The organism is Shinella sp. (assembly GCF_052438155.1).
In the GTDB taxonomy this organism is placed as follows: domain Bacteria; phylum Pseudomonadota; class Alphaproteobacteria; order Rhizobiales; family Rhizobiaceae; genus Shinella.
Genome location: NZ_JBQVPI010000027.1, coordinates 1 through 54454 on the forward strand (window position 1 = coordinate 1; position 54454 = coordinate 54454).

Consider the following 54454-nt stretch of genomic DNA (forward strand, 5'->3'; position numbering starts at 1 on the left):
CCGCTCCTGTTCCCAGCCGGGAATCTAGCGCGAAAAACTCCAATCAAAAACGATCCAGTCTTTGGGGATCAGAGCAGTCATAATTAAATGGAAAGCGACAAGCGTTCGTGCGCAATCGCAGCCCCGGTCGAACCGGCCCTCTGGCATTTCTTGCCGGCATCCTCTGGTGTTGCCTGACGACGCCGGCATTCGCGCATGCGCCGCTGACGGGGGCGGTTCCGGCCGACGGTGCGGTGATCGATACGCCGCCGAAAACCCTGTCGCTGTCCTTCAGTGGGTCGGTTTCGCCGCTCGTGCTAAAGCTCGTCCTGCCCGATGGGCAGACACGGGTGCTTGACACCTTTACCCTTCACGACCGCACGCTGGAAATCACGACCTCCGAGGATCTTGCGACCGGAACCCATGTGCTCACCTGGCGTGTCGTGTCAGAGGATGGGCATCCAGTGGCGGGCTCCACGCTGTTTTCGATCGGCGCGCCGGGCAACGCGCCGCAGGTGGCCGAAGAGGCGGCGGACGGGCCGGTGAAAACCGCGCTATGGTTGGCGAAGATCGTCCTTTATGCCGGCCTTTTCTTCGGCATCGGCGGGATTTTTGCCCTTCGCTGGCTGATCCCCGGAATGGGTGGTGGCCCGCGACTCGTCGTGGCGGCAACGCTGCTCGGGCTGGCGCGACTGTGCTTTCCCTCGGCTTGCGAGGGCTTGATGCGCCGCTGGCCGGCCTCTTCGACCCGGCGGTCTGGACGGCCGGCATGGAGACGAGTTTTGGCGCGAGGGTCATGCTTCTCTCGACAGCGTTCTGTTTGGCGCTCGCCGCAATGCGTGCCAGGGGCGCCGCGCCGCGCCGTGGGCTGTCTCTCACGGCCTTGCTTGTGGGCAGCGGCGCATTGGCCCTGAGCGGCCATGCCAGCGCGGCGGCCCCGCAATGGCTGATGCTGCCAGCCGTCTTTCTGCATGCGGCGGGACGCCGACGCCGGTCGCCAGGCACTCCGCCGCTTCTCCCGGCTGATCCCGCTTTGCGTTACCGTCCTCGTTGTCGCCGGCCTGCTATTGGCCGCGGTTCAGGTTCGTGAGCCTGCGGCGCTCCTGTCCACCGCTTACGGCAAGGTGCTGCTGGCAAAGCTGGCCTTGCTGGTCATTCTGTTTTCACTGGCCGCCGTCAATCGCTGGGGCTACACCGGACCCGCCATGGCGGGGGGCCGGCAAGCGGCGCGGCGTCTTGGCTGGGTAATCGTTGTCGAAATGCTGATCGTTCTGGCAATCTTTGCCGTCGCCGCGACGTGACGGTTCACGCCGCCGCCGCGCGCGCTTGCGATGGCCGCCGCCCAGCCGGTCTCGGTCCATATCCATTCGGACAAGGCGATGGCGGAGGTCATCGTCACCCCGGGACGCGCCGGGCCGGCCGCGGTTTCGGCCCTCATTCTTTCTCCCGATTTCATGCCGCTCACCCCGAAAGAGGTCGTCTTCGTCTTCTCGAACCCTCCGGCCGGCGTCGAGCCGATGCGCCGGGAAGCCGAATTGCAGCCGGATGGCACTTGGAACGCCGCGGACGTCGTGCTTCCTCTGGCTGGTCAATGGCAGATGCGCATCGATGTTCTGATCAGCGATTTCGAACTGGTGCGCCTGCAAGAGACCATCGAGATCCGGTCATAGAAGAAGGCGAGTGGGCGGCAAGACGGGGCGAAACTATGCTATCGGAACGGGTCTGCAACTGATTCCCGGCCGACATGGAAACCTCACTTTACCTGCCCGTCAAAACCTTTCTCGAAAGCGCCGGCTATACCGTCAAGGGCGAGATTGGCGGATGCGATCTGGTCGGGCTGAGCGAGGGCGATCCGACCGTGGTGGTCATCTGCGAATTGAAGCTCGTCTTCAATCTGGAGCTGATCCTGCAGGCGGTGGACCGAGCCGCGGTTTCGGACGAGGTGTGGATTGCCGCGCGCATGTCCGCCAAGGGGCGCGGGCGCGAGGGCGACAAGCGCTACCGCGACCTCTGCCGCCGGCTGGGATTGGGAATGCTCGGCGTGTCTGACAGGGGCGAGGTGAGCATTCTCGTCAGCTCCGTCTCGCCCATGCCGCGCACCAATCCGAAACGCCGCACGCGGCTGGTCAGGGAACACCGCAAGCGCATCGGCGATCCGGCGCTGGGCGGCTCGACAAAGGTCCCGATCATGACGGCTTATCGCCAGCAGGCGCTGGCCTGCGCCGCCGCCCTTGCCGGCGGACCGCTGCGGCCGCGCGATCTGAAAACCGTGGCCGCCACCGCCGGGCAGATCCTGCTCAAGAACTACTACGGCTGGTTCGAGAAGGTCGACAAGGGGCTTTACGGCCTCAGCGACAGCGGCGCCGAGGCCCTGAAGACCTGGCAAAAGCCTCTCTGACCGGCTACGTCGCGCAGATGCACATCAAGGGTGCAATCAATGCCACTAACGCATAGGTGGCCTGACGGATAAGCGCTGCATTAAAACGATTGAAAGGCGTAGATTCCAACCATCGAAACGACGCCGGAACCAAGTGCGGTTGCTGACGTCAAAGGAACCTTGGAAAGGGATCATCATGAACGTCGCACGCTCTTTCAACAATTGGCGCATGTACCGTCAGACCGTTGCCGAACTCGGCCGGATGTCTACCCGTGAACTGCAAGACCTCGGCATCGAACGGGGCGACATCCACACCATCGCCCGGGCATCGTTCGCGCGCTGATCGCGTCCAGTTTCCCGAATATCTGCCGCCTTGCGCCCGCTCATGAAGCGGGCGTTTTTGCGTGCAGGCCTTGCCGTTCCGGCGCCTCCGGCGCGCCGTTTTAGCCCCCTGACTGCGTCATGTGTCTCGCGCATAGCTGCACTGCAGCATAAACGATGTTCAATCGCGCCGAATGGCGTATGCTTCTTTTCATCGAAGCCATGCACCTCCTCCCGCAGGGCTTCGAATTGCAGACGGTCCCCTCCTCCTCCCAGGAACGTCTGCAGGAACAGCGGCACTCCTCCTCCCAGTCGCTGTTCGGTTCTTTTCGAAAAGCCTGCCGCACCTCCTCCCGCGGCAGGCTTTTTCGTTTTCGGGATGGGTTTCCGGGCCAGCAGCATCGACCCTTGCTTGCCATTCGGGGCTACTGCGACCGAGCGGCTATGGCGGTCGGGAAGCTTGCCGGATAACTGCTAACTCCCTCGTTCGGCAACGGCGCTGGTCGCCGCGGTTATGCGCCGGCATGCCGATCCTGCCGACCGCCGCCACTAAAGCGTGTCGCGTTTAGTCCGCCTCGTATCCTGCGGCTTTGAAGTAGTTTCTGCATTCTGAGACGGCGAAGCGATCGCAGATTTCCCCGAGGGCGTGCGTGATGGCATCGAAGCTGCGTGCGGCCCGCTTTCGCAGCAGCATTTTGAGTTTGGAGAATGCCATTTCGATAGGGTTGAGGTCTGGACTATAGGGCGGCAGAAACAGTAGCCATGCTCCTTTTGCCTTGACGAGTTGTTCGGCTCGTTCGCTCTTGTGAAAGGCGACATTGTCGAGAATGACGACGTCACCGGGCGATAAGGTTGGCGCGAACTGGGTCTCTATCCATGTCTCGAAACTGCGGCTGTTCATTGGTCGATCTACGACCCAGGGGGCGACCATGCCATGAGATCGCAGCCCGGCGATGAGAAGGTGTGGACTTCCAGGAGCCAAAGGGTGCGTGCGCTCGATATCGCTGTCCGCATGGGGACCATCCCGACCGCTTCGTCAGTTTTGTGTTTGTCGATGTCTCATCGATATAAACCAGCCTCGCCAATGCCTTGTTGAAGAAAGGCTGGCGCCGTCCGGTCCACAGTTCACGCGCCCGTGCGATTTCCGATCGCTGCTGCTCGCTTGCCAGCAGACTTTTTTATGGCTCAGGCCGAGCCGGTAGAGAAGCCGTCCGACACTGGAGCGATGGACGACGAGGTCACAGCTGGCGAGTTCCACGCAAAGCTCGTCCAGCATCAGTTCTCCATTCTGTGCCAATCGCTTGCAAACCCACTCGCGATGTGCCGAAAGCTTGCCACCGCCAAGGTGGCCCTGCCGGCGCGGCGACAGCGAGCCTGTCTCGCGTTTGAGGATCACCAGACCGTTCACAAAACGGGGCGAGACCCGAAAATGCCGGGCGGCTTCCCTATGGCCATGGCCCTCTTGAACATGCCCGTCAGATCAAACAATGGAAGGACCAGCTTCTTGAGGGGCGACAGTCATTGTCGGCGATGACGGCAGGGCAGAACCGGCGGCTCTGGCCGTCGATGTCAAAACGCTGCATGCCAAGGTCGATGAACTGACACTGGAGAATGATTTTTGTCCGGTGCGCTCGGCAAGGCGGGATTGCTGGGCGAAAAGAAATGATCGACAGAGCCCACAAGCTGTCGGTCGTGCGCCAGGCGAAGCTTCTCGGCTTCAGTCGCACCGATTTCCCCATCTCGCGCCAGGACATAGCCGAAATGACCGGCACGACACTGCACACCGTCTCGCGCATCCTGAGTGCCTGGGAATCCCACGGCCTCGTTGAGGGCGGACGACAGAAGCTTTTGATCTGCGACACCGCTGGCCTTTCGGCACTGGCAGACGGGGTGCGGGATTGAGACGGCGCAGATCGCGCATCGGTGAGTTTCTACGGCCTGTAGGATGTGCTGGCTCAAAAATTGGCTTGCCCTGTACTTCTGTACCTTGCAGTTTTAGTAAATATTTTATAATAGAGTTGCTTCATTCGCTATATTTTATGAGATATAACGATAATTGATATTTCGCAAATCAAATTATGAGTAGAAAAGCATAGTATATTATACTTTCTTTCTGCCGCGTCGATGCTACTATCCCGGCTGCAATCTAGTCGTCGGAGGAAGCCAGCCTTGTCCGAAGCCTTGACAGAGCATCTGCCGCCGCAGGCGCCGAAACCCAGCCGGCGACGCGAGCTGATTACCTTCCTCGTTCTGGCTTTTGGTATCTGGCCCATTGTCGCCGTCGGCGTCGTCGGCGGATACGGCTTCTTCGTCTGGATGCTTCAAATTATCTACGGGCCGCCCGGCCCCCCTGTCCATTAGGGGCGTGGCCATGGAGCGGCAGGGGGCGTTGTCGAGACGGGATTTCCTGAGGGGGGGCAGGCAGGACGCCAGCATCCGCATCCGACCGCCGGGGGTTGAAGATGCAACACTTGCGGCCTGCACCGGCTGCGGCGCCTGCGTCGAGCACTGTCCTGCAAAGATCATCAGCCTTGTGGATGGACTACCGGCACTCGACTTCACGGTTGGTGAATGCACATTCTGCGGCGCCTGCGCTGCAAGCTGTCCCGAGCCGGTTTTCGTCGAGGCGGCCAGCCGCTTCGATCACATCGTTGCCATCTCTGAAGCATGCCTGCCATTCCAGCGTGTCGACTGCCAGGCCTGTCGGGACGCCTGTCCCACCGCGGCGATCCGCTTTCGCCCGGTGCGCGGTGGGCCTTTCGTGCCGGAGTTGCTTGCCGAAGCCTGTACCGGCTGCGGCGCTTGCATTGCAATCTGTCCCGTCGGTGCGGTGACAACCGCGCCGTTGAGCACGGAGGCCGCCTATGTCTGAGACGCGGCAACATCACATTTCCAGCGCGGTCATCCTTGCCAAGCCCGGTTGCCTCGACGGCGTGCTCGCCGCGCTTGTCGATTTCGACAATGTCGAGGTGCACGGCGCCGACAAGGGCAAGATCGTCATCGTCATCGAGGGGCCGTGGACCGGCGTGCTCGGGGATACGCTGATGCGTATCTCCCTTCTCGACGGCGTGATCGCGGCAAACATGGTTTTCGAACATGTCGAAATGGAAGAGGAAGAGGTGCATGGGCAGCGAACTGACGCGGCGTGACATCCTGAAGGCCCAGGCGGCGGGCGTCGCTGCGGCGGCGGCCGGCATAGCACTGCCGGTCGCCGCCCAGCCCGTGCCGGGCGGGGTGAGTGCACTGGAAATCAAGTGGGACAAGGCGCCCTGCCGGTTCTGCGGCACGGGCTGCGGCGTGATGGTGGGCGTCAAGGAGGGCAAGGTCGTCGCCACGCATGGCGACATGCAGGCGGAGGTCAATCGCGGCCTCAACTGTATCAAGGGCTACTTCCTGTCGAAGATCATGTATGGCGCGGACCGCCTGACGGCGCCGCTGCTGCGCAAGCGAAACGGTGTTTACGCCAAGGACGGCGAGTTCGAGCCCGTCACCTGGGAAGAGGCCTTCGACGTGATGGCCGAGCAGTGCAAGAAAGTGCTGAAGGAGAAGGGGCCGACGGCCGTCGGCATGTTCGGCTCCGGCCAGTGGACGATCTTCGAGGGCTATGCCGCGACAAAGCTGATGCGTGCCGGCTTCCGCTCGAACAATCTCGATCCGAACGCCCGCCACTGCATGGCGTCCGCTGCCTACGCCTTCATGCGAACCTTCGGCATGGACGAGCCGATGGGCTGCTACGACGATTTCGAACATGCCGACGCCTTCGTGCTGTGGGGCTCGAACATGGCGGAGATGCACCCGATCCTGTGGACACGCATCGCCGACCGGCGGCTCGGCAACGAGCATGTGCGGGTCGCGGTGCTCTCCACCTTCACGCACCGCAGCATGGACCTCGCCGACATCCCGATGGTCTTCAAGCCGGGCACGGACCTCGTGATCCTGAACTACATCGCCAATCACATCATCCAGACCGGCCGGGTGAACGAGGATTTCGTGCGCAACCACACGAAGTTCGTGCGCGGCGTCACGGATATCGGCTATGGGCTGCGACCCGACAATCCGGTCGAGGTCAATGCCGCCAACTCCGCCGATCCCGGCAAGACCGAGGCGATCGACTTCGAGGCGTTCAAGGCCTTCGTTTCCGAATATACATTGGAAAAGGCCGTGGAGATGACCGGCGTCGAAGCCGGTTTCCTCAAGCAGCTCGCCGAGCTTTACGCCGACCCGAACCGCAAGGTCATGTCGCTCTGGACCATGGGCTTCAACCAGCATGTGCGCGGCGTCTGGGCAAACCAGATGGTCTACAACCTCCATCTCTTGACCGGGAAAATCTCCGAGCCTGGCAACAGCCCATTTTCACTGACCGGCCAGCCGTCCGCCTGCGGCACCGCGCGCGAGGTTGGTACCTTTGCCCATCGCCTGCCGGCGGATATGACGGTGACCAATCCCGAACACCGTAAGCACGCCGAGGAAATCTGGCGTATCCCGCATGGTATCATCCCGGAAAAGCCGGGTTACCACGCGGTCCAGCAGGATCGCATGCTGAAGGACGGCAAACTCAATTTCTACTGGGTGCAGGTCAACAACAACGTGCAGGCCGCGCCGAACACGTCGAACGAGACCTACCAGGGCTATCGCAACCCGGAAAACTTCATCGTCGTCTCGGACCCCTATCCGACAATTACGGCGATGAGCGCGGACCTCATCCTGCCGGCCGCCATGTGGGTGGAGAAGGAGGGGGCCTACGGCAATGCCGAGCGGCGCACCCATGTCTGGCACCAGCTCGTGCAGGCGCCGGGCGAGGCGCGCTCCGACCTCTGGCAGATGGTCGAGTTTTCCAAGCGCTTCACCACGGACGAGGTCTGGCCGGCGGAGCTGCTTGCCGCCAATCCCGACTACAAGGGCAAGACGCTCTACCAGGTGCTGTTTGCCGAAAGCGACGTGGCAAAATTCCCGATCAGCGAAGTGAAGCCCGAGCACGCCAACAACGAGGCGCAGCATTTCGGCTTTTACCTGCAGAAGGGGTTGTTCGAGGAATATGCCACATTCGGCCGCGGCCATGGCCATGATCTGGCGCCCTACGACACCTATCACGAGGTGCGTGGCCTGCGCTGGCCGGTGGTCGACGGCAAGGAGACGCTCTGGCGCTACCGCGAGGGTTACGATCCCTACGTCAAACCCGGTGAAGGGGTGAAATTCTATGGCAACGCGGACGGCAGGGCGGCGATCATCGCCGTGCCCTACGAGCCGCCGGCGGAATCGCCGGACGCCGAGTTCGACACCTGGCTCGTCACCGGCCGTGTGCTGGAGCATTGGCACTCCGGTTCCATGACCATGCGCGTTCCCGAGCTGTTCAAGGCCTTCCCGGGTGCGCTTTGTTTCATGAATGCGGACGATGCCCGCAAGCGTGGCCTCAATCAGGGGGCGGAGATCCGCATCATCTCGCGGCGCGGCGAAATCCGCTCGCGCGTCGAAACGCGCGGCCGCAACCGCGTACCACCGGGCGTGATCTTCGTGCCGTGGTTCGATGCCAGCCAGCTCATCAACAAGGTCACGCTCGACGCCACCGATCCCATCTCGAAACAGACGGATTTCAAAAAATGCGCAGTCAAGATCGAACCGGCCGTCTGACCCTCGGCAAAGGATGGGTCCTGGCTGCGCTCAGCGCAGCCGTAATCGCCACAAGCGCCATGGCGCAGATGGTGCCGCAGCTGTCCGGCCCTCAGGGCGATGCGATGCAGACGCTGCCGGCCGATCCGCTGCCGAAGTGGATCGTCGACGACATAAGGCGCATGCGCGCCTATCCCGAACAGCCACCGATCATTCCGCATTCGATCGACGGCTACCAGCTTTCGGTCAACGCCAACCGCTGTCTTTCCTGCCACAAACGCGAGTTTTCGCAGGATGCCGGCGCGCCGATGATCAGCATCACCCACTACATGACGCGCGAGGGCCAGATGCTCGCCGACGTTTCGCCGCGCCGCTACTTCTGCACCGCATGCCATGTGCCGCAGGCGGACAAGAAGCCGCTCGTCGGCAACACGTTCAAGGATATGAGCGAACTCGGTGTCACCGGGGCGGGAAGCGAGTGATGGTGGCGCGCATCAAGGCAATTGTGGCTTGGGTCTGGACGATGCTGACCACGCCTGCGGCGACGCTCAGCCTCGCCTTCCTGACGCTCGGCGGTTTCGTTGGCGGCGTGATGTTCTGGGGCGCCTTCAACACGGCGCTCGAGCTGACAAACACCGAAAAGTTCTGCACCTCGTGTCACGAGATGAAGGACAACGTCTACCAGGAGCTGACGAGAACGGTGCACTTCACCAACCGCTCCGGCGTGCGTGCCTCCTGCCCGGATTGTCATGTGCCGCACGAATGGACCGACAAGATTGCCCGCAAGATGCAGGCTTCGAAGGAGGTCTGGGGGAAAATCTTCGGCACGATCAACACGCGCGAAAAATTCCTGAACCACCGGCTGGAACTGGCGAAGCACGAATGGGCGCGCCTGAAGGCAAACGACAGTCTGGAATGCCGCAACTGCCATTCCGCCGTCGCGATGGACTTCACCAAACAAACCCAGCGCGCCGCCGACATCCATTCGAAGTACCTCTTGCCCGGCAAGGCAACCTGTATCGATTGCCACAAGGGCATTGCGCATGAACTGCCGAACATGGAAGGCGTCGAGCCCGGCTGGAAGATGCCAAGGGAGCTTGAAGGCAAGGAGTTGCCCGCCGCGTCGAACGATGCGATCGGCGACCTTCGCGAGGCCGTTGCCAGCGCGCATGGCACAACGGGGTTCTAAGACGCACCCCTGTCACAGGCCTTGGCCACGCAATTACTGCGGGCTGTTTGCGCCGACCGCGCTTTCGACCGGAAGCGGCGGCAGATCGGGGGCGGCGAGGCCCTTGAACGGTTCACGCCACGCGTCGAGCTTTTCAAGCTGCTCGGACCAGCGTCGTATCGCGGGATAATCATCGATCGGCAGCCGCGCGACATCGTTGAACGGCAAAAACGTCCCCATGCGAAAATCGGCAAAGGAGATGGTGTCTGCGACCAGCCAGAGGCGATCCGACAGTGCGTTCTCAAGGATGGCGGCCGCCTTGTGAAACTCCCGCAGGCCCTCATCGACCAGCTGGTCGTCGCAGGGGCCGATACCGTATCGCTGCTTGGTGCCACGCTCCCAATGCACCATGTCGCAAGCCTTGACGAAGTTGTCCTTGCCCCAGCTGATCCAGCGGATCATGTCCGGTTCGTCGTCATCCGTCCGCCAGAAGTTGGAGCCGGCATTGCGGGAGAACCAGCAGGCGATCGCGTCGCTTTCCCAAAGCGATCGATTGGGAAGCTCCAGTATCGGCAGCAGCAGGTTCGGGTTGAGCGCCAGGTAGCGGGCCGCCTGGCCGGACGCCCGGGGTGCCGCAAACTCGAAGGCGACCTCCGCATGGAGAAACCGCGCAACGGCGACGGCCAGGCGTGGATTGGGATTGCGGCTGAAATACAATTTCATTCGGTGTGATCCTCCCATCTATCGTCTTCAAGGACGAATGATGGAAGCGCTCGCCGACATCCGTGCAGAAAAATCGACAATCGCTGTCCTTTGTGACGCCGGTAGTCATAGGAAGACATGGACGATGAGGGATGTCAGGACGGCATTGAACCCCATGGCGATCCCTGAAAACAACCCCGCGACCGGATCGACTGAATAGGCGCGTGCCGTGCCGATCCCGTGCGAAGCGAGACCGACCGCAAAACCGCGGGCGCTGAAGTCCTTGATGCGCATGGCGTTCATCATCGGCGTGACGACGATCGCGCCGCAAATGCCGGTGAGAACGACCACGGCTGCGGTCAGCGCCGGATCGCCGCTCAACCCGGAGGAAATGGCCATGGCAACGGCCGCCGTCGTGGATTTCGGCGCGAGCGAGGCGACGACATCGGGCGAGAAGCCGAACAGCTGGCTCAGGAACACCGTCGACCCGACGGCCGTGAGACTGCCGACGACGAGAGCGCAAAGCATGGGAACGAGGTTGCTCTTCACGAGCGAAAGTTTCTCGTAGAGCGGGATGCCGAGCGCCACGGTCGCCGGCCCGAGCAGGAAATGGATGAACTGTGCGCCCTTGAAGTAGGCGTCGTAGTCGATCCCGACGATGCAGAGAATGGCGACGATGACGGCAATCGACAGCATGATCGGGTTGAGCAGCGGATTGCCGGGGCTGAGGCCGGCTATGGCGGTGGCGGCCAGCCAGACGACGAGCGTCGTGACGAGCCAGAGGAGGGGCGACGTCGCAAGATAGACCCAGAGCCCTTCAGTCATTGGCGTAGCCTCCGGAAAGCCGCTTCACCAGGATGAAAACCCAGACCGTGACGGTGAGCGTGATGACCGTGGACAGGATGACGATGGCGAGGAGTTCAATGCCGCTGTTCCGGATGAGATCGAGATGCTGGATGATGCCCACCCCGGCCGGCACGAAGAGGATGCCGAGATTGGCAAGCACCACCTTGGATGTGTCGATGGTCTGCTGATGGGCCGGCCGCAGGATTTTGACACCACCGGTGAGGGTGAGGGCCACGGCGGCCATTGCCATGCCGATGACAGGTCCCGGCACATATCCGTTCAGAAAATAGGCGGTAACCTCGCCGATCAACTGAAAGACGAGAAGAACTGTAATCCCGATAAGCATGCCTGGCTCCTGTCTGGCTAAGGGCTTTGCCGATGCGACTCAGCAAGCGCGTCAGCCAGACGGTAGGGGCCTATGCGCGTCTCATCCAGAGGCAGAGCAAGAGCGGTTCAAAATCTGTTCGCCAACGGCTCACCCGCGGGGCCGAAGGAGCCGTTGTGCGACGCCGGCAAACAGCGCGACGCCGGTTTCGAGAGTGTTTTCATCGATGTCGAAATCGGCGGCATGGTGCACGGCGGGGATGTCGCTACCGATGATGCAGTAGGCGGCGGTGCCGCCGGTTTCGCGCACGCGGCGGATCATCAGGCAGGCGTCGTCGCCGCCGCCGATCGACCATTCCGGCAGGACCTCGGTGACGCCGGGCAGGCCGGTCGCGACGTCGGCGATCAGCGCCACGGCTTCCGGGCTGTTTTCGTTGCCGGGCATGTGGCTCTTGCGCACGGTGTCGACCGCGCATTGGTGCATGGCGGCGGCGCCTTCGATCACCGCATGGAGCCGTTCGACCATATAGTCGTGAGCGGCGTGGCTGTTGGCGCGCACCTCCACCAGCATCTCGCAGGTATCGGCGATGATGTTGAAGGCGGTGCCGGCGCGCAGCACGCCGACATTGACGAATGTCTCCGCGCCGGAAAAACGGGAAATGCCGTGCAGCCCGAGTGCTGCCGATGCACCGGCGAGGAGCGCGTTGCGGCCCTCCTGCGGACCCATAGCCGCATGCGCGACGGCACCGCGGAAGGTGACGGCGAAACGGCTGGAAAACAGGAAGCCGACGGCGCTCGCGGCAACCTTGCCGGAAGGCAGCAGGCAGCCGAGATGGCCGACGAACAGATGATCCACGCCCTCGACCGCCCCGCCGGCGACCATGGGTGCTGCGCCGCGCGCACTTTCCTCGGCCGGCTGGAAGATCAGGCGAAGGGTTCCGTCGAGGCCCTTTTCCTGCGCGAGCCGCCGGGCAAGGGCGAGGCCGATGCCGACATGGCCGTCATGGCCGCAGGCATGCATGCGGCCGGCAAAGCGCGAGCGATGGTCCTCGGCATTCGGCCGATGGGCTTCCGCCTCGGTTTCGCTGACCGGCAGGGCGTCCATGTCGAAACGGAAGGCGACGGTGGGGCCGTCTCCAAAACGATAGTCGGCGACGATGCCGGTCAGGCCGTCCGGCATGCGCTCCATCCATGCCGCATCGCCGCCCGCGGCGAGCGCCAGGCGCTTGGCGTCTTCAATCTGTTCGCGGGACGGCGGGTCGATGACGATCTCTGCGTCCATGATCTCGCGGCCGGTGCGCACGGCAAAGCCGAGGTGATCGAGATAGGCGGCGATGCGCGAGGCGGTGCGGTATTCCAGGAAAGCCGTTTCCGGGTAGCGGTGCAGGTCGCGGCGAACGAGCACGGCGGGCGCATTGCTGGCGGCGATCATCTCGGCAAGGGTCATGGGCATTCTCTATCTGGGTTAGCCGCGGCTGGCGAGCGAAACGCCGACCGTCGCGATGGAAAGGCCGGCGATCTGAATCATGGTGAGGCTTTCGCCAAAGCCGATCCAGGCCATCAGGGCCGAGACGCCGGGCACGAGGAAGAACAGCGAGGACACTTTCGACAGTGCGCCCTTCCGGATCATGTGCAGGAGCAGCAGGATCGCGCCGAGCGACATGCCGAAGACCGACCAGGCCAGGCCGATCCACAGTGGCAGCTCCGTGGCGTCGAAGGCCGGCCCGCCGACGAAAGGCATGACGAGCGCCGTCGGCACGAGGGCGCCGACATATTGCGCGGCGGTGTTGGTGAGCGGATCGGCGGCAATCGCCGTGCGCTTCACAAAGATCGAGCCGAACGTGAGGGAGATGACACCGGCGAGGCAGATGAGGAGCGGGATCAGTGGAATGCCGCCAGCCTCCGTCGTGCCGAGTTTCGGCGCCAGCGTGACGAGCGTACCGAAGGCGCCGACGAGAATGCCGATGGCACTGCGCCGCGACATGCGCTCTCCGAGCACCCGGCCGGCAAGAAGTGTCACGAGCAGCGGCTGCATGCCTGCCATCAGCGCCGAGATCGCCGTTGGCAGGCCATTGGCAACGGACCAGAAGACCCCACCGAGATAGAGGCCGTGGATCAGGACGCCGGCAAGCAAAGCCTGCCCCCATTCCCGCGCCGTGCCGGGCCAGGTGGCGCCCTTCCAGAGCGCGATGGCGGCTAGTGCCAGCAGCGCAAGCGCGAAGCGCACGGCAAGGAAAGTGAGAGGTTCGGCATGTGGCGCGACAAGCCGCGCCAAAACGAAGCCGCTCGACCAGAGCGGCACGAAGATCGCCGGCAGGAGCAAGTCCTTGCGCATGGGTGCGGCTGCGGCGGGCACGCTCACACCCCATGCCTTACGCTGAGGATCGGCGTTTCCAACAGGGCGCCGGTCGTGCCGTCGGCAATGCCGCGGTCGGTCTGGTGGGGGCCGGCATTGCAGGCGAGCGTCGCGCCGAAGACGGCCTTGAACACCAGGTAGGGTGGCTGCCAGTCGACGATGCTGTCCGCCGCGGTTCGCACGGCGGCGAAGGCGCGCGCAACGTCCTCGAGCGACGCATCAGACAGAAGGCCCGAGAGTGGCAGTTCGAGAACGGCAAGCACCTTGCCATCTGCCGCGACGGCCATGCCGCCGCCCGCTTCGATCACCGCGTTTGCGGCGGCGGCCATGTCTCGTGCATTGCCGCCGAAGACGGTGAGATTGTGGCTGTCGTGCGAGACGGTGGTCGCAAGCGCCCCGCGCCATGTGCCCCAGCCGGAGAGGAGGCCGACGCGCGGGCGCGCATCCGCCCGCCCGTGCCGATGCGCAACGGCAATCAGCGTCGTGCCTTCGGGCGGGACGATGAAGCCGTCCGAAACGATCGCGACCGCCTCGGCCCATTCGGTGAAGCGGGGCTTGGCGATAAGAGCGACGGTCGCCTCGGTTCCCGCGCAGGGAATGCGGAAGTCCTCTTCGCGCAATGGGGCGAGATGCATGGAGCCTTGCAGCGGTGCCGCGTCGATTTCGTGGGCGGGTTCGGTAAGTGCGCCGTCCCGCGCAACGATCCGGCCGCTGCTCAAGACCAGTTTCGCCCGGAACTCCGTCAGGTCCTCGAAGAGCACGATATCGGCGCGACGGCCGGGGGCGATGAGGCCGAGGTCGTTGCGCCCGATCCGCCGTGCGGCGTTGAGTGTTGCGGCCTGCAAGGCCCGTTCGGGCGTCATTCCGTAGCGGACGAGGCGGCGCACCACGTCGTCGAGACCGCCGGCCTCGAAAAGATCGTCCGGGAAGACATCGTCGGTGCAGAGCGTCAGGGTCTGGGGCAACTGCGGCAGCGTGTTGAGGGCGGCGACGCATTCGGGCAGCAGGTGATCATGCGAGCCGCGCAGCTCGATGGTGAGACCGGCGCGCAGTTTTGAGAGCAGGTCCTCGCCGGAGACGATCTCGTGGTCGGAGCTGATGCCGGCAGTAATGAAGGCCTGAAGCTCCGGCCCCGCGAGGCTGCGGGCGTGGCCATGGATCGGCTTTCCCGCGTGGCGGCCGGCGTCAAGAATGGCGCTCATCCGCGCGCGGCCTTCGATGACGGCGCGCATGTCCATGACCTCGGCGATACCACCGATGTCCGGCCGGGCGAGCAGCGCCGCGATGGTCTCGGCGGAAAAATCGGCGCCGGCGACTTCCAGGCCTGGCGCGGAGGGCACGCAGGAGGGGGCGAGCAACACATGGCGCTGCGGCAGCGCGCGCGCGGCCTCGGCCGCCCAGTCGATGCCGGTTATGCCATGCACATTGCCCAGTTCATGCGGGTCCCAGACGAGCGTCGTCACGCCGCGCGGCAGGGTGGCAGCGGCATAGGCGGCCGGGGTGATCATCGAGCTCTCGACGTGCATGTGCGTGTCGATGAGGCCGGGCGAGAGGATCAGGCCGCTGGCGTCGATCGTCTCGCGGGCGTCGAGACGGGCATCCTGCGGGTGCACGCTGGCGATCAGTGGGCCGACGAGGCCGATATCGGCGGCGCGGCGCTCGCCGGTCACCATGTCGATCAGCGTTCCACCGCGGATCAGCATGTCGAAGGGGCGGTCTCCGCGCGCGGCCGCAACGGCGGCTTCACGCAGGGTTTCGTCGTCGAGATCGCGGGTATCGGTCTTGCCGGTCATTGTCGCGCCTCGTCGGTCAGCGCGCCGAGAATGAGGCTGCGGGCAGTCGTGACATCGATGTCGGAGGCGAAGACGGCATTGCGTTTCTCCTGCGGTGCGCGCATGTCGACCACCGTGCGGCCGCGCGTCAGCAGACCAGACAGTTCCACGTCGATGCGGGCGTCGGTGAAGGTCACGGCCTGCGGGCACACGAAGGCGACGGCGGCGCAGGGATCGTAGACCGCCATGCCGGGCCGGCCGCGGCTGGTTCCAATGGAAATGTAGCCGGCGAAGAGGTCGGCGAGAAGTGCTGCATTCCTGCCGCCCGCATCGCGAACGGGCGTAGCATCGGCCGGATAGGCGATGACCTTGCGGCAGAGGTCGAGATCGACCATGCGCAGCGGCAGGCCGTGGGCGAGCACGATCGCCAGCGCTTCCGGATCGGCAAAGGCGTTGAATTCGGCCGAGGCCGTGTGGTTGCCGGCGGTGACGCCGCCGCCCATCCAGGTGAGGTCGGCGATCTTTTTTGCGAGATCCGGCCGGGCCAGCGCCAGGGCCGCGATGTTGGTCAGCGGGCCGAGAGCGAGGATGCGGCATGGCTTTGTCGCAGCCTCAAGCCATTGGCAGAGGGCGCTGAAGGCGTCGCTTTCCGGCAGCAAGGGCGCCAGCGGCAGGCTGCGGCCGGCGGTCAGCATGCCGGCTTCGCTCAGGATGTTTTCCGCGGTTTCGAGCCGGCCGAGCACCGGCAGGGCACGGCCGTTATGGATCGGAAAGGTCCAGCCGAAGGCAGCGGCGGCCGAGGCTGCGTTCTGCCGCACCTGGCGGAAGCCGGAATTGCCGAAGACCAGCGAGATGCCGTCGATCGGCTCGGCGCCCCGTGCCACCACCAGGATGGCGGCGATGTCGTCGAAGCCCATGTCGGTGTCGATCCACACACCCATGGTGCTCACGCGAAACGCTGGAGGGTGGCGGCTGCCGTGAGCGGCAGGTCGAAGGCCAGTTCTGCGCCAAGTGCGTGGACCGGCAGTGCCGCGCTCACTTCCGCGGTAATCGGGCCGAGGGGCGTATCGAGCAGGTATTCGCGCAGGTTCCCGGTAAAGGAGACGCTTTTCACCGTGCCCTTGAAAGGCCCGGCTTCGAGCGTCACGCCGGAAGGACGCCAGGCGAAGCCGGCAGCATTGCCCGGCAGCGCTTCGGCAAGCGCGATCGCACCGCCCGGTGTCGCCAGCTTGCCGCCGCGAAGCGCGAAAACATTCTCGAAGCCAACGAAATCCGCAACGAACGCGGAGGCGGGGTTGTTGTAGATCTCTTCCGGCGTGCCGACCTGCTCGATTAGGCCTTCACGCATCACGACGATGCGGTCGGCGAGCGACAGGGCTTCTGCCTGGTCGTGGGTGACGAAGATCATGGTGACGCCGGTTTCCTTCTGCACGCGCTGCAGTTCGGCGCGCATTTCGACACGCAGGCGCGCATCGAGATTGGAGAGCGGTTCGTCGAGCAGCAGCACCTTCGGCTCCATCACCATGGACCGGGCAAGCGCCACGCGTTGCTGCTGGCCACCGGAGAGTTCGGTCGGTTTGCGGCCGGAAAGCGCGGAAAGGCCGACCGACTTGATGCCGGCAGTGACGCGCGCGTCGATATCGGCCGCGGCCATGCGCTTCAATCTGAGACCGAAGGCGACGTTTTCGAAGACCGTCAGGTGGGGGAAGAGTGCGTAGGACTGGAAGACCAGGCCGACATTGCGCTTGTTGGCGGAAACGCGGGTAATGTCGGTGCCGTCGAGCGTGATGCGGCCGGAGGTGGGCGCAAGCAGGCCGGCAATCGAGCGCATGGTCGTCGTTTTGCCGCAGCCGGACGGGCCGAGGAAGGCGACGAGTTCACCCTTGCGGATCGAAAGGTTGAATTTGTCCACGGCAATCGAATTGCCATAGGAAAGCGTCAGGTTTTCGAGGGAGAGAAAGGCGCGATCAGACATAGCGGGAGAATCCAAGGAAGCGTTCTGCGAGGAAGACGATACCGATCGACATCAAGGCGAGCAGGGCCGACAGCGCAGCAACGGAGGGATCGTAGGTGGTTTCCATATAGGAGAGCATGTCGATGGGCAGCGTGCGCACGCCGGGGCCGGAGAGGAACAGCGAGACCGGCACCTGGTTGAAGCTCGTCACGAAGCCGAGAATGAAGGCGGCGAGGATACCGCTCTGGATGTTCGGCAGCACCACCTTGAAGAAGGCGCCAAGGCGCGTCGCGCCAAGCAGCACCGCCGCCTCTTCCATGTCGGAGCGCAGGTTGTTGAAGCTGGAGGAGACGACGCGCACCGTATAGGGCAGCACGAGTGCGGTATGGGCGAGGAACAGCGCGACGCCAATCGAGAAGCTGAACGGCACGACGAGATAGCGCAACAGGGCGAGGCCGACGATGATGCCCGGCACGATGATCGGCAGCGTGACGATCGTGTTGACGACCTCGCCGAAGGGCAACTTGTAGCGCGACAGCGCATAGGCGGCCGGCACGCCGAGCAGCAGCGCGACGAAGGTGCCGCCGACGGCGAGGATCATCGACATGATGAAACTGTCGCGGAAACTTTCGACGGTGAAGACCTTGGCGACCCATTTCAGGGACAGGCCCTGCGGCGGGAAGACAAGCGTGTCGCCGGCCGAAAGGGAGGCTGCCACGATGATGATGAAGGGGCCGATCAAAAAGATGAGCAGCGCGGTGAGAATGAGTGTGGAAAGCGTGCGGTTCATCGCTTGTTCCTCGCTGTCGCGAGCCGCTTCAAGAGCAGGTTCGCGGCAAAACACATGGCAATGAGAATGAAGGCGATCACGCTTGCCGAGACGAAATCGTTGGCGACGGTGACGCGCTGGAAGAGCAAGGTCTCCAGCATCAGCACCTTCGAGCCGCCGAGGATGGCGGGCGTGATATAGGCGGTCAGCGAGCCGGTGAAGACCAGCGTGCCGCCGACGACGAGGCCCTCGCGCGTCAGGGGCAGGATGACCTTCCAGAACACCTGGAACCAGTTGGCGCCAAGCACCCTTGCGGCGAGGATCGCGTCCTTCGGCATGTTTTCCAGCGCGCTGATCAAGGAGAGGATCATCAGCGGCAGGAAGAGCTGCAGCAGGCCGATGAAGACTGCCGTCTCGGTGAAGAGCAGGCGGATCGGCTCGTCACTGAGGCCAACGGTCTGGAGCGCCTGGTTGACGATGCCGGTACGGCCGAGGATGACGATCCAGGCATAGGTGCGCGCCACCGGCGAGATCATCAGCGGCAGCGAGATGAGGCCGATCATGCGGCCCTTGCCCGACGCGCTGAGATTGACGATGGCAAAGGCTGCGGCATAGCCGATCACCGCCGAGGCGACTGTCACGGCGAGACCCAGCTTGAAGGTGCGCACCAGCACCAGCCGGTTGAGCGGCTCCGAGAAGAAATCGATATAGGCCGAGAAGGTCCAGCCGGTCGGGCTGCGAAAACCCTCGGCCAGCACGATGACGACCGGTACCAGGAAGACGATGGCCGCGAAGACGGCGGCCGGCAAAGCCAGCGCCAAGGCTTCAGCGCGATTTTGAAACATGCTGTGCTCCTGCCGAAAGAGGGCAGCGTTTGCCGGTGGCGAGGGCGCGTTCAGGCGTCCTCCGCCGCAGGCGTGTGGATCGAGGAGACGGGCTTTTTACTGCGCGATCGTGGTGTTCCATTCGGCAAGCCACTTCTCGCGGTAGTCGAGCGTGGTGGCGGCCGGCAGGAAGGTCAGCTTGTTGGCAACATCGGCACCATAGGTGAGCTTTCCAGCGATTTCCGGCGCGAGCACGACTTCCTTGTTCGCCGGGCTGTCGATCAGCATTTCGGCGATCTTGGTCTGGATCGGCACGGAAAGCCAGAAGTCCATGAACTTCAGCGCGAGGTCCTGGTTCTTCGAACCCTTGACCAGCACCATGGCGTTCATGTCGCCGGCGTCGCCTTCCTTCGTTGTCGCCCAGCCGACCGGCAGGTCGAGCTTGGAAATGCCGGCCCAGGAGAAATGGCCCATGGGGGCGGCCCAGATTTCTTCCTGCTGCATCAACTGCACGAGCTGCGAGCTTTTCACGTAGAAGGTGACGAATTCGTCGCGCTTCTCGCCGACGGCGGCCATGGCCTCCTTGAGGTCCGGCGAATCCTTGCCGAGCGCCTTGCCGATCATCGAAAGCACCGGGCCACCCTGGTTGGTGGTGATGTTCGGCAGGGCAACATGGCCGACATACTCGTCCTTCAGGAGATCGGCCCAGGATTCGACCTTCATCTTGTCGGTGCGATAGGCGATGCCGGTCTTGTAGAAGGTATAGCCGACGCTCATGCCGTCGCCGTTCGGGTCCTTGGCGAAGTCGTAGAGCTTGTCGTAGTTGGAAAGCTTGGCGGTATCGAGCTTCTCGGTCAGGCCCTTGCGGGATGCGGCCAGCGCGTCGGCGAGCGAGAAGACGGCCATGTCGATGACCGGCGCTTCCTTGTTGGCATCGAGCTTGGCGAGACGCTCGATGCTGTTGCCGGTTTCGACGACCAGCTTGCAGCCGCATTCCGCCTCGAAGGGCTTGTAAAGCGCTTCGGAGAATTCGTCCTGGGCGAAGCCGTAGACGGAAATGGTCAGCGTCTGTTCCTGAGCGGCCGCGAGCGTGCTGCCCGCAAGCCAGAACACGCTGGCGGCAAGAAGTTTCTTATGCATCTTTTGACTCCTCCTGGAAAAGACCGGCCGATGGCTGCCCTACGGGCGCGGGACCACTGGAACGGCGAATGATCAGCTCCATCGGCACGGCGGCCTTGCGAGCGGTAACGGGCGGGCTCGGTGTATCGTCCGAGGCATCGCGGGCCTGGATTGCCTCGACCAGCGCGTCGAGCGCGAGGGTGGCGATTTCCGGCATGTTCATTTTTACGGTGGTGAGCGGTGGCGAGATGAAGGACGACCATTGCAGGTTGTCGAAGCCCGTGATCGTTGCTTCCGCCGGAATGGCGATGCCGGCCGACTGAAGTTCCGTGAGTGCCCGCAGGGCATGGGGGTCGGACACGCAGGCAAAGGCGGAAAACCCGCGTGCGCGCCACGCGGCAAGACCGAGCGCGCAGCTCTTGCCACCCTTTGCCTCGATCTCGACGATCCAGATCGTCTCGACTTCCCGGGCTTCTGCGAGTTGCGACCGCATGCCGTTGATGCGGGCATTCTGGACGTTCGAGCTGGGGTCGTCGCCGATCAGCAGGATCTTTTCGTGGCCGAGCGCCCGCAAGTGGCGTGCTACCTGCGCGCCGCCCTCGAAATGATCCGCCGAGACCGTGTTCCTCGGTGTCGTCGGCGTGTCGATGATGGCAATGGGGCAGGCGGTTTCCGGCACTGTGGTGCCGCGCCGGGGAACGATGACGATGCCGTCGACGCCGCGCTCGATGAGCTGGAAGATCGCCTTGTCCTGCGCGGCGATCTCGTCGCGCGAGTTGGCGATCAGCACGCCGTATCCGGCATTCGTCGCGACGCGTTCGATCTCCTGCGCGATTTCGGGATAGAGCGGATTGCCGATATCGGGAAGCACCAGTCCCAGAACCCCGCTGCGCCCGGTGCGCAACGCCCGGCCGGCCTGGCTCGGCACGTAGCCCATCCGGTCTGCCGCATCGCGGATACGCTTGGCGAGCTCCGGCGATAGGCGCCCCTTGCCGGACAGCGCATTCGACACCGTCGCGATCGACACCCCGAGGTGACGCGCCAGTTCCGAAAGGTTGGGGCGAGGCGGTTTCAAGAGAAGCTCACGAGCCTGATTAAACGTTTAAGCAAAGCTACCAGAAAAAACGCCTCTGTCAATTGTTTATTGTTCTCTCATAAAAGCCGCCTCGAAAGGCCGGGGCTATGTTCTTTGGCCCCGCTTGATTTCGACCCGGTCATGCCGCATGTCAAAATGCAGACGCGCCGCTCCAGGCGGCAAGAGAGTACGGTTGCGGGATGAAGCCGAACGAGTTGAACGTACTGGTCATCGACGAAAACCGGATCCGCGCCGCCATCATCGAAGAGGGGCTGCGTGACGCTGGCTATGGCCAGGTCACGGTCATAGACCAGATGCACGGGCTGGCACGGCGCATCACCGAGCTCAATCCCGACGTGATCGTCATCGACCTCGAAAATCCGAACCGCGATGAACTCGAGAGCATCTTCCAGCTTTCGCGGGTCATCCAGCGCCCGATTGCCATGTTTGTCGACAAGTCGGACGAGGCGTCCATCGAGGCTGCGGTGGAGGCCGGCGTATCCGCCTATATCGTCGATGGGCTCAAGCAGGAGCGCGTGCGGCCGATCCTGAAGATGGCGATCAGCCGATTCAACGCCTTTTCCCGGCTTAACCGCGAGCTGGAAGAGACACGTAGCGAACTGGAGAACCGCAAGGTGATCGATCGCGCCAAGGGTCTGCTGATGCGCTCGCGCGGCCTTTCGGAGGAGGAAGCCTACGCGCTTTTGCGCCGCACGGCGATGAACCAGAACCGCAAGATCGTCGAGATCGCCCAAAGCCTCGTCACGGCGGCAAGCCTGCTCGATCCGGGAGCGAAGGAATGACGATGTCCCACGCCATCACCGCCGGTTTCGTGCCGCTGCTCGACAGTGCCCTGCTCGTCGTCGCCAAGGAGAAGGGCTTTGCCGCGGCGCAGTCGATCCATCTGACCCTCGTGCGCGAACGGTCCTGGGCCAGCATACGCGACCGGCTGGCCGTTCGTCATTTCGACGTCGCGCATATTCTCGGACCGATGCCGATCGCCTGCAATCTCGGTCTTTCCGCGCCGGCGCCCAAGATGATCGTGCCGATGGCGCTGGGCCTCGGCGGCAATGCCGTTACCGTGTCCGCTGCGCTCTGGCAGGCGATGGCAGGTGAGGGGGCGACGGATGATCTTGATGCGCGCGAGAACGGCGTAGCTTTGCGCAGGGTCATCGCGCGGCGCGAGGGCGAGCCGTTGCGATTCGGTGTCGTCCATCCCTATTCGGGGCACAATTACGAACTGCGCTACTGGCTGGCGGCAAGCGGCGTCGATCCGGACCGGGACATCGAGATCGTCGTGTTGCCGCCACCCGACATGGGGGACGCGCTGGCGCAGGGGCTGATCGACGGTTATTGCGCCGGCGAACCATGGAATACGTTTGGCGTGCTGAAGCGCGGCGGGCATCTGGCCACCGTCAAGGCCGCCATCTGGCGGTCGAGCCCGGAAAAGGTGCTTGGCGTCAATGCCCGCTGGGCCGAAACCCATCCCGAAACCCTGGCGGCGCTGCTTGTTGCGCTTCATCAGGCGTCTGCCTGGTGCGGAAAGCTGGAAAACCGCGAAGAGCTGGCGCATCTCCTGGCGCAGCCCGGCTATGTCGGGCGCGATGCAGAGCTTCTGCTGCCAGCCCTGAGCGGTAACCTGCCGGTCGGCGGTGGTGTTGTGCAAAATATCGGCGACTTCTTCGTTCCGAATGCCAAGGCTGCGACCTTTCCTTGGAAGAGCCACGCGCTCTGGTTCTACACCCAGATGGTTCGCTGGCGGCAGATCGGCCACACGGCCGAACACCAGCAAGTCGCTGCCGAAACCTACCGGCCGGACATGTATCGCGCGGCGTTGAAGACGCTTGGGCTTGCCATGCCGTCAGCCAGTTCCAAGGTCGAGGGCGCGCTGGCTGTCGAGACGCCCGTCGGCTCGTCCGGCGCGTTGACGCTGGGGCCGGACGGCTTCTTCGACGGGGGACGGTTCGATCCGGACGACGTAGATGCCTATATCCAGGCACAAAGGATCGGCTGAGCGGCCTGAAATGCGAAGCGCCTAATTTATGCGCACTGCACAAAAAATGGCATCGCACTGCACCTGTTCTATCCTGCCGTTGATCCGCGATTGGGAGCGGGGGCTCATCCATCGCATGAAATCAATGGCTTGCTGAAACTGGCACGCCGATTGCTTTTCTTGGCATAGGCCCTCGGGTCACGATATCGGCGTCCAACGAAGGGCGCCTCCAGCAAAGCCGCTGATCAGGAATCCTGCGACCACGGACCGTCCGTTTCGCACGCATCCTCATCAGCGGCTTTTTGTTTTTCACCCCCAAGTTGGAGCGGCACGACCTTGTCGGGCCACGGAGAAGCCATGTCTGAGACCAAGCAGCCTCCTCTATCCTCGAGCGAACCCGCCATCGCCCTGTGGATGTCCACCTTCGCCTTCACCATCTGTTTTGCCGTCTGGACGATCTTTGCGATCATCGGCATCCGCATCAAGGAAGATCTGGGGCTCAGCGAAGCCCAGTTCGGCCTGCTCATCGGAACACCCATCCTCACAGGCTCGCTGGTGCGCATCGTGCTCGGCGTCTGGACGACCCGCTATGGCGGCCGCCTCGTCTACACGCTGACCATGCTGGCGGCAGCACTCTCCACCCTCTTGCTCTCCCATGCCACGACCTATCCGCAGATGCTGCTTGCCGGCCTCGGAATCGGGCTGGCCGGCGGGTCCTTCGCCGTCGGCATCGCCTATGTCTCGCCCTTCTTCCCGCCGGAAAAGCAGGGCACGGTGCTTGGCATCTTCGGCGCCGGCAATGTCGGCGCAGCGCTGACCAAGTTCGTTGCACCCTTCGTGCTGGTTGCCGCCGGCTGGCAGATGGTTGCGCAGCTCTGGGCGGCTGCGCTGATCATGGCTGCCTTCGTTTTCTGGTTCACGACGACCGATGACCCGGCCTTCCGCAGCCGCCGCGAAGGCAAGCTCCCTCAGCGCAGCCTCCGCGAGGAGTTCGCACCGCTGAAGGACACCCGGGTCTGGCGCTTCTCGCTCTACTATTTCTTTGCCTTCGGCGGCTTCGTCGCCCTGTCGCTCTGGCTGCCGCGTTATCTCGTCGGCGTCTACGGCTTCGACATCGCCACCGCCGGCATGATCGCTGCGGCCTACTCGATCCCCGGCAGCATCTTTCGCGCCTTCGGCGGCATGCTGTCGGATCGCAAGGGTGCACGCAGCGTCATGTACTGGATGTTCGGGGTTTCGGCGGTCGCTACGCTGATCCTGTCGCTGCCGGCGGGTGTGTCTCCCGCAGTCTTCATCGTCGTCGTCTTCGTGCTGGGTTTCGTCATGAGCCTCGGCAAGGCGGCCGTCTACAAGCACATCCCGGTCTACTACCCGGATGGTGTCGGTGCGGTCGGCGGCGTCGTCGGCATGGTCGGCGGGCTTGGCGGTTTCGTGCTGCCCATCGCCTTCGGCCTTCTGAAGGATGCGACCGGCCTGTGGTCGAGCTGTTTCATCCTGCTCTTCGCCGTCGTCGCCGTCTCGCTGATCTGGATGCATCTGTCGATCCGCCAGATGGAACGCCGCGTCCCCTCCGTCTCTGCCGTCGCCGCGTAATCGAAGGAAACACCATGACCGAGAAACTCGTCATTATCGGCAATGGCATGGCGCCGGGGCGCATGCTGGAGCATCTGCTCGAGAAGGCGCCTGACCACTATCAGGTGACCATCTTCAACGCCGAGCCGCGCGTCAACTACGACCGCATCATGCTCTCGCCGGTGCTTTCCGGCGAGAAGGATTACGAGCAGATCATCATCCACGGTGACGGCTGGTACATCAAACACGGCATCACGCTCTACAAGGGCCACCGGATCGTCGCCATCGACCGCGATGCGAAGACCGTGACGTCCGATCACGGCGTGACGGAGAGCTACGACAAGCTGGTGATCGCCACCGGATCCGTGCCGTTCATCATACCGGTGCCCGGCAACACGCTGCCCGGCGTCATCACCTACCGCGACCTTGACGACGTGCAGGCCATGCTGCTTGCCGCCCAGTCACGCGAAAAGGCCGTGGTCATCGGCGGCGGCCTGCTCGGTCTCGAAGCCGCGGCCGGCCTTGCCGGCCGCGGCATGGACGTGACCGTCCTCCATGTCATGCCGACGCTGATGGACCGCCAGCTCGACCCCGCCGCCGGCTATCTCCTACAAAAAGAGCTGGAAGGGCGCGGCATCAAGATCATCTGCAAGGCCAACACCAAGGCAATCGTCGGCAATGGCAGGGTCGAGGGCATCGAGCTTGACGACGGCCGCATCATCCCCGCGACGCTCGTCGTCATGGCCGTCGGCATCCGCCCGAGCGTCGGGCTCGCCAAGGAAGCAGGCCTCGCCGTCAACCGGGGCATCGTCGTCGACAACGGCATGCAGACCTCCGACGGCAGCATTCTGGCGCTCGGCGAATGTGCCGAAGTGGCAGGCCAGGTCTACGGCCTTGTCGCGCCGCTCTATGAAATGGCCCGCGTCGCCGCGTCCCATCTCGCCGGCGAGCGCAGTGCGGCCTTCGTCCACTCCGATACGCCGACGAAACTCAAGGTCACCGGCATCGAGCTGTTCTCGCTTGGGGATTTCGCCGACGGTGACGACCGCGAGGAGATCGTGCTGCGCGATGCCTCGGCCGGCGTCTACAAGCGGCTGGTGCTGAAGGAAAACCGCATCATCGGCACGGTGCTTTACGGGGAAACCTCGGATGGCGCCTGGTTCAACGATCTCAAGAAGAAGGCCGTCGACATTGCCGAGATGCGCGAGACGCTGATCTTCGGCCAGGCCTACCAGGGGGGCGCCCCGCTGGACCCTATGGCGGCCGTTGCAGCCTTGCCGGATGATGCGGAAATCTGCGGCTGCAACGGCGTCTGCAAGGGCAGGATCGTCTCGACCATAACGGACAAGGGCCTGACGTCGCTCGACGACGTGCGCGCCCACACCAAGGCGTCCGCCTCCTGCGGCTCCTGCACCGGCCTCGTCGAGCAGCTGATGACGCTAACGCTTGGGGAAAGCTACAACCCTGCGGCCGTCCAGCCGATGTGCGGCTGCGCCGATCTGGGCCATGACGACGTGCGCCGCCTGATCAAGGCGAAGGGGCTGAAGACCATTCCCGCCGTCATGCAGGAACTGGAATGGAAAACGTCCTGCGGCTGCGCCAAATGCCGGCCGGCCCTCAACTACTACCTCGTCTGCGACTGGCCGGACGAATATGCCGACGACTACCAGTCGCGCTTCATCAACGAGCGCGTGCACGCCAACATCCAGAAGGACGGCACCTATTCCGTCGTGCCGCGCATGTGGGGCGGGGTCACCAATGCGGGCGAACTGCGCGCTATCGCCGACGTGGTCGACAGGTTCGAGATCCCGCTGGTCAAGGTGACGGGCGGCCAGCGCATCGATCTGCTCGGCATCGAGAAGGAAGACCTGCCCGCCGTCTGGGCTGATCTCGGAAAGGCCGGTTTCGTTTCGGGTCAGGCCTATGCCAAGGGCCTGCGCACGGTGAAGACCTGTGTCGGCTCCGACTGGTGCCGCTTCGGCACGCAGGATTCCACCGGCCTCGGCATCAAGATCGAGAAGTTCATGTGGGGTTCGTGGACACCGGCCAAGCTGAAGCTGGCTGTCTCCGGCTGTCCGCGCAACTGCGCCGAGGCGACCTGCAAGGATATCGGCGTCATCTGCGTCGACAGCGGTTTCGAGATCCATTTTGCGGGTGCTGCCGGCCTCGACATCAAGGGCACGGAGGTGCTCGGCCTCGTGAGAACGGAGGAAGAGGCGATGGAGCACATCGTGGCGCTGACGCAGATGTATCGCGAGCAGGCGCGTTATCTCGAGCGCATCTACAAATGGGCAAAACGCATCGGCCTCGAGGAAATCCGCCGCCAGATCATCGGCGATGCGGACAAGCGCAAGGCCTATTACGAGCGTTTCGTCTTTTCCCAAAAGTTCGCCCAGGTCGACCCTTGGTCGGAGCGTGTCTCCGGCAAGGACAAACACGAGTTCAAGCCGATGGCGACGATCGGCTACAATCAGGCTGCGGAGTAAACATGGACAGGACCTGGATCGCCATCGGCACCATCGCCGACATTCCGCCGCGCGGCGCGCGCTGCGTGAAGACACCGCAAGGCAAGGTTGCCGTCTTCCGCACCGCGGAAAACGAGGTGTTCGCCATCGAGGATCATTGCCCGCACAAAGGCGGGCCGCTCTCGCAAGGGATCGTCCATGCCAAGGCGGTCACCTGCCCGCTGCACAACTGGGTGATTTCGCTCGAAACCGGCAAGGCCCTCGGGGCGGACGAGGGGGCGGTGAAGACCATTCCGCTGCGCAATGACGATGGCGCGCTGTTCATCGCGCTCGAAAGCCTGATGATGGCGGCCGAATAGGATGGAAAATCCGGTCAAGACAACCTGCCCCTATTGCGGCGTCGGCTGCGGGGTCATCGCGACGATCGACGAAGCCGGCACCGTCTCCGTCGAAGGCGATCCGGACCATCCCTCGAATTATGGCCGGCTCTGCTCGAAGGGCACGGCGCTGGCCGAGACGATCGACCTCGAAGGCCGCCTGCTGCACCCGCAGATCGACGGCCGGCGCGCCGGGTGGAACGAGGCACTCGACCTTGTCGCCGAAAAATTCTCGCAAGCCATTGTCGAGCACGGGCCGGATTCCGTCGCCTTCTACGTCTCCGGCCAGTTGCTTACCGAAGACTATTACGTCGCCAACAAGCTGATGAAGGGGTTTATCGGTTCGGCGAATATCGACACCAATTCGCGGCTCTGCATGTCCTCCTCCGTCGCCGGCCACCGCCGGGCCTTCGGATCGGACACGGTGCCGGGAACCTACGAGGATCTGGAGCTTGCCGATCTGGTCATCCTGACCGGCTCGAACCTCGCCTGGTGCCATCCCGTGCTTTACCAGCGGTTGGCGGCAGCCAAGGCCAGGCGACCTGCGATGAAGGTGGTCGTGATCGATCCGCGCCGCACCATGACAGCCGATCTCGCCGACCTGCATCTGGCTCTTCGCCCGGATACGGATGTGGCGCTCTTCGTCGGCTTTTTTGCGCATCTGGTGGCAAACAATGCGATCGATCAGAACTATGTTGCCGCGCATACGACGGGTTTTGCCGAAACCTTCGCCGCAGCTTCGAACGTATCTTTTGCCGACGTGCTGGAGCAGACCGGTCTCCCGGCCATGCAACTCCGCGAGTTCTATCGCCTTTTCACGACGACGGAAAAGGTCGTGACCTGCTACAGCCAGGGCGTCAACCAGTCGTCCTCGGGCACCGACAAGGTCAACGCCATTCTCAACTGTCACCTCGCCACCGGCCGCATCGGCCGGCCGGGCATGGGGCCGTTTTCGTTGACCGGCCAGCCGAACGCCATGGGCGGGCGCGAGGTCGGCGGGCTGGCCAATATGCTTGCCGCCCATATGGCGATCGAAAATGCAGAGGATCGCGACCGCGTCCAGCGCTTCTGGCAATCGCCGACGATCGCCGACAAGCCGGGGCTGAAGGCGGTGGATTTGTTTCAGGCCGTGGCGGAGGGGCGCATCAAGGCGCTCTGGATCATGGCGACAAACCCTGTCGTCTCGATGCCGGATGCCGATGCCGTCGAAGCGGCGCTCAAGGCCTGTCCCTTCGTCGTCGTCTCCGACATCCTGGAAGAAACGGATACGACCCGTCACGCCGATGTGCTGCTGCCCTCGCTCGGCTGGGGCGAAAAGGACGGCACGGTCACCAATTCGGAACGGCGCATCTCCCGCCAGCGCAATTTCCTCGATGTGCCGGGTGAGGCGAGGGCGGACTGGTGGCAGCTTTGCGAGGTTGGCCGGCGCCTCGGTTTCAAGGGCGCCTTTGACTACGGCTCGCCCACACGGATTTTCCGGGAGCACGCGGCACTTTCGGCTTTCGAGAATGACGGCCAACGCGACTTCGATATCGGCGCCTGCAGCGAGTTGGAGGGCCAGGCCTACGATGCGCTTCCCCCTTTCCAATGGCCGCAACCCGCCGGCAGCGAGCCCGCAGAGCACCGCTTTTTCGCCGATGGTGGCTTCTATCATGCGGACGGCAAGGCCCGGTTCATTGCCATCGAGCCGGTTGCCTGCGATCGCACCGATACGGCCTACCCCTTCACGCTGAACACCGGTCGCATCCGCGACCAGTGGCATACGATGACCCGCACGGGAAAAAGCGCGCGTCTCTCCACCCATATCGCCGAACCCTTTGCCGAACTGCATCCACGCGATGCAGTGGAGATTGGTGTTGGCAATGCCGGTCTCGTCGAAATCGAGAGCCCCCGGGGCAAGGTGGTCGTGCGCGCGCTCATCACGGAGCGCCAGGCACGCGGCAGCATCTTCGTGCCGATGCACTGGAACGATCAGTTTTCGGCGCAGGCCCGCATCGACGTGGTGGTGGTGCCCATCGTGGATAGCATCTCCGGCCAGCCGGCGTCGAAAAACGTGGCCGTAGCGGCTCGCCGGTTCAAGGCGGCGCAGTATGGCTTCGCCGTCTCGCAGGGCAAGCCGAGGGGGCTTGATGCCAGCTATTGGGCATTGGCGAAGGCGGAGGGCGGCTGGCGGGTGGAGCTTGCCTTTGATCAACCGGTCGAGGATTGGAGCGCCTGGTGCCGCCGCACCTTCGTGGTGCCGGGTGGCGTTGAGCCGCTCGGTTACGCCGATCGGCAGACCGGCGATCTTCGGCTTGCCTTTTTCGATGGGCCGCACCTGCGCGCTGCCTTGTTTCTCGCTAGCGAACCGGTCGCCGTCGCCCGGAACTGGGCGATTGCGCAACTGACGGCCGAACACACCAACCTGCGCAAGCGCTTTGCCCTGGTCGCCGGCCGGCCAGGCGCCGACAAGCCGGATCCTGGCGCGACCGTCTGCGCCTGCTTTGGCATCGGGGTCAACCAGATCGTCGCCGCCGTGCGCGGCGGCAGCCACAGTGTCGAAGCCATCGGCAAGCAGCTCAATGCCGGAACCAATTGCGGCTCCTGCCGCGCCGAGATCAAGGGGATCATCGATGGATGTCTTGCCGCAGCCGCGGAATGATGGCCCGCCGCGCATGGAGCCGCTCGCCAAGCTCCCGGTGTTCTGGGCGCTGGAAGGAAAGCGCGTCGTCGTCGCCGGTGGCTCGGATGCCGCCGCCTGGAAGGCGGAGCTGCTCGCCGCCTGCGGCGCGCATGTCGATGTCTATGCGGAAGCGTTCGACGAGACGTTCGAAATGTTGCTCTCTCGCGCACCAGATCACCCGGCCGCAAAATTTACACCGCATCGGCGGCGTTGGGCGCCGGATGATCTTGGCGGTGCCTCCCTCGCTATTGCAGACTGCGAGGATGAAGCGGATGCGCGGACGTTCTCCGCTGCCGCCCGCGCGGCTGGCGTGCCGGCCAACGTGATCGACAAGCCGGAATTCTGTCAGTTCCAGTTCGGCTCCATCGTCAACCGCTCGCCGGTCGTCATCGCGATCTCGACGGATGGCGCGGCCCCGATCCTGGCACAGACCATCCGCCGCAAGATCGAGGCGCTGTTGCCGCGCAGCCTGAAAAGCTGGGCGACACTGGCGCAATCGCTACGCGACGCGGTCAATCGGCGTCTTGCACCCGGTCAACAGCGCCGCACCTTCTGGGAGCGCTTTTCCGATCTCGCTTTCGCAACGACGGATACGCCGGAGGAGGGCGTAGGCGGGGTGCTTCTTGCTGATGCCGAAAGGCTCGCGGAAGCCCCCGCCATCGGCTCCGTCGCGCTGGTCGGCGCCGGCCCGGGCGATGCCGAGCTTCTGACCCTCAAGGCCGTGCGCGCCTTGCAGGCCGCCGATATCATCCTCTTCGATGATCTGGTGTCGACGGAGGTTCTGGAACTCGCCCGCCGCGAGGCAAAGCGCATGCGGATGGGCAGGCAAGACGGACGGGCACGCTACCGGCCGGCGGATGTTGGCGACATGTTGGCCAAGCTCGCCAAGGCGGGAAAGCGCGTCGTCTGTTTGACGCCTGGCGATCCGATGATGTTCAGCGGTGCCGGCGAGATGATGGCACGCCTTTGCCGTGAAGACATCCCTGTCCATGTCGTTCCCGGCATCCATGCTGCCACACTCCGACCAGCCTTGGTCGGCCTGCCGCATCGCCCTCGATCAGGCGGTGCCGCCGGTTATGGTGTAAGCGGCGGTGCCGTCGCTCGCACAGGCGATCACGATATGCCCATAGGGTTCGCGCCACTCGCTGTGGATGTGGCTGTTCTGCTCCAGCTCGAGGCTCGCGCTCACCTCAACACCGTCTTGCCGGAACGCGACCGGCTGGCCGTTCACCGTCAGCCAGAGCAGCGGGGTCTGGCTTTGCGCCCGTATTGACAGCCGTTGGTGTCCGGGGCCATCGGGCACGACCGAGGCGTCGAGGCTGAGGCCCGGCGTTTCCGACAGGTCCGTTGATGTAGAGGCGGGCAGTTCCGAAAGCTCGGGCGTTCGTGGCGGCGTTTCGCGATAGGTGCCGGTCTGCTCGAAGGCGCAGGCATAGCTCAGCAATGCCGTGTCGTTCCAGGCCCGGCAGGCAAAGGTCAGTCCAGCCGGCATTGCGATATCGGCCAGCATTCCCATCGGAACGGTCACCGTTGGAATACCCAGATGGCGGATCGCCAGATTGCCGTTGGCGACCCAGGTGCCGTTTCGCCAGGCGAGATCCGCCGAAGCAGGGTTTACATCGGCATCCGCCGGACCGATGTCGGCAACGGCCGGGAAGATCACCGCATCAAGCCCCAGCCTGTCCATCCAGGCTTCGAAATCGATGCGCCGGGTTTCCTCAAGTCCCCTGAAGCCCTCGGCCAGGTCGGGAATCTCGGTAAACGAGGCGACGGGATGGTTGCGCAGATGGGCGGCGTAGCCGGAAATGCTGTCGTCGAAACCGTGGTACTGGTCGGGCAGGCTGCCTTTCGGCGCAGGGAAGATGCGGGCGCTATCGACATCGGTCAGGCGCGACAGGTTGGGGTCGGCATTGGCCGCGAGGAAATCGTCCCAGGCCCAGGCCGAAAGGTCGACGATCTCACGGTGTAGATAGTCGGGGCTGACGAGGCCGCGCGTCGAAATGGTCGGCGCACCTGGCCGGTCTCCCTCGTAGTTGCTGATGACCGGGAAATCGGTGACCACCACCTCGGCACCGGCCGCCTCGAGCGCTGCCCTTGCGGCCACACAGAGTGCCAGCATCGAGGCGCGCGTTTCGATCCGCCGGCCAGTCGCGCCACCGATACCCACCGTCTCGTCGGTTCCCGCTTCCGGGTCGGCGTTGATATACATTGCCGGCAGGCCGAAGCGCTTGCCTGCAAGGCTCGCCGTCCGGGCAAGCCCGGCATAGGACCGCGGTCGGATTTCGGAGGCTTTCGGGATCGATACCCAGGTCTGGCGGCGCCAGAGATCACCGCGGCTGTCGGGATCGTCGGCGACGATGATATCGAGCAGTTCTAGCATGTCCGCCATCGAACGGCTGTGCGGCACCACGACGTCCATGGTCGGCACGAGCGGCCAGTTGCCGCGCACGGAGATCACGCCGCGGCTTGGCGTATAGGCGCAGAGCCCGTTGTTGGCGGCGGGTGCGCGCCCGCTGGACCAGGTTTCCTCGCCAAGCCCGAAGGCTGCGAAGCTTGCCGCCGTCGCCGTTCCCGATCCGTTGGACGAGCCCGAACCGAAGGCGGCGGTCAGCCAATCGGCATTGTAGGGGGATTCCGCGCGCCCGTAGACCCCGCGCTGCATGCCGCCATTGGCCATCGGCGGCATGTTCGTCAGTCCGATCAACACCGCACCCGCGGCCCGCAGCCGGGAAATCGCGAAGGCATCCTCTGTCGCGATCAGGTCGGCAAAGGCCGGTGAACCGGAGGCGACGCTCAGCCCTTTCACCTTGTAGCTGTCTTTGGCGGTATAGGGGATGCCGTCGAGCGGACCGCGGCTTTCATTGCGCGCGCGCCGCAGGTCCGACGCCTGTGCCTCGGCGAACATATCGGGGTTGAGCACGGGCACGGCGTTGAGGGTGATACCGTGGCGGTCGTAGTGTGCAATGCGATTCAGATAGGCTGCGACCAGAGCGACGCTGGTCGTCTCGCCCGACTCGAGTGCTGCGCGCAACGTATCAATCGAAGCTTCGACAACCTTCATCAGTGCCCTCCCGCACGGGTTTGCGTCACCGCCACGAGCACGACTATGGCCTTCGGCAATGCGGCTCGATGGTTGTAGGTCCAGGTTTTTTCACGGGCAATGTCTCATCTGGGATAGGGACGGATAACCATCTCCGCCGGATTGCGGCTGACAGCACGATTGCATCTGGCGGGATGGCGGGACAATGCTACGATCCCGAACGGCCGATCAACGGCCGCCAAGAGAAAAGGAAGAAGGATGGAGCAGTCCGCCCTGATCGAAATCGGTTTGCCGGCCGCTGTCTTCATCATCATGGCCGGTATAGGCCTGACGCTCGCCCCTTCCGATTTCCAACGTGTTGTCATGCGGCCGAAAGCCCTGATCTGGGGCATCGTGGCAGCGCTTCTGCTTCTTCCCCTGGCGAGCATATCGATTGCGATGGTTATGGGCCTGCCGTCCGAGATTGCGATCGGCCTGGTCATCGTTGCCGCCTGCCCGATCGGCACGACATCCAGCCTGTTTTCCTATCTGGGGCGGGGTGACCTAGCGCTGTCGATCGCTTTGAGCGCTCTCGGCTGCCTCGTTGCAATTGCAACGCTGCCGCTGTTTGCGAATTTCGCGATCGAGCGCTTCAGCGATGGCGATGTTCGTGTCTACCTGCCCGTGCTGCGCACGATCGGCATGATGCTGGTCATCATCCTGCTTCCTGTCATTCTCGGCATGTGGGTCCGGCACAAGGTGCCGGCCCTTGCTACCCGCGCTGAAAAGATGGTTGGCGCCTTTGGCCTTGTGGTGCTGGTGGTCTTGATCGTCGGCATCGGCATCTCGGTCTACGGCCGATGGGCAGAAATCCTTGTCAGCGCTGGACCGGCCGTCGTCGTCCTGGTCTTTTGCGGTGTGGCAATCGGTTTTCTCGGCTCGCGCCTGCTTCGCCTGTCCCCCGCCGAGGCGATGGCGGTCACCACGTCGATCAGCATTCGAAACGCGGCTGTCGGCATGTTGCTTGCGATCACCATGATGAATTCGCCGGAAATCGCCGTGCCGCCGGCGCTGTTCGGGCTGCTGATGTATGCCGTCGGCTTCGGCCTTGTTGTCTATGGTCGCAAAACGATAGAGCCAGCATCTTGAGGCTTTGACGCGGCGGCTTTCAGATCGAAGCTGGCGCGGTAGCCCAACTTCGGCGACGGTCAAAGAGCATGACTTGTTCCTCACCATGGCCTGGCCGAAGTGGTCGTGAAGCCGTCCCCTTCGGAAGCATCATCGCCGGCGCGAGGACGGCTTGAAACTGCGCAGAATTCGCGTATAAGCGCCGCCAACGTGTTTCTGGAAAGGGAGCGGATCGATGCAAAACATCTCCTCACGCCCCATCGGGGTTTCGGTCTAACTCAGCCTGGCTGAGGATGACCGTTCGGCCTGCCGTTTTCGACGGCGGACAGCGAATACCTATCCAGAGTTATCATCATGGGCAATTCTTCCGGGGACATCACTGTCCCCAACCAGCCGGCATGCGTGCCGGCCGCTATCCATCACTATTTTTCGGACAAAAGCTGTATTGAGGGTGCTGCCCTTGATCAGCTCGAGAAAATGTCGCGCCTGCGCGGCGTCAGAAGCATCGCGGCCTTTCCGGATCTGCATCCGGGCAAGTATGGTGCGGCAGGCGTCGCACTTCTGTCAGACCGGCTGCATCCGCTGCTTGTCGGCAACGACGTTGGGTGTGGCATGTCTCTGTTCGAGCTCGATCTTCCCCTGCGGAAGCTGAAGCTGGACAAAGCCGCAAACCGTCTCCGGCGCTTCGACGCGCTGGCGATCGACGATCCGTCTGCGCGTCTCGATGGCGCCGGCCTTTCGGGCGACCTCTTTGCGGATGCGCTGGGAACGATCGGCGGCGGCAATCACTTCTGCGAACTGCAGGCGGTTGAAAATGTCTCCTCATCGGCATCCGGTATCGACCGCCAGAGCCTGTACCTGCTGGTGCATTCCGGTTCCCGGGGCTTCGGAGCGGCTGTCTTTTCCGACATCCTGTCGCGAGAACCGGACCTGATGTCGGGGCTCGATGCCGCGTCTCCGGCCGGTCTCCATTGGCTCGGCCTGCATGATCAATGTGTTGTCTGGGCATCGCTCAATCGCAGCCTGATCGCGCAAAAGGCGGCATCGGCGCTGGGTGCCGATTGCCGTCTGGTGGCCGACGTGCCGCATAACCTCGTTCGCCGGACGGCGGATGGTTATGTCCACCACAAGGGCTCGGCGGCCGTGGGTCCTGGCGCGATGGCCCCGGTCGCGGGGTCGCGTGCGACGCTCAGCTATGTCGTGCAGGCGACGGAAAAGGTTGTCGGCGCGCTTGGCGGCATATCGCACGGCGCGGGGCGCAAATACGACCGTGCCACGATGCACGGTCGCGTCGGCCGGACCCGCTCCGAGCGCGACGACCTGCTGCGCAATGCGTGGGGCGGCATTGCCATATGCGATGACCGCGATCTCGTCATCGAAGAGGCGCCTGCGCCTACAAGGATGCGGGACAGGTGGTTGCCGATCTCGAAGCGGCAGGGCTGGTCGAAAGCCTCGCTGCCATGCGGCCGCTTGTCACCTACAAGAAGGCGATCGACGAGGAGGACCGTGCCCGCCGCGCGGACAAGCAGGGTCACCGCCAGATGGGGAGGCACAAGCATGACCGCTATTGACCTGTTGATCACCTCCGGCAATGGCCCGGTCGAATGCCGGATCGCCGTCAAGGCACTTATCGATATCCTGGAAGCGGAAGCGAAGGCCCGTGCTTGTCTCTTAGAGGCAAACATCGGGGACATGCCGGATCGTCACGGCCCGAAATCCGCCCTCGTCAGCCTGGAGGGCGACGCGGCGTCGTCCATGGCTGCGGATTACTGCGGGACCGTGAAGTTTCTGTTCAAGAGCCCGGTGCGTCCCGGCCACAAGCGGCAGAACTGGTTTGTCTCCGTGCAGCGCATCGAAGTCGAAGGTGGGGAGGACATGGGGATCGATCCGCGTGACATCCGCTTCGAAACCCTGCGGGCTGGCGGGCCGGGCGGCCAGCACCAGAACACCACCGACAGCGCCGTTCGAGCCATTCACATTCCAACCCGACTGCGCGTCACCGCCCGCAACGAGCGCTCCCAGCATCGCAACAAGGCGCTGGTGATCCGGCAGCTCGTATCCATGCTTCAGCATCTGGAAGATAGGAAGACGGATACGGCAAAATCGGAACGCTTCATCGCCAACCGCTCGATCGAACGGGGCAACGAAGTGAAGGGTTCAAACTCTAGAGCACTTCCAGCCGAAGTGGCATCGCTTCGGCGTCGGATAATGCGGGAAAAACAAGAATCTAAAACAATTCCGGTGAACCAGATTTCACCGGAATTGTTTTAGCGTGATTGCATTGGCGCACTGGCCGGTCGCGGTGCGCCAATGCGGCATATGGGCGACTAGACGACGACGCCAGTGCGTGAGCCTAGGTCGGCTCATGCGTGGACGCGACGACACGCCAGGGCGGTTGTTCTCTTCAAGTCCGCGGTTTGGGCCTCGCTCCGACATGGGGAACCGACCGGAAATCTCCGCGGTGCACTTTTGCTGGAGGTGCCCTAGATTGACCGGCCTGTGAATTCGTCACACAGTGAAGGCATCGCAGTCGGGAGGTGGTGATGGACCATGTCCGCAAGTTCGCACCCGTCGCCGCAGAGGACGGGATCGTTGCCTCGAGTGTCTACGCGGCCGGCCGGAGGATCGCCGATATTCCCATCGAGGAAGCCGGCGAATGGGCGGGCAAGGACGGTCATGTCGTCTGGATCGGGCTTCTGGAGCCCAGCCGCGAGATTCTCCTCCGTGTCCAGGCACAGTTCAACCTGCATGACCTGGCGATCGAGGATGCCGAGCACCCGCATCAACGCCCCAAACTGGAGCAGTATGGTGATGCGCTGTTTATCGTCGCGCGCACCGCGCAGCTCATAGGGCGCCGCGTCACCTTCGGCGAAACCCATCTCTTTGTCGGCAAGGGCTATATTGTCAGCGTGCGGCACGGGCCGTCGACCTCCTATGCCACGGTTCGCGAGCATTGGGAGAGCTGCCCCCACTCGCTGGCCAAGGGCGAGGATTTCGTCCTCTACGCCATTCTGGATTTCATCATCGACAATTACATGCCCGTGCTGGAGCAACTCGAAACCGAGGTCGAGGAGATCGAGGACAAGGTGCTGGTCAAGCCGATGACGGGCAGCGAGATCGAACGGCTCTACATGATGCGCCGCGATCTCCTGCGGCTGCGCAACGCGGCACTTCCACTGGTCGAGGTCTGCCGGCGGCTGACAAGCTCCGACCTGCCGCAAATCCAGGCGGCGATGCATCCGCTGTTTCGTGACGTGTCCGATCACATCCGCACGGTACAGGAAAAGATCGACAGCCTGCGCGAAGTGCTGGCCTTCGCTTTCGAGGCGAGCCTTCTGGTCGGCCAGAGCCAGGAGACGGCCATTTCCAAGAAACTGGCCTCATGGGCAGCGATCCTCGCCGTGCCGACCGCGCTTGCCGGCATCTACGGCATGAATTTCAACGACATGCCGGAGTTGCGGATGCAATACGGCTATCCGATGGTGCTCAGCGCAATCATTGCGACCTGTTCGTTCCTGTACTGGCGGTTCCGCAAGAACGGCTGGTTGTGAAAGGCTACAGCGGCCTGAACCGGTCGTCCTCAAGCCACTTGTCAAAGAAATAGACGATCTGCTTGTGCCACCAGGGCCAGTCGTGGTTTGCATCCGTGCCCCAGAAGTCGACCCAGGCTGGAATGCCCTTGTCGCGTAGCACGGCTTCCAGACGGTGCGTATCCTCGATCATCGGCTCTTCCCAGGCCCCCTGACCACAACAGAAGAACAGGCGGCGTGAGCCTATGCGATCCAGCAGATCCCGCTCGTTCAATCCCGCCAGATAATTGACCGGCGAGTTGAAGTAGATCTGGCCGTCCAGCGTATCGCCGAAAAAATGGCGGGTGGAATAGACACCGCTCAGCGCGATCATGCCGGCAACCCGTTCAGGAAAGCGGAACAGAAAATTGCTGGCGTGAAAGGCGCCCATGGAACAGCCCGACAGGATCGGTGCGCGTCCGCCGATGGCGAGAACCTCCGGCAGCAGTTCCTCGTTTACATAGCGGAAGTAGGATTCGTGGCGGGCGATCCGGGCCGGCAGGTCGTGGCCGTTGGAAAAGAAGCTCTCGCCGTCGATGCCATCGACGGTCCATACCCGTAGCTCTCCGGCTTCGATGCGATCACTGAGCGCGCCAATGCCGCCGGAATCTTCATATTGATAGAAGCGCCCGTTGGACGTGGGGAAGACCAGAACAGGACGGCCGCCGTGGCCGTAGGTCTTGAACTCCATCTCCCGCCCGAGATGATGGCTGAAGCGCTTGTGGTATTCGATCTGCAACGGCTAACGCTCCACGTCTTGGATGAAGCGCACGATGGCTTTCACCTCTTCGAAATCCTCTGAACGGAACTGATAGGCGGCGTTGCCCATCGCCCGGCTGAACACGTCCTCGATCGGCGCGAAATGCACGATCCTGTCGCCATGGGCCGCGAGAATGGCCCGATGATCGTTGACATACCGAATATGGTTCTTCCGGCTGGCATAGCCGGTGTAGTAGCGCCCCGTAAAAGGCCCGCCAACCTTGTTGTTGACGATCATCCCAGCCCATTCGCGATAGACGTCCATGTCGTAGGAATAGTTGATGGCATCGGTCATCCATGCGCCCGGCGGGCGCATGTTGATTTCGAGCGCCACGATGCGCTTGTCGCCTCGGGTCTCGAAGAACTCGATGTGGAAGAATTTTTCGCGGATGCCGAAAGCCTTTACGGCGGCGCGCCCGGCCTTTTCCACCGCGGGGTCGATGAGGGGCAGGCAATAGTAGTTGAGATGGGAATTGGTGTTCACCACCTCCATGATGCTCTGCTCGAAACGATGGCTGGCGGCAAAGACGATGTGGCCATCGCGATCGACCAGCCCGTCATAGGTCAGCACGATGCCGTCGATGAACTCTTCGGCGACATAGCTGACACCCGGCAGCTTTGCCGTCTCGAAGACGTCGAGACCCGCGTTGTCGTTTACCTTCACCGTGTTGCTGGCGCCCGAGCCCTGATCCGGCTTGATCACGATTGGATAACCGACCTCGGCAATGAAAGCCTCCACGCCCGTCCGGTCGACATATTTGTGCTGCCGGATCGTCTGGACGCCCGCCTTCTTGAAGAAGGCGCTCATCTTCGATTTGTGCTTCAGGTTCTCGACGAAATCGCTGCGAATACCGGGAATGTTAAAATCGGTGCGGATCGCGGCGTCCTGTTCCAGCCAATGCTCGTTGAGCGATTCGAAGCGATCGATGCGGCCCCAGCGATGGATAAAATGGCCCATGGCGCGCAGGACCTGATCGGCATCCTCCATATCGGCGATGCGGTAATACTCGCTCAGGGCATTTTTCAGCCTAGGAGCGAGATGGTCGTAGGCGGTATCGCCAACACCCAGAACCGTGGCACCGGCCTTGTGGAGACGGTCGCAGAACTCGGTGCCGTTGGCAGGAAAGTGCGGAGAGAAAAACACGAACTTCACGAGGACCATACTCCCGAGAGACACGAGGAATACTCCGTCCTCGCACATTAGCCGACGTCGAAATGTTAAAGAAGCCGAGCGCAAACGCAAGCGCACCGTGGCTCCACTGGCATCGATCATCCATGCGGTTGGCGCTCGCAGCTAGAAGCGGCCCGGCGCAGGCTCGCCGAGGGACAGGAGTTCGCGCGACAATCTGTTCATGGTCTGCGCGCCGTCCGCCGTGATGAGGAACTGTTCCTCGATCATCAGGGCGCCGATGCCATCGGCATAGAAGGGAGCCTCCAGCGCCAGCACCATGCCGGGTTCGATGACGATGTCATTGCCATGCGACAGGAAGGGCCATTCCTCGATGCCCGCAGCCGCGCCGACGGAGTGGCCGAAATGGCCGCGGTAATATTCGTGGAAGCCATGCCGGCGCATGGTGCCAAGCATCGTTTCGTGCACCTGGCCGAACGTGTTGCCGGGTCTGAGCACCTCGACGCCGGCCAAAAACGCCTCTAGCAGCGCCTTGTAAATCTCCCCGGCGAGCGGCGAGGCCTTGCCCCAGACGAAAGTCCGTGCGCCATCGGACGAATACCCATCGACCAGCGTGCCGACATCGGCCTTGATGAGGTCACCCTCGCCAAGGATCGCGCCGCCGTTTTGCAGGTCCGGACCGATGGAAATGTAGGCCCAGTGGCCGGACAGCGCATGCCCGCCACGCGCGGCGGCCTCGGTCGCGCCAACGAGCCACGCGGCGGAAAGTGCCGCGATGCTGACGCCGGAATGTGCGGTTTGCATCAGCGTCTCAAGCCCGGCTTCGGCGCAATGGCTCGCCTGACGCAGCCGCTCGATTTCCCGTTCATTCTTGATCAGGCGCAGGCGCCGGACGATGTCGCTCGCATCCCGCCAGTTCACGCCCGGCGTTTCCGTCTTCAATAGGGCGAAATCGGCGGTGGGCATGAAGTCGAGATCGATCCCCAGTGTGGCATTGGAGAGGCCGCGCTCGGAAAGGATATCGGCAAGCAGCCGGAAGCACGTCTGCTGATCGAATGTCTCCGGACGATGTCCCGTGTTGCCGCTGGCGCGGTAGGCCGCATCAATGTCCGCAATCGTGCGGGCGCCCTGTGCGGTCACGCCATCGATCCAAATGCGGTGGGTTCGAACGTCGAGCGGCTCGGGTAGATGCCGCGCGCCGGCAGCCGCGTGGTCGCTCATGATTGCCGCAAGCTGCGCTGTGGCGTCCGTCGGGACGACGGCGATGGCCGATCCTGCGCGGCCCCACATGGTGGCGACACCCGCTGCGAGGCCCGTCGCATAGCGAAACGCTTCCGGCCGGAAGAGAACCATGCCGTCCAGCCCGTCTGCCACAAGCAGCGTCTCAGCCCTCGCGCGGTTCATGTCGCCCATTGTGTCCTCACCTGCTCATCATGCGCCCGCGGCAACGGGCGCGAAAACTAACCATGGATTTGCCTATCGTTGAAAGACAATTCCCTTTAATTTCCGCAAATTGGAGTGGATACGGATACCTTCCGTGCGCAAGGATCCATACAATCCATGCCCACGACAGGCCGTTGCCAACGGCAGTATTGAAATAGGAGAATGAGATGAGCGGCTTCAGGACGACAGGGCGCAACAACCGTGCGGTAACGACGGTACTCGCTGTTGGGCTCGGTTTGGGTGTCTTCGGTCAGGCGCACGCCGCCGAGAGCGACCCGGACGCGACCGTCAACATCGGCTCGCTCTATGAGCCGCAGAATCTCGACAACACCGCTGGCGCGGGGCAGGGCATCAATGAAGCCTTCAACGGCAATGTCTATGAGGCACTGTTTCGCCTGACGGATGCCGGCACGGTGGAACCGGTGCTGGCGAAGGACACCAAGATCAGCGAAGATGGCCTGACCTATACGTTTACGCTGCAATCCGGTGTGACCTTCCATTCCGGCGCGCCGCTCACCTCGAAAGACGTGAAGTTCTCGATTGAGCGCGTGACGGCGGAAACCTCGAAAAGCTCGCGCAAGAACAGCCTCAAATCCATTGCCGGCATCGAAACGCCGGACGATGCGACAGTAGTCGTGAAGCTTGCTTCACGCTCGATCTCGCTACCCTATAATCTGAGCTACGTCTGGGTCGTCAACGACGAGGCGGTGGATCTGCAGGCAAAGGAAGACGGCACGGGCCCCTATGCGCTGCAGGACTGGCGCCGCGGTTCGTCGCTGGCGATTGCCCGCTTTGACACATACTGGGGCGAAAAGCCGAAGAACGGCGAGGTGGTCTTCCAGTATTTCACGGAAGCAACCGCGCTCAACAACGCGCTTCTGACCGGCTCGGTCGATATCATCACCTCCGTGCAGAGCCCGGATTCGCTGGCGCAGTTCAAGGACAATCCCGACTTCACCGTCAGCGAAGGCAAGTCGACGACCAAGCTACTGCTGGCCTATAACGATCGCGTCGCACCGTTCGACAATGTGAAGGTTCGCAAGGCCTTGGCGCGCGCTATCGACGACGAGAAGTTGCTGAAGGCCGTGTGGGGCGACTATGGCACGCTCATCGGCTCCTTCGTGCCGCCGACCGACCCGTGGTATGTCGATCTGACCAAGGTTGATGCTTACGACCCCGAAAGCGCGAAGGAACTGCTCAAGGAAGCGGGCTATCCGGATGGCTTCAGCTTCACCATCGATACGCCGAACTACGACCCGCATCCGATCGCAGCGCAGTTCATCCAGAGCGAACTGGCCAAGATCGGCGTGAAGGTCGAGATCAACGTGATCACGGCCAACGAGTGGTACACCAAGATCTACAAGGCGCATGACTTCCAGGCGACCTTGCAGGAGCACGTCAATCACCGCGACATCGTGTTCTACGGCAACCCTGATTTCTACTGGGGCTACAACAATCCCAAGGTCGTTGACCTCATCAAGCAGTCGGAAGAAAGCGCGACCGACGCGGCGCAGACCGAAAAGCTCAAGGAAGCCAACACGATCATCGCGGAAGATGCGGCCAGCAACTGGTTCTACCTCTACCCGCAGATCGTGGTGTCCAAGGCATCGGTCACCGGCTATCCGTTGAACGGCCTGAACTCGCAGTTCTTCGCCTACGGCATCACCAAGGCTTCCGACTAACGGCTCGCAAAAGAGCCTCATGCTCGACAGCGCACGCCGCCTGAACTAGGTTCGGGCGGCGTTTACGCGTGAGAGGTAGACACCATATTTTCCTACATCATCCGCCGCTCGGCCATCCTGGTTCTGTCGGTCGTTATCGCTGCCATAGTGCTGTTTCTGCTGTTGCGTCTTCTGCCCGGAGATCCGGCCAATGCGCTGGTGTCCGTGGGAGCGGACGCTGAGCAGATCGAGGCCGCTCGCCGGCAGGTGGGCTCCGATCTGCCGCTCTACGAACAATTCCTGCGCTTCATCACCAGCCTTGCGCGTTTTGATCTCGGCAATTCCTTCGTCAGCGGGGCGCCGGTGCTGGCTGAAATCGGCAAGCGCCTCATCGTCACGGTGCCGCTGACGCTGATGGCCTTTGTCGTCGCCATCGCCCTTGCCGTGCCGCTCGGCATCCTGTCGGTCGTGCGCCAGAACCGCTGGTACGGCGGGCTGATCTCGGTTGTCTCGCAACTCGGCATCGCGGTGCCGGTGTTCTGGATCGGCATCCTGCTGGTCACGGTCTTTGCGGTCAATCTGCGGCTGTTTCCCTCCGGTGGCTTCCCGTCTCGTGGCTGGCAGTCACCGGGTTCCGCCTTCCAGGCGCTTGTTCTGCCCGTTGCGACCATTGCCATCGTCATGTCGGCCTCGCTGATCCGCTACGTGCGCTCGGCCACGCAGGACGTGCTGGGCAGCGAATACCTGCGCACTGCCCGCGCACTCGGGGCGACCTTTTCCGAGGCGATGGTGCGGCACGGCATCCGCAACGGTGCCGTGCCGGTCATTTCCGTGCTGGGGATCGAGCTTGCGTCCACCTTGCTGGGGGCGGTGGTGGTGGAGCGGGTATTCTCGCTGCCCGGCCTCGGCTCGATGCTGCTTTTGGGCATCGAGCAGCGCGACTATCCCAATGTGCAGGGTGTGCTCTTCGTCTCCACGCTGCTGGTGCTGCTCGTCGGCTTTGCCGCGGACCTCGTTCAGCGGCTCATTGATCCCCGTCTGCGCAGTCGGGTGGCCGGAGGTGACCCATGAGCGTTTCTGAAAAAACAGCTGCCGGGACCGCCGCGCTGCAGACGACATCGATGCCATGGCCATTGATGATCGGCGGTCTTCTTGTGGGGCTGCATGTCGTTGTTGCACTTCTTTCGCTTGTCTGGACGCCATACGGGGTGGGCGACATGGCCGGCGGCCGTCTCGAGGGGCCTTCCCTTGTCCATTGGGCAGGAACGGACCGACTGGGCCGCGACCTGATGAGCCAGATCATGATCGGTTCGCGCATCGCCCTTATCGTCGGCTGCGGCGCGGTTGCCCTCAGCGCTCTGATCGGCGTGACCTTCGGCATCCTCGCTGCCTTCTCGACGCGCACGCTCGATGACGTGCTGGCCGCGACGCTCGACATCCTGATCGCCTTTCCGACGCTGCTCCTCGCCATGCTGATCGTCGCCTCCAGCGACGGCGCGAGCCTTTGGACCGCGATCCTCGCCATCGGTATTGCCGGTTCGGCGATCGTGGCACGGCTGACCCGCATTCTGGCCAAACGCATCCTCGCAATGGACTACATTACGGCTGCGCGGATTTCCGGCACGTCATGGTGGGGCATCGTCCGCATTCACGTTCTGCCCAACATATGGCCGACCCTGATCGTCAATTTCGCTCTGCAATTCGGCCTTGCGGTCATCGCCGAGGCATCGCTCTCCTATCTCGGGCTTGGCGCGCCTCCGCCCAATGCCTCTTGGGGCCGGCTGTTGCAGGAGGCGCAGGCCTCCGTCTATACCGCCCCCTTCGGGGCCATCATTCCCGGCCTTGCACTGGTTTCGCTGGTCATCGGCCTCAATCTTTTTGCCGATGGCTTGCGCGATGCCGCGGACCCCACCCGCAGGAGGAGCCGATGAGTGCTTTGCTGTCGGTCGAAAATCTCGAGATAAGGACTACCAGCCGCACACTCCTCTCCAGCGTGTCGTTTTCGATCGCGCCCGGCGAAAGGGTCGGGCTGATCGGCGAATCCGGTTCCGGCAAGTCCCTCACGGCCTTGGCGGCACTTGGTCTTCTGCCAGATTCCATGCGCGTCGCCGGCTCGATCCTGTTGGATGGCCAACAGGTTGTCGGTGCGCGTGACCGCGCGCTCGTTCCGCTGCGCGGACGAAGCGTGGCGGCAGTCTTTCAGGAACCGATGACGGCCCTCGATCCGCTGATGCGCATCGGCGATCAGGTGGGTGAGGTGGTTCGTCGACGCGCTGCGCGTGATGGAAGACGGCCGGGAAAAGCGGAGGTGAGGGCACAGGTCTGGGCGCTGCTGGAGCGTGTCGCCCTTCCTGATCCGGCGCGTATTGCCAAGGCCTGGCCGCACGAGATTTCGGGCGGTCAGCGCCAGCGTGCGGCCATTGCCATGGCGCTGGCCTGCCGGCCAAAACTGCTGATAGCCGATGAACCGACGACCGCGCTCGATGTTACCACGCAGGCGGAAATCCTAAAATTGCTGGAGGCGCTGGTGCGTGACGAGGGCATGGGCCTGATGTTCATCAGTCATGACCTTCCGGTCGTGACGACAATCGCCGAGCGGGCGCTGGTGATGCAACAGGGAAGGCTCATCGAAGAGGGACCGGTCGGCACGCTTTTCAACCAGCCGACACATGCCTATACGCAAGGGCTCGTCGCCGCCGCCCGCGCCTTTGATGCGGCGCTGGAGATGGCACCATGACACTTCTCGATCTTGCCGGTGTATCCTTTGCCTATGCGAGCGGCACCAAGGTGTTGCACGACGTCAATCTCGCGGTGGAAGCTGGCAGCAATCTCGGCATCGTCGGGGAGTCCGGCTCCGGCAAGACGACGCTGTTGAAACTGCTTCTCGGACTGGAACGCGCCTCCGTTGGCTCGATTATGTTCCGCGATGCGCGGCTGGATGCCGCCAACCGCAGTTTCATGCGGGGGTTTCGCCGCAGCGTGCAGGCGGTCTTCCAGGATCCCTATTCCTCGCTCGATCCCCGCCAGCGGGTGTTCGAGATTATCGCCGAGCCGCTGCGCTCTCTGAAGATCGAAACCGATATTGCGGCGGCGGTAGCGCAGGCGCTCCGGGATGTCGACCTGCCGGGCGATGCGGCGGGGCGTTATCCGCACGAATTTTCCGGCGGCCAGCGCCAGCGTATAGCCATTGCACGCGCCATCGTCGCAAAGCCCGATCTCGTCATTGCCGACGAAGTGGTCAGTGCACTGGATCTGACGACGCGCACTCGCATCATCGATCTGCTGCGCAGCTTGTCAGCACGCATGACCTTTATCGTCGTTTCGCACGATATCGCCCTTGTAGCGCTGCTCTGTGAGAGGCTCGTCGTTCTGGAAAAGGGCAGGATCGTCGAACAGGGCGCTACCCGGGACATTCTGGCCCGACCTGCGCATCCCTACACGCAGAGACTGTTGGCCAGCACGCCAAGGATGCCAGCTAGTGCCTGATGCCGGTGCCGCCGAACATGGCCGCTTCTTGGAAAAAAAGATACTGCTCAGGCCGAAAGCGGGAAACCATTTTCCATTTTCGTGACGCGTGAGGAGAATATTGGATTTTTCTTCCGTTGCTGCGGAATTTCCGCTTGAGAAATTCCCGCGAAAATAGTACATAGAAATTATAGATTATTGACCCGCTTGGCAGGAGGCAATCAGAATGAGCAATTCCGCATTGATGCCCATGGTCGATGTCTTTGGCGCTGTCCGCCAATCGTGTCGTGCTTTCCTTTGCGTTGAATGTGCCTCCTAGCCCTCTACGGGCTGTTTCAGCGACCAAGTCGAAAGTTCTTCATCATGAGCAAGCAAGTTATTGAATATGCGGGCGTGCCCGTTGGCATTGCCGTGCCCGAAAATGGTGCGTTGCGCTTCATTGCCGTCAAGTTCCATGTGTTTGATCTGGATCAGCACCGGTTTGCCAATCTCGGCCAACTCAATGGGGCAGTCCGCTCCCATATGTCATCGGACGAGCGGCTTGCCGCCTGAAGGCGTCGATTTTCCGTCGGGGCGATGGCGATAGAACACGTTCTCGCAATGCCGTGCCGAAGTGTCTGACATGAGGCCTGCAAAGAGGCTGCATCCCGGCGCCTACCTGGGCGCCAAGTTCAGTTTCCTGCACCTGAAATCCTTCACACTGTAGCTCGAGGTGGAGAAGTTTGAAGTCTTTTGCATGGCGGATAACCGCGTCGTGCTCAACATGCCAATCGAGGCGCTGTGGGATAGGGCCGATGTCCTGGTTCAGGCCCGCGCAGACAGCGTGACGGCAGACGGCCGATGATCTGCTACGGCGAGTTGAGTTCCACCTCTGCATCTTCGTTGATTGCAGCGACCGAGGGGCTTCGAGGGGCTGTTCGGGCTTGGCAGCCTTCCCGGTATCGACCTCATACCGGAAATCGCCGTGCAGGCCGATACGGTAGCCTCCGGGCTTTTCAAGCGCTGCTTGATGCCGTGAACGTTAAGCCAACCACATGCCCCCCGGACCACTTGGCTATATTGGCTCGTAGCAGCCAACCCGCAAGTGCCTCGTGTCGCCCTGCCGATTGGAACAGGGCGTCTGGAAACCTAGAGCGTGTCGCGTTTAGTCCGTCTCGTATCCTGCGGCTTTGAAGTAGTTTCTGCATTCTGAGACGGCGAAGCGATCGCAGATTTCCCCGAGGGCGAGCGTGATGGCATCGAAGCTGCGTGCAGCCCGCTTTCGCAGCAGCGTTTTGAGTTTGGAGAATGCCATTTCGATAGGGTTGAGGCCTGGACTGTAGGGCGGCAGAAACAGTAGCCATGCTCCTTTTGCCTTGATGAGTTGTTCGGCTCGTTCGCTCTTGTGAAAGGCGACATTGTCGAGAATGACGACGTCACCGGGCGATAAGGTTGGCGCGAGCTGGGTCTCTATCCATGTTTCGAAACTGCGGCTGTTCATTGGTCGATCTACGACCCAGGGGGCGACCATGCCATGAGATCGCAGCCCGGCGATGAAGATTTTGGACTTCCAGGAGCCAAAGGGTGCGTGCGCTCGATAGCGCTGTCCGCATGGGGACCATCCCGACCGCTTCGTCAGTTTTGTGTTTGTCGATGTCTCATCGATAGAAACCAGCCTCGCCAATGCCTTGTTGAAGAAAGGCTGGCGCCGTCCGGTCCACAGTTCACGCGCCCGTGCGATTTCCGACCGCTGCTGCTCGCTTGCCAGCAGGCTTTTTTATGGCTCAGGCCGAGCCGGTAGAGAAGCCGTCCGACACTGGAGCGATGGACGACGAGGTCACAGCTGGCGAGTTCCAACCGAGCCTTTCTCAATGCGGTCGGTAAATCCATGCGGCAAACCGGCGGGCTGTCGGCAGCCCTGTCATTGATCCAAAGCGTCCGATCTATGCCGAACGGTTGCAATATGTGAGGTATCCATCCGACGAAGGTCGCGGCACTTATGATCTCGGCTCGTCTGCCATGATGCGTTCGATCTTTTCCGGATCGCATTGCTCGTCGACAAGGAACTGCCGAACACCTCCGTCCCATGTGCGGATATCGGCGAGAAATTCCCTCAAGCTCTCGACGCCCCGTTCGGTGAAGGTGGTGACGCCTTCTTCGCTGCCGTCATGGGTATGGATCATCTCGCATCATCGATGTTGTCGGAGTTGCTGGCGACTTCCTGGAGGCGTTCGAGGTTCTCGCCGATCAGCGTGGCGATGTAGTCGAGGGTGCCATGCCACCCGGCGAGATGCCTTTTTGGATGGCTCTTCTCGTGATCGGGAGAAAAGTGGACGAGTGCCGCGGGAGGCACGCTGCCCGAGAAGGGACGGTCATCGCGGACATAAGTCCATAATCTTGCTTGCCGCGTTGCGCCTCACCCCGGCCGGGAAGGCGATCATGACGCATCCAGGAAAGGCAACAGCCGGGCAAGGACGGCTGGATCGAGCGAGGTCGGGATCGTCAACCATCGGCCGTTCGGCAGGCCTATCTTGATCGTCCTATCGTCTTCAGACCGCGGCGCTGAGGCCACCTCGCAAGATGCAGTCGCCGGCGGCGAAATCGTAAGCGGCACAAAGCTCGGTGACGTGGAAAGCCTCAGAAGCCCGCTCCGGTATTCCTGACGCCAGGTCGTCAACAAAGATCGCGACAACCCATAACGCCGCGCCGTCGCCGAACCCTGCCGAAAACCCTGTAGGCTCTCCTCGACGATCCGAATTTTCTCTTCGTCCGACCAATCCCGCCGACGACCAAGATCATCGGCGGGCAGGACCTCAATGGGGGAAATCATTGTAGCGCATGACATAAGGCATGCACTTAAAGCCAATCAGCAAATCGAGGCAGACGGCCCTCGGCGGATGGATACTATGCGGGACACCTGCGTCGCCAAGAGGTGAACGACGCCATCCTGGCACTTTCGAAACGGGGGATATCGATTGGGAAGATCGTGAGGCAAACGGGTAATAGCCGAAAGCTTGCGCGCGGAGAAAGATCAGATGTAGTCCGAATTCGTCCCGGCTCGCTGGAGAGTTGGTTGCCCTGGCTCGACAGCCGCTGGGAGCAAGGAGCGGAAGCTGGTTGCCGCTCGCAAAACGATCTGCGACTTCCAATCCATAATCCGATCGAAGGCGGCTGCAAAACTCGATGGCACCCATGATGGCGGCAGCATAATCGAGGCGGAAATCCACTTAACAAAACGCCCGTACCTGTTCAAACAAACCGAGCCAGCTCTCGGGGCCGACCACTGCGTTTCATCGTGACCGCCGGTCAGCTCGGCGACATCACGCAAGCCCGGCTCTTCCGCAGGGCCAGAGTGGCGATGCCGTTCTGGCTGACGAGGCCTATGACAGCAATGCCTTGCGGGAAACCATTGCGGACATGGGCGCCGAGGCGGTGATCCCGTCAAACCGCTCGCGCAGGATCATCATCCCGCACGATGAACGCATCTACAAACATCGCAACCGCATTGAACGCTGCTTCAACCGAATGAAGCACTTCCAGCGCTTCGCCACCCGCTACGACCGAAGAACCATTCACTTCGAAGGCTTCATCTATCTCGTCGCCGCAATGATCTGGCTGCGATGAATGTCGATTCCTCCTAAACCTATATCAAGGTTCGGGGTAAATGGACCTATCTTTACCGGGCGGTTGACCGCGATGGCCAAACGCTTGATTTCATGCTGTCCGAGCGCCGCGATCTGCCTGCAGCGCGAAGGTTCGTCAGGAAGGCCAGCGCAACCAACGGCGTTCCGAACCGGGTTGTAATTGACAAGAGCGGCGCCAATCTGACGGGCCTGCAAGCTGTCAATACGAGCCTTAAGTTCACAGGAACGGGCAGTATAATTGAAATCCGACAGGTCAAGCATCTCAACAGCATTCTTGAGCAGCACCACCGGTTCACCAGACCGATCATGGGCTTCAAGGCATTTCATTCCGCTTCTGCTACGATCTCTGGGATCGAAGTGGCTCACATGATCCGCAAGTGCCAGTTCACCAATGACAACCGTTCGCCATTTCAAGCCTTTGCGGAACTCGCAGCATAATTGCGCCAATCAAACTCGACTTCGCACTCCCAGAAAACCTTGCGGCAGAACCCCGATCCTGTTCTCCCATGGCTGGCCGCTTTCGGCGGACACCTGGGATGCCCAGATGCCGTTCTTCGGATAGAACAGCTTTCGCGTCATCGCCCATGACCGCCGCGGCCGTGGGCGTTCCGACCAACCTTGGGGCGGCAATAATATGGATCAGTATGCCGACGACCTCGCGGAGGTGATCGAAAAACTCGACGTGAAAGACCTCGTCATGATCAGCCATTCCACCGGCGATGGCGAAGTCGTACACTATATCGGTCGCCATGACACGGCGCGCCCGGCCCCAGTGCTTCTGCGCAGGCAGCAACGGCTGAACAATCGACCATTGATCGACCGTCATATGTGATGCGTATCGGTGACGATCCATTCTCTTTTCCTCTGAACCAACAGACAGGCAACGCTCCAATCCTTGATTCTCAAACATCCTTCGAGACCATATTTCTACATGGGGCGCCATTCTGATGCCGATCATCCCAAATTCTGGGTCCTTCTTGCCGTGCTGGATCACCGCCAGCTTTTTTCCTCTCCTTTGGGGGATCCTGTTTGCTATGGTGGAATGATCAAGGGTTGCCGCGTGCACCAGCATCCAGTCATGAAGCTGAGTTTGAATGATTGATCTCGACTCCCACTTACTCAGAGCGTTTCTGGCCGTTGCAGAGATTGGGACGGTCAGCGGCGCAGCTGCGAGCCTTAACCGGACCCAGGCGGCCGTCAGCATGCAGCTTCGAAAGCTGGAGAACCTTGTTGGCGTCAGGCTGTTTTCGCGATCGTCAAAGGGTCTTTCGCTGACAGAGCATGGTCAGATCCTGCTTCCTTATGCCCGCGAAATCGTCACGCTTGGCGACGAGGCGGGCAAAAGGCTGACCGGAAAAACGATCAGGGATCGCATTCGCCTCGGCGTCGTCGAGGATTTCGCGGCGGGTCACCTCATCGAAATCCTGCGCAACTTCCGAGACCAGAACCCGGATATCGAGATCGATATCATCATCGAGCCCAATCGTCGCCTTGCAGATCTGTTCAGTGAAGGCGCGCTGGACGTGGCCGTTTGCGACATTACCTGCTTGTCGCGCAAGCCGACATTGATCTGGACCGAATACCGGATGTGGACAGTCAGGTCCGACTTTGTCGTCGATGCGGGCAAGCCGCTCCCCATCATCATGTTCGAGGAGGGGTGTCCTTGGAAGACCCCGACGACAGGGGCGTTATCCCAGCGTAACATCAAGTGGAAAACGGCATGCGTGGCATCCACGCTTGTCGCTATGGCAACGGCCGTGCGTGTCGGTATCGGCATCGGGCCGATGATCACCAGCACGCAGCCGGAAGGTTGCCGGACACTGGACAAGTCATCTGACCTGCCCGGCCCGATCCGTATCGAGATTGGTTTGTACAATCAGCCGGAAATCGCGGAGGGCGCCCGTTACCTCGTCGAATTCATTGCACGGCATGCCGCCATGCTTCCTGCCTGAAGCGCACCTGCCTGTTGCGCCTATCCTCGGCCGCCTCTTGAGGCGCCGTCATTCGACTATCACGAATCCTTATAGCTCTCTTCGAATTTTCGGGCTTCCAAGCGGGGCGTTCGCCGCCAATGATGGCGCGACAAGAAAGAGGATAGGGGTGTGACGAGCGCCGAACCTGGCCTCGGAAAAAATTACGCAAAAACAAAAAAGGGGAAATATGATGAAAATCACACGAAAGCTGACTTCTGTCCTGACCGCCGCAATCGCGGTCGTCGGCGTTTTCGCTGGCTCCGCCTGGGCTGACGCGCTTGAGGACATCAAGGGCGCCGGAACGATCGACGTCGGCATCTTCTCAGACTTCCCGCCGTTTTCCTCCGCCAGCGCCGACATGAGCATCAAGGGCTACGACGTCGATGTGGCGCAGAAGATCGCCGACGCCCTCGGCGTAAAGCTCAATCTCGTTGGGATTACCGGCCAGAACCGCATCGCCTACCTCAACGACGATCGCGTCGATATCCTGATGAGCGTCGGGTATTCCAAGGAGCGGGCGGAAGCGATCGACTTCGCAGCCGCCTATGCGCCTTACTACATCGCCGTCATCGGCCCCGCCGCCCTGAAGGTCGCGGGCAAGGATGACCTCGCCGACAAGACGATCGCCGTCAATCGCGGCACGCTCGAGGATACCTCGCTGACCGAAGCGGCGCCGGCTTCCGCCACGATCCAGCGGTTCGAAAACTACAATGCAGTGATCCAGGCCTTCATCTCGGGCCAGACCCAGCTAATGGTCGTCGGCAACGACGTCGGCGCGCAGGTGCTCGCCCGCCAGGACGAGTTGAAGCCCGAGCAGAAGTTCCAGCTTTTGACCTCTCCGTCGCATATTGCCGTGCGCAAAGGCGAGGAAGGGCTGAAGAAGGCGATCGACGATGTCGTCGCCAAGATGGTGACTGATGGCACGCTCGATGCAAGTTCGCAGGCCTGGCTCAAGACGCCGCTCAATCCCGACAACCTGAAGGATTAACGGAGCCTTTTCGGAACTCGGCTTGGATTTCCAAGAGGTCATCATGAAATACGTTCTGGATTTCAGTTGGCTCTGGGGCAGCTTGGGGGCCTTGGCCTCGGGCGCGGGCGTGACGCTGCTGCTGATCGCCTGCACCACTGTCTTCGGCCTCACGCTCAGCATTCTCGGCGCCGCTGCGCGCCGGGGACCCTATCTATGGCTACGCAAGCTGGTGGGGGCCTATGTGGAGGTCATCCGCAACACCCCCTTTCTCGTGCAACTGTTCTTCATCTTCTTCGGACTGCCGAGCATCGGCGTGCGGCTTGATCCGATGGTTGCTGCGATCCTGGCCATGACCCTCAACATGGCGGCCTATACGATCGAAGTGGTCGGCGCCGGTCTCGACGCCGTCCCCAAGGGGCAGGGAGAGGCGGCGACGGCCTTGGGCATGCGGCCCCGATTGGCCTTCATCAAGGTTGTCCTTCCGCAGGCGCTCACCATCATCTATCCCGCGCTGACCAGCCAGATCATCATCATGATGCTGGAATCGGCTGTCGTTTCGCAAATATCGGTTCGCGAACTCGCCCAGGAGGCCGACCTGATCCAGGCGCGTACCTTCCGCGCGTTCGAAACCTATCTGGTCGTGACCTTCATTTACCTTGCTTTGTCTGCTGCGGTTCGCCGCGGAATGATCCTGTTCGGGCGACGCATGCTGGGAGCCGGCATAAAATGATCGAGTTCACCTTCTGGGACATCGTCAGGAACCTGGTGTTCGCCACGCGCTGGACGGTCCTGCTGTCTGCGGCGGCGTTCGCCGGTGGCGCGATCGTGGGCATCGCGATCCTCTTTGCGCGGATTTCGAAGGCACCGTGGGCGCGGCGGTTCGGTTCGGGTTATATCGCGCTTTTCCAAGGCACGCCCTTGCTGATGCAGCTCTTCCTGATGTTCTTCGGGCTGCCGATGCTCGGACTGCGTATCGAACCCTGGACGGCCGCCGTCTGCGGGCTGACCTTTTACGCCAGCGCCTACCTTGCCGAAATCTGGCGCAGCGGTGTCGAGGCGCTGCCGCATGGGCAATCGGAAGCCGCCTCGAGCCTCGGTCTGCATCGGTTCCAGGAGTTGCGTCTCATCATCCTGCCGCAGGCCTTCCGGATAACGCGTGCGCCCGTTGTCGGTTTCCTGGTGCAGCTCATCAAGAGCACAGCGCTCGCCTCCATTCTCGGTTTCGAGGAGCTGATGAAAACGGCGAACGCCATCAACAACGCGACGTTCGAGCCGTTCAAGGTCTACGGCCTTGTCGCGGTTATCTTTTTCCTCCTGTGCTACCCGCTGACCCAATATGCACGGTTTCTCGAAGCAAAGGCCGCCGCTCGTTGAGCGCCACAAAAGATAACTGAGAGGAAACAACAATGGCCAACCAAGCCCAGGCGCAAAAGCTGGCGGTCTCCACGACGGA

At 62.5% G+C, this 54454-nt stretch carries 53 protein-coding genes and 5 pseudogenes; 37 read left to right on the forward strand and 21 right to left on the reverse strand.

Features of this window, described 5'->3' with window-relative positions; genetic code table 11:
• Positions 1-107: 107 nt before the first annotated feature.
• The 6 genes from ACT6VE_RS28615 to ACT6VE_RS28640 all read left to right on the forward strand — a co-directional run bounded on the left by ACT6VE_RS28615 (position 108) and on the right by ACT6VE_RS28640 (position 3148).
• Positions 108-893, forward strand: coding sequence for a copper resistance CopC family protein (locus ACT6VE_RS28615; RefSeq protein ID WP_444801686.1), 786 nt, complete (start codon positions 108-110; stop codon positions 891-893).
• Positions 894-950: 57 nt separating this feature from the next.
• A complete protein-coding gene (locus ACT6VE_RS28620; RefSeq protein ID WP_444801687.1) occupies positions 951-1280 on the forward strand; it encodes a CopD family protein in 330 nt (109 codons plus the stop codon).
• Between the two features lie 30 nt (positions 1281-1310).
• Positions 1311-1649 (forward strand): FixH family protein, encoded by a 339-nt coding sequence (locus ACT6VE_RS28625; RefSeq protein ID WP_444801688.1) that lies wholly within the window; start codon positions 1311-1313, stop codon positions 1647-1649.
• Between the two features lie 74 nt (positions 1650-1723).
• The gene (locus tag ACT6VE_RS28630; protein WP_444801689.1) at positions 1724-2377 is read left to right on the forward strand and encodes a DUF2161 domain-containing phosphodiesterase; all 654 of its coding nucleotides are present in this window, start codon (positions 1724-1726) and stop codon (positions 2375-2377) included.
• A 175-nt stretch (positions 2378-2552) separates the two neighbouring features.
• Positions 2553-2699: a DUF1127 domain-containing protein gene (locus ACT6VE_RS28635; protein WP_069061901.1), complete on the forward strand. Its 147-nt coding sequence runs from the start codon at positions 2553-2555 to the stop codon at positions 2697-2699.
• Between the two features lie 155 nt (positions 2700-2854).
• On the forward strand, positions 2855-3148 hold the full coding sequence (locus ACT6VE_RS28640; protein WP_444801690.1) for a hypothetical protein: 294 nt from the start codon (positions 2855-2857) through the stop codon (positions 3146-3148).
• A gap of 94 nt (positions 3149-3242) precedes the next feature.
• Here ACT6VE_RS28640 and ACT6VE_RS28645 read toward each other — a convergent pair whose 3' ends face one another.
• Positions 3243-3659, reverse strand: coding sequence for a transposase (locus tag ACT6VE_RS28645; protein ID WP_444801691.1), 417 nt, complete (start codon positions 3657-3659; stop codon positions 3243-3245).
• Positions 3660-4144: 485 nt separating this feature from the next.
• On the opposite strand from ACT6VE_RS28645, the pseudogene ACT6VE_RS28650 reads away from it, so the two are divergent.
• The 7 genes and pseudogenes from ACT6VE_RS28650 to ACT6VE_RS28680 form a co-directional block, all read left to right on the forward strand.
• Positions 4145-4579 (forward strand): annotated as a pseudogene (locus tag ACT6VE_RS28650) (Crp/Fnr family transcriptional regulator); the annotation flags it as partial.
• Positions 4580-4846: 267 nt separating this feature from the next.
• Positions 4847-5038 carry a periplasmic nitrate reductase, NapE protein gene (gene napE, locus ACT6VE_RS28655; protein WP_444801692.1) on the forward strand — a complete coding sequence of 64 codons (192 nt, stop codon included), beginning with the start codon at positions 4847-4849 and terminating at the stop codon, positions 5036-5038.
• 10 nt (positions 5039-5048) lie between these two features.
• Positions 5049-5549 (forward strand): ferredoxin-type protein NapF, encoded by a 501-nt coding sequence (gene napF / locus ACT6VE_RS28660; protein WP_444801693.1) that lies wholly within the window; start codon positions 5049-5051, stop codon positions 5547-5549.
• Complete coding sequence (locus tag ACT6VE_RS28665; protein ID WP_444801694.1) at positions 5542-5826, forward strand: chaperone NapD; 285 nt, start codon at positions 5542-5544, stop codon at positions 5824-5826. Before napF ends, ACT6VE_RS28665 begins: the two co-directional genes overlap by 8 nt.
• Positions 5801-8305, forward strand: a complete 2505-nt coding sequence (gene napA / locus ACT6VE_RS28670) for a periplasmic nitrate reductase subunit alpha (RefSeq protein WP_444801695.1) — start codon at positions 5801-5803, stop codon at positions 8303-8305. The genes ACT6VE_RS28665 and napA overlap by 26 nt, the downstream gene beginning before the upstream one ends.
• Complete coding sequence (locus ACT6VE_RS28675; protein ID WP_069062218.1) at positions 8275-8766, forward strand: nitrate reductase cytochrome c-type subunit; 492 nt, start codon at positions 8275-8277, stop codon at positions 8764-8766. The genes napA and ACT6VE_RS28675 overlap by 31 nt, the downstream gene beginning before the upstream one ends.
• A complete protein-coding gene (locus ACT6VE_RS28680) occupies positions 8766-9473 on the forward strand; it encodes a cytochrome c3 family protein (protein WP_444801696.1) in 708 nt (235 codons plus the stop codon). The genes ACT6VE_RS28675 and ACT6VE_RS28680 overlap by 1 nt, the downstream gene beginning before the upstream one ends.
• A 33-nt stretch (positions 9474-9506) precedes the next feature.
• Here the strand turns inward: ACT6VE_RS28680 and ACT6VE_RS28685 are convergent, their stop codons facing one another.
• From ACT6VE_RS28685 to ACT6VE_RS28740, 12 genes are all read right to left on the reverse strand, one after another.
• Positions 9507-10175, reverse strand: a complete 669-nt coding sequence (locus tag ACT6VE_RS28685; RefSeq protein ID WP_444801697.1) for a glutathione S-transferase family protein — start codon at positions 10173-10175, stop codon at positions 9507-9509.
• 105 nt (positions 10176-10280) lie between these two features.
• Positions 10281-10979, reverse strand: a complete 699-nt coding sequence (locus tag ACT6VE_RS28690; RefSeq protein ID WP_444801698.1) for an LrgB family protein — start codon at positions 10977-10979, stop codon at positions 10281-10283.
• On the reverse strand, positions 10972-11346 hold the full coding sequence (locus ACT6VE_RS28695) for a CidA/LrgA family protein (RefSeq protein WP_444801699.1): 375 nt from the start codon (positions 11344-11346) through the stop codon (positions 10972-10974). The genes ACT6VE_RS28690 and ACT6VE_RS28695 overlap by 8 nt, the downstream gene beginning before the upstream one ends.
• A 129-nt stretch (positions 11347-11475) precedes the next feature.
• The gene (locus ACT6VE_RS28700) at positions 11476-12771 is read right to left on the reverse strand and encodes an amidohydrolase (RefSeq protein WP_444801700.1); all 1296 of its coding nucleotides are present in this window, start codon (positions 12769-12771) and stop codon (positions 11476-11478) included.
• Positions 12772-12789: 18 nt separating this feature from the next.
• On the reverse strand, positions 12790-13659 hold the full coding sequence (locus tag ACT6VE_RS28705) for a DMT family transporter (RefSeq protein ID WP_444801701.1): 870 nt from the start codon (positions 13657-13659) through the stop codon (positions 12790-12792).
• 23 nt (positions 13660-13682) lie between these two features.
• On the reverse strand, positions 13683-15473 hold the full coding sequence (locus tag ACT6VE_RS28710; RefSeq protein WP_444801702.1) for an adenine deaminase: 1791 nt from the start codon (positions 15471-15473) through the stop codon (positions 13683-13685).
• On the reverse strand, positions 15470-16393 hold the full coding sequence (locus ACT6VE_RS28715) for a nucleoside hydrolase (protein WP_444801703.1): 924 nt from the start codon (positions 16391-16393) through the stop codon (positions 15470-15472). The genes ACT6VE_RS28710 and ACT6VE_RS28715 overlap by 4 nt, the downstream gene beginning before the upstream one ends.
• Before the next feature lie 5 nt (positions 16394-16398).
• Positions 16399-17427 (reverse strand): ABC transporter ATP-binding protein, encoded by a 1029-nt coding sequence (locus ACT6VE_RS28720; RefSeq protein ID WP_444801704.1) that lies wholly within the window; start codon positions 17425-17427, stop codon positions 16399-16401.
• On the reverse strand, positions 17420-18196 hold the full coding sequence (locus ACT6VE_RS28725; protein WP_444801705.1) for an ABC transporter permease: 777 nt from the start codon (positions 18194-18196) through the stop codon (positions 17420-17422). The genes ACT6VE_RS28720 and ACT6VE_RS28725 overlap by 8 nt, the downstream gene beginning before the upstream one ends.
• The gene (locus ACT6VE_RS28730; protein WP_444801706.1) at positions 18193-19020 is read right to left on the reverse strand and encodes an ABC transporter permease; all 828 of its coding nucleotides are present in this window, start codon (positions 19018-19020) and stop codon (positions 18193-18195) included. Before ACT6VE_RS28730 ends, ACT6VE_RS28725 begins: the two co-directional genes overlap by 4 nt.
• A 96-nt stretch (positions 19021-19116) precedes the next feature.
• Positions 19117-20139 (reverse strand): polyamine ABC transporter substrate-binding protein, encoded by a 1023-nt coding sequence (locus tag ACT6VE_RS28735; RefSeq protein ID WP_444801707.1) that lies wholly within the window; start codon positions 20137-20139, stop codon positions 19117-19119.
• Entirely contained in the window at positions 20132-21193 is a 1062-nt protein-coding gene (locus ACT6VE_RS28740; RefSeq protein ID WP_444801708.1) for a LacI family DNA-binding transcriptional regulator, read from the reverse strand. Before ACT6VE_RS28740 ends, ACT6VE_RS28735 begins: the two co-directional genes overlap by 8 nt.
• A gap of 200 nt (positions 21194-21393) precedes the next feature.
• Here ACT6VE_RS28740 and ACT6VE_RS28745 point away from each other — a divergent pair, with 200 nt between their 5' ends.
• The 7 genes from ACT6VE_RS28745 to ACT6VE_RS28775 all read left to right on the forward strand — a co-directional run bounded on the left by ACT6VE_RS28745 (position 21394) and on the right by ACT6VE_RS28775 (position 31535).
• On the forward strand, positions 21394-21996 hold the full coding sequence (locus tag ACT6VE_RS28745) for an ANTAR domain-containing response regulator (RefSeq protein WP_069062230.1): 603 nt from the start codon (positions 21394-21396) through the stop codon (positions 21994-21996).
• A complete protein-coding gene (locus tag ACT6VE_RS28750) occupies positions 21993-23207 on the forward strand; it encodes a CmpA/NrtA family ABC transporter substrate-binding protein (protein WP_444801709.1) in 1215 nt (404 codons plus the stop codon). Before ACT6VE_RS28745 ends, ACT6VE_RS28750 begins: the two co-directional genes overlap by 4 nt.
• Before the next feature lie 336 nt (positions 23208-23543).
• Entirely contained in the window at positions 23544-24779 is a 1236-nt protein-coding gene (locus tag ACT6VE_RS28755) for an MFS transporter (RefSeq protein WP_444801710.1), read from the forward strand.
• Positions 24780-24793: 14 nt separating this feature from the next.
• Positions 24794-27244, forward strand: coding sequence for a nitrite reductase large subunit NirB (gene nirB, locus ACT6VE_RS28760; protein ID WP_444801711.1), 2451 nt, complete (start codon positions 24794-24796; stop codon positions 27242-27244).
• A 2-nt stretch (positions 27245-27246) separates the two neighbouring features.
• Positions 27247-27582 carry a nitrite reductase small subunit NirD gene (gene nirD, locus ACT6VE_RS28765; protein ID WP_444801712.1) on the forward strand — a complete coding sequence of 112 codons (336 nt, stop codon included), beginning with the start codon at positions 27247-27249 and terminating at the stop codon, positions 27580-27582.
• Between the two features lies 1 nt (position 27583).
• A complete protein-coding gene (locus ACT6VE_RS28770; protein WP_444801713.1) occupies positions 27584-30241 on the forward strand; it encodes a nitrate reductase in 2658 nt (885 codons plus the stop codon).
• The gene (locus ACT6VE_RS28775) at positions 30213-31535 is read left to right on the forward strand and encodes an SAM-dependent methyltransferase (protein ID WP_444801714.1); all 1323 of its coding nucleotides are present in this window, start codon (positions 30213-30215) and stop codon (positions 31533-31535) included. The genes ACT6VE_RS28770 and ACT6VE_RS28775 overlap by 29 nt, the downstream gene beginning before the upstream one ends.
• A 108-nt stretch (positions 31536-31643) precedes the next feature.
• On the opposite strand, the pseudogene ACT6VE_RS28780 reads toward ACT6VE_RS28775, so the two are convergent.
• Positions 31644-33323: pseudogene (locus tag ACT6VE_RS28780) on the reverse strand (amidase); the annotation flags it as partial.
• Between the two features lie 237 nt (positions 33324-33560).
• Between ACT6VE_RS28780 and ACT6VE_RS28785 the strand changes: the two are divergent.
• From ACT6VE_RS28785 to ACT6VE_RS28795, 3 genes are all read left to right on the forward strand, one after another.
• The gene (locus tag ACT6VE_RS28785; protein ID WP_444801715.1) at positions 33561-34430 is read left to right on the forward strand and encodes a bile acid:sodium symporter family protein; all 870 of its coding nucleotides are present in this window, start codon (positions 33561-33563) and stop codon (positions 34428-34430) included.
• Positions 34431-34763: 333 nt separating this feature from the next.
• Positions 34764-36680, forward strand: a complete 1917-nt coding sequence (gene prfH / locus ACT6VE_RS28790; protein ID WP_444801716.1) for a peptide chain release factor H — start codon at positions 34764-34766, stop codon at positions 36678-36680.
• A gap of 272 nt (positions 36681-36952) precedes the next feature.
• Complete coding sequence (locus tag ACT6VE_RS28795; protein WP_444801717.1) at positions 36953-37960, forward strand: magnesium and cobalt transport protein CorA; 1008 nt, start codon at positions 36953-36955, stop codon at positions 37958-37960.
• A 4-nt stretch (positions 37961-37964) separates the two neighbouring features.
• On the opposite strand, the gene ACT6VE_RS28800 is transcribed toward ACT6VE_RS28795, so the two are convergent.
• From ACT6VE_RS28800 to ACT6VE_RS28810, 3 genes are all read right to left on the reverse strand, one after another.
• Positions 37965-38717, reverse strand: a complete 753-nt coding sequence (locus ACT6VE_RS28800) for an esterase family protein (protein ID WP_444801718.1) — start codon at positions 38715-38717, stop codon at positions 37965-37967.
• 3 nt (positions 38718-38720) lie between these two features.
• Positions 38721-39890 carry an ATP-grasp domain-containing protein gene (locus ACT6VE_RS28805; RefSeq protein WP_444801719.1) on the reverse strand — a complete coding sequence of 390 codons (1170 nt, stop codon included), beginning with the start codon at positions 39888-39890 and terminating at the stop codon, positions 38721-38723.
• A 141-nt stretch (positions 39891-40031) separates the two neighbouring features.
• Complete coding sequence (locus ACT6VE_RS28810) at positions 40032-41279, reverse strand: M24 family metallopeptidase (protein ID WP_444801720.1); 1248 nt, start codon at positions 41277-41279, stop codon at positions 40032-40034.
• A gap of 197 nt (positions 41280-41476) precedes the next feature.
• Here ACT6VE_RS28810 and ACT6VE_RS28815 point away from each other — a divergent pair, with 197 nt between their 5' ends.
• From ACT6VE_RS28815 to ACT6VE_RS28845, 7 genes are all read left to right on the forward strand, one after another.
• Entirely contained in the window at positions 41477-42991 is a 1515-nt protein-coding gene (locus ACT6VE_RS28815) for an ABC transporter substrate-binding protein (RefSeq protein WP_444801721.1), read from the forward strand.
• Between the two features lie 99 nt (positions 42992-43090).
• Positions 43091-44041, forward strand: coding sequence for an ABC transporter permease (locus tag ACT6VE_RS28820; protein ID WP_444801729.1), 951 nt, complete (start codon positions 43091-43093; stop codon positions 44039-44041).
• A 50-nt stretch (positions 44042-44091) separates the two neighbouring features.
• A complete protein-coding gene (locus ACT6VE_RS28825) occupies positions 44092-44901 on the forward strand; it encodes an ABC transporter permease (RefSeq protein WP_444801730.1) in 810 nt (269 codons plus the stop codon).
• Entirely contained in the window at positions 44898-45707 is an 810-nt protein-coding gene (locus ACT6VE_RS28830; RefSeq protein ID WP_444801722.1) for an ATP-binding cassette domain-containing protein, read from the forward strand. Before ACT6VE_RS28825 ends, ACT6VE_RS28830 begins: the two co-directional genes overlap by 4 nt.
• Positions 45704-46456, forward strand: a complete 753-nt coding sequence (locus ACT6VE_RS28835; RefSeq protein WP_444801723.1) for an ABC transporter ATP-binding protein — start codon at positions 45704-45706, stop codon at positions 46454-46456. Before ACT6VE_RS28830 ends, ACT6VE_RS28835 begins: the two co-directional genes overlap by 4 nt.
• A gap of 342 nt (positions 46457-46798) precedes the next feature.
• A complete protein-coding gene (locus ACT6VE_RS28840; RefSeq protein ID WP_444801724.1) occupies positions 46799-46987 on the forward strand; it encodes a hypothetical protein in 189 nt (62 codons plus the stop codon).
• Between the two features lie 334 nt (positions 46988-47321).
• The gene (locus tag ACT6VE_RS28845) at positions 47322-47453 is read left to right on the forward strand and encodes a hypothetical protein (RefSeq protein ID WP_444801725.1); all 132 of its coding nucleotides are present in this window, start codon (positions 47322-47324) and stop codon (positions 47451-47453) included.
• Positions 47454-47579: 126 nt separating this feature from the next.
• Here the strand turns inward: ACT6VE_RS28845 and ACT6VE_RS28850 are convergent, their stop codons facing one another.
• The 4 genes and pseudogenes from ACT6VE_RS28850 to tnpA form a co-directional block, all read right to left on the reverse strand.
• Positions 47580-48098, reverse strand: coding sequence for an IS630 family transposase (locus tag ACT6VE_RS28850; RefSeq protein WP_444801726.1), 519 nt, complete (start codon positions 48096-48098; stop codon positions 47580-47582).
• Between the two features lie 313 nt (positions 48099-48411).
• Positions 48412-48597: a hypothetical protein gene (locus tag ACT6VE_RS28855; protein ID WP_444801733.1), complete on the reverse strand. Its 186-nt coding sequence runs from the start codon at positions 48595-48597 to the stop codon at positions 48412-48414.
• 83 nt (positions 48598-48680) lie between these two features.
• Positions 48681-48830, reverse strand: a pseudogene (locus tag ACT6VE_RS28860) (IS66 family transposase); the annotation flags it as partial.
• A 21-nt stretch (positions 48831-48851) separates the two neighbouring features.
• The gene (gene tnpA / locus ACT6VE_RS28865) at positions 48852-49259 is read right to left on the reverse strand and encodes an IS66-like element accessory protein TnpA (RefSeq protein ID WP_444801731.1); all 408 of its coding nucleotides are present in this window, start codon (positions 49257-49259) and stop codon (positions 48852-48854) included.
• A 521-nt stretch (positions 49260-49780) separates the two neighbouring features.
• Between tnpA and ACT6VE_RS28870 the strand changes: the two genes are divergently transcribed.
• The 7 genes and pseudogenes from ACT6VE_RS28870 (at position 49781) to ACT6VE_RS28900 (ending at position 54375) form a co-directional block, all read left to right on the forward strand.
• Positions 49781-50038: a transposase gene (locus ACT6VE_RS28870; protein WP_444801732.1), complete on the forward strand. Its 258-nt coding sequence runs from the start codon at positions 49781-49783 to the stop codon at positions 50036-50038.
• Positions 50039-50055: 17 nt separating this feature from the next.
• Positions 50056-50496, forward strand: a pseudogene (locus ACT6VE_RS28875) (IS6 family transposase); the annotation flags it as partial.
• A 52-nt stretch (positions 50497-50548) separates the two neighbouring features.
• Positions 50549-50839 (forward strand): annotated as a pseudogene (locus tag ACT6VE_RS28880) (alpha/beta fold hydrolase); the annotation flags it as partial.
• A 313-nt stretch (positions 50840-51152) separates the two neighbouring features.
• Positions 51153-52010: a LysR family transcriptional regulator gene (locus ACT6VE_RS28885; protein WP_444801727.1), complete on the forward strand. Its 858-nt coding sequence runs from the start codon at positions 51153-51155 to the stop codon at positions 52008-52010.
• Between the two features lie 211 nt (positions 52011-52221).
• Positions 52222-53019: a transporter substrate-binding domain-containing protein gene (locus ACT6VE_RS28890; protein ID WP_444801728.1), complete on the forward strand. Its 798-nt coding sequence runs from the start codon at positions 52222-52224 to the stop codon at positions 53017-53019.
• A 43-nt stretch (positions 53020-53062) separates the two neighbouring features.
• Entirely contained in the window at positions 53063-53731 is a 669-nt protein-coding gene (locus tag ACT6VE_RS28895) for an amino acid ABC transporter permease (RefSeq protein WP_444783517.1), read from the forward strand.
• Positions 53728-54375, forward strand: coding sequence for an amino acid ABC transporter permease (locus tag ACT6VE_RS28900; protein WP_444783516.1), 648 nt, complete (start codon positions 53728-53730; stop codon positions 54373-54375). The genes ACT6VE_RS28895 and ACT6VE_RS28900 overlap by 4 nt, the downstream gene beginning before the upstream one ends.
• The last annotated feature ends 79 nt before the right edge of the window (positions 54376-54454 follow it).

Coding starts and splice junctions, on each gene's coding strand:
- ACT6VE_RS28620 (WP_444801687.1), top strand. CDS start 951: ATGCGGCGGGACGCCGACGCCGGTCGCCAGGCACTCCGCCGCTTCTCC.
- ACT6VE_RS28625 (WP_444801688.1), top strand. CDS start 1,311: ATGGCCGCCGCCCAGCCGGTCTCGGTCCATATCCATTCGGACAAGGCG.
- ACT6VE_RS28630 (WP_444801689.1), top strand. CDS start 1,724: ATGGAAACCTCACTTTACCTGCCCGTCAAAACCTTTCTCGAAAGCGCC.
- ACT6VE_RS28635 (WP_069061901.1), top strand. CDS start 2,553: ATGAACGTCGCACGCTCTTTCAACAATTGGCGCATGTACCGTCAGACC.
- ACT6VE_RS28640 (WP_444801690.1), top strand. CDS start 2,855: ATGTTCAATCGCGCCGAATGGCGTATGCTTCTTTTCATCGAAGCCATG.
- napF (WP_444801693.1), top strand. CDS start 5,049: ATGGAGCGGCAGGGGGCGTTGTCGAGACGGGATTTCCTGAGGGGGGGC.
- ACT6VE_RS28665 (WP_444801694.1), top strand. CDS start 5,542: ATGTCTGAGACGCGGCAACATCACATTTCCAGCGCGGTCATCCTTGCC.
- napA (WP_444801695.1), top strand. CDS start 5,801: ATGGGCAGCGAACTGACGCGGCGTGACATCCTGAAGGCCCAGGCGGCG.
- ACT6VE_RS28675 (WP_069062218.1), top strand. CDS start 8,275: ATGCGCAGTCAAGATCGAACCGGCCGTCTGACCCTCGGCAAAGGATGG.
- ACT6VE_RS28680 (WP_444801696.1), top strand. CDS start 8,766: ATGGTGGCGCGCATCAAGGCAATTGTGGCTTGGGTCTGGACGATGCTG.
- ACT6VE_RS28685 (WP_444801697.1), bottom strand. CDS start 10,175: ATGAAATTGTATTTCAGCCGCAATCCCAATCCACGCCTGGCCGTCGCC.
- ACT6VE_RS28690 (WP_444801698.1), bottom strand. CDS start 10,979: ATGACTGAAGGGCTCTGGGTCTATCTTGCGACGTCGCCCCTCCTCTGG.
- ACT6VE_RS28695 (WP_444801699.1), bottom strand. CDS start 11,346: ATGCTTATCGGGATTACAGTTCTTCTCGTCTTTCAGTTGATCGGCGAG.
- ACT6VE_RS28700 (WP_444801700.1), bottom strand. CDS start 12,771: ATGACCCTTGCCGAGATGATCGCCGCCAGCAATGCGCCCGCCGTGCTC.
- ACT6VE_RS28705 (WP_444801701.1), bottom strand. CDS start 13,659: ATGCGCAAGGACTTGCTCCTGCCGGCGATCTTCGTGCCGCTCTGGTCG.
- ACT6VE_RS28710 (WP_444801702.1), bottom strand. CDS start 15,473: ATGACCGGCAAGACCGATACCCGCGATCTCGACGACGAAACCCTGCGT.
- ACT6VE_RS28715 (WP_444801703.1), bottom strand. CDS start 16,393: ATGGGTGTGTGGATCGACACCGACATGGGCTTCGACGACATCGCCGCC.
- ACT6VE_RS28720 (WP_444801704.1), bottom strand. CDS start 17,427: ATGTCTGATCGCGCCTTTCTCTCCCTCGAAAACCTGACGCTTTCCTAT.
- ACT6VE_RS28725 (WP_444801705.1), bottom strand. CDS start 18,196: ATGAACCGCACGCTTTCCACACTCATTCTCACCGCGCTGCTCATCTTT.
- ACT6VE_RS28730 (WP_444801706.1), bottom strand. CDS start 19,020: ATGTTTCAAAATCGCGCTGAAGCCTTGGCGCTGGCTTTGCCGGCCGCC.
- ACT6VE_RS28735 (WP_444801707.1), bottom strand. CDS start 20,139: ATGCATAAGAAACTTCTTGCCGCCAGCGTGTTCTGGCTTGCGGGCAGC.
- ACT6VE_RS28745 (WP_069062230.1), top strand. CDS start 21,394: ATGAAGCCGAACGAGTTGAACGTACTGGTCATCGACGAAAACCGGATC.
- ACT6VE_RS28750 (WP_444801709.1), top strand. CDS start 21,993: ATGACGATGTCCCACGCCATCACCGCCGGTTTCGTGCCGCTGCTCGAC.
- ACT6VE_RS28755 (WP_444801710.1), top strand. CDS start 23,544: ATGTCTGAGACCAAGCAGCCTCCTCTATCCTCGAGCGAACCCGCCATC.
- nirB (WP_444801711.1), top strand. CDS start 24,794: ATGACCGAGAAACTCGTCATTATCGGCAATGGCATGGCGCCGGGGCGC.
- nirD (WP_444801712.1), top strand. CDS start 27,247: ATGGACAGGACCTGGATCGCCATCGGCACCATCGCCGACATTCCGCCG.
- ACT6VE_RS28770 (WP_444801713.1), top strand. CDS start 27,584: ATGGAAAATCCGGTCAAGACAACCTGCCCCTATTGCGGCGTCGGCTGC.
- ACT6VE_RS28775 (WP_444801714.1), top strand. CDS start 30,213: ATGGATGTCTTGCCGCAGCCGCGGAATGATGGCCCGCCGCGCATGGAG.
- ACT6VE_RS28785 (WP_444801715.1), top strand. CDS start 33,561: ATGGAGCAGTCCGCCCTGATCGAAATCGGTTTGCCGGCCGCTGTCTTC.
- prfH (WP_444801716.1), top strand. CDS start 34,764: ATGGGCAATTCTTCCGGGGACATCACTGTCCCCAACCAGCCGGCATGC.
- ACT6VE_RS28795 (WP_444801717.1), top strand. CDS start 36,953: ATGGACCATGTCCGCAAGTTCGCACCCGTCGCCGCAGAGGACGGGATC.
- ACT6VE_RS28810 (WP_444801720.1), bottom strand. CDS start 41,279: ATGGGCGACATGAACCGCGCGAGGGCTGAGACGCTGCTTGTGGCAGAC.
- ACT6VE_RS28815 (WP_444801721.1), top strand. CDS start 41,477: ATGAGCGGCTTCAGGACGACAGGGCGCAACAACCGTGCGGTAACGACG.
- ACT6VE_RS28825 (WP_444801730.1), top strand. CDS start 44,092: ATGCCATGGCCATTGATGATCGGCGGTCTTCTTGTGGGGCTGCATGTC.
- ACT6VE_RS28830 (WP_444801722.1), top strand. CDS start 44,898: ATGAGTGCTTTGCTGTCGGTCGAAAATCTCGAGATAAGGACTACCAGC.
- ACT6VE_RS28835 (WP_444801723.1), top strand. CDS start 45,704: ATGACACTTCTCGATCTTGCCGGTGTATCCTTTGCCTATGCGAGCGGC.
- ACT6VE_RS28840 (WP_444801724.1), top strand. CDS start 46,799: ATGAGCAAGCAAGTTATTGAATATGCGGGCGTGCCCGTTGGCATTGCC.
- ACT6VE_RS28855 (WP_444801733.1), bottom strand. CDS start 48,597: ATGATCCATACCCATGACGGCAGCGAAGAAGGCGTCACCACCTTCACC.
- tnpA (WP_444801731.1), bottom strand. CDS start 49,259: ATGTCATGCGCTACAATGATTTCCCCCATTGAGGTCCTGCCCGCCGAT.
- ACT6VE_RS28885 (WP_444801727.1), top strand. CDS start 51,153: ATGATTGATCTCGACTCCCACTTACTCAGAGCGTTTCTGGCCGTTGCA.
- ACT6VE_RS28890 (WP_444801728.1), top strand. CDS start 52,222: ATGAAAATCACACGAAAGCTGACTTCTGTCCTGACCGCCGCAATCGCG.
- ACT6VE_RS28895 (WP_444783517.1), top strand. CDS start 53,063: ATGAAATACGTTCTGGATTTCAGTTGGCTCTGGGGCAGCTTGGGGGCC.
- ACT6VE_RS28900 (WP_444783516.1), top strand. CDS start 53,728: ATGATCGAGTTCACCTTCTGGGACATCGTCAGGAACCTGGTGTTCGCC.